The sequence below is a fragment of the Flavobacterium azizsancarii genome, assembly GCF_027980145.1.
GTDB classification, from domain to species: domain Bacteria; phylum Bacteroidota; class Bacteroidia; order Flavobacteriales; family Flavobacteriaceae; genus Flavobacterium; species Flavobacterium azizsancarii.
In genome coordinates, this window is record NZ_JAMZNK010000025.1 from 1 (window position 1) to 57,671 (window position 57,671).

General features: G+C 34.4%; 37 protein-coding genes and 1 pseudogene (1 of these 38 running past the window's edge). 18 read left to right on the top strand and 20 right to left on the bottom strand.

What is annotated here, in order from left to right:
- Positions 1-406: 406 nt before the first annotated feature.
- Positions 407-2,467, bottom strand: coding sequence for a M13 family metallopeptidase (locus tag NJT12_RS14825; RefSeq protein WP_271336694.1), 2,061 nt, complete (start codon positions 2,465-2,467; stop codon positions 407-409).
- Between the two features lie 206 nt (positions 2,468-2,673).
- Between NJT12_RS14825 and NJT12_RS14830 the strand changes: the two genes are divergently transcribed.
- The 6 genes from NJT12_RS14830 (at position 2,674) to NJT12_RS14855 (ending at position 8,596) form a co-directional block, all read left to right on the top strand.
- A complete protein-coding gene (locus tag NJT12_RS14830) occupies positions 2,674-3,597 on the top strand; it encodes a DMT family transporter (protein ID WP_271336695.1) in 924 nt (307 codons plus the stop codon).
- A gap of 498 nt (positions 3,598-4,095) precedes the next feature.
- Positions 4,096-4,761: an SCO family protein gene (locus NJT12_RS14835; protein ID WP_271336696.1), complete on the top strand. Its 666-nt coding sequence runs from the start codon at positions 4,096-4,098 to the stop codon at positions 4,759-4,761.
- A gap of 104 nt (positions 4,762-4,865) precedes the next feature.
- Positions 4,866-5,105: a FeoA family protein gene (locus NJT12_RS14840; RefSeq protein WP_264525774.1), complete on the top strand. Its 240-nt coding sequence runs from the start codon at positions 4,866-4,868 to the stop codon at positions 5,103-5,105.
- A complete protein-coding gene (gene feoB, locus NJT12_RS14845) occupies positions 5,105-7,204 on the top strand; it encodes a ferrous iron transport protein B (RefSeq protein WP_271336697.1) in 2,100 nt (699 codons plus the stop codon). The genes NJT12_RS14840 and feoB overlap by 1 nt, the downstream gene beginning before the upstream one ends.
- Positions 7,205-7,210: 6 nt before the next feature.
- Entirely contained in the window at positions 7,211-7,333 is a 123-nt protein-coding gene (locus NJT12_RS14850) for a FeoB-associated Cys-rich membrane protein (RefSeq protein ID WP_276598342.1), read from the top strand.
- A gap of 378 nt (positions 7,334-7,711) precedes the next feature.
- The gene (locus NJT12_RS14855) at positions 7,712-8,596 is read left to right on the top strand and encodes a DUF4349 domain-containing protein (RefSeq protein ID WP_271336698.1); all 885 of its coding nucleotides are present in this window, start codon (positions 7,712-7,714) and stop codon (positions 8,594-8,596) included.
- A gap of 69 nt (positions 8,597-8,665) precedes the next feature.
- Here the strand turns inward: NJT12_RS14855 and NJT12_RS14860 are convergent, their stop codons facing one another.
- The 3 genes from NJT12_RS14860 to NJT12_RS14870 form a co-directional block, all read right to left on the bottom strand.
- Positions 8,666-9,319, bottom strand: coding sequence for an HD domain-containing protein (locus tag NJT12_RS14860; RefSeq protein WP_271336699.1), 654 nt, complete (start codon positions 9,317-9,319; stop codon positions 8,666-8,668).
- A 230-nt stretch (positions 9,320-9,549) separates the two neighbouring features.
- On the bottom strand, positions 9,550-10,542 hold the full coding sequence (locus NJT12_RS14865; protein ID WP_271336700.1) for an acyl-ACP desaturase: 993 nt from the start codon (positions 10,540-10,542) through the stop codon (positions 9,550-9,552).
- A gap of 53 nt (positions 10,543-10,595) precedes the next feature.
- Positions 10,596-11,336 carry a lysophospholipid acyltransferase family protein gene (locus NJT12_RS14870; protein WP_271336701.1) on the bottom strand — a complete coding sequence of 247 codons (741 nt, stop codon included), beginning with the start codon at positions 11,334-11,336 and terminating at the stop codon, positions 10,596-10,598.
- Positions 11,337-11,461: 125 nt separating this feature from the next.
- Between NJT12_RS14870 and rnpA the strand changes: the two genes are divergently transcribed.
- From rnpA to NJT12_RS14890, 4 genes are all read left to right on the top strand, one after another.
- Positions 11,462-11,866: a ribonuclease P protein component gene (gene rnpA / locus NJT12_RS14875; RefSeq protein WP_271336702.1), complete on the top strand. Its 405-nt coding sequence runs from the start codon at positions 11,462-11,464 to the stop codon at positions 11,864-11,866.
- Positions 11,867-11,946: 80 nt separating this feature from the next.
- Positions 11,947-12,261: a DUF4349 domain-containing protein gene (locus NJT12_RS14880; RefSeq protein ID WP_271336703.1), complete on the top strand. Its 315-nt coding sequence runs from the start codon at positions 11,947-11,949 to the stop codon at positions 12,259-12,261.
- Between the two features lie 54 nt (positions 12,262-12,315).
- The gene (locus NJT12_RS14885) at positions 12,316-12,771 is read left to right on the top strand and encodes a DUF4349 domain-containing protein (protein ID WP_271336746.1); all 456 of its coding nucleotides are present in this window, start codon (positions 12,316-12,318) and stop codon (positions 12,769-12,771) included.
- A 2-nt stretch (positions 12,772-12,773) separates the two neighbouring features.
- The gene (locus NJT12_RS14890; RefSeq protein WP_271336704.1) at positions 12,774-14,411 is read left to right on the top strand and encodes a S41 family peptidase; all 1,638 of its coding nucleotides are present in this window, start codon (positions 12,774-12,776) and stop codon (positions 14,409-14,411) included.
- Between the two features lie 320 nt (positions 14,412-14,731).
- Here the strand turns inward: NJT12_RS14890 and NJT12_RS14895 are convergent, their stop codons facing one another.
- From NJT12_RS14895 to NJT12_RS14955, 13 genes are all read right to left on the bottom strand, one after another.
- The gene (locus tag NJT12_RS14895) at positions 14,732-15,499 is read right to left on the bottom strand and encodes a WGR domain-containing protein (RefSeq protein WP_271336705.1); all 768 of its coding nucleotides are present in this window, start codon (positions 15,497-15,499) and stop codon (positions 14,732-14,734) included.
- 329 nt (positions 15,500-15,828) lie between these two features.
- Positions 15,829-16,731 carry an alpha/beta hydrolase family protein gene (locus tag NJT12_RS14900; protein WP_271336706.1) on the bottom strand — a complete coding sequence of 301 codons (903 nt, stop codon included), beginning with the start codon at positions 16,729-16,731 and terminating at the stop codon, positions 15,829-15,831.
- A 138-nt stretch (positions 16,732-16,869) separates the two neighbouring features.
- Positions 16,870-17,316 (bottom strand): GNAT family N-acetyltransferase, encoded by a 447-nt coding sequence (locus tag NJT12_RS14905; RefSeq protein ID WP_271336708.1) that lies wholly within the window; start codon positions 17,314-17,316, stop codon positions 16,870-16,872.
- A 130-nt stretch (positions 17,317-17,446) separates the two neighbouring features.
- Positions 17,447-18,415: a DUF4837 family protein gene (locus tag NJT12_RS14910; RefSeq protein WP_271336709.1), complete on the bottom strand. Its 969-nt coding sequence runs from the start codon at positions 18,413-18,415 to the stop codon at positions 17,447-17,449.
- Positions 18,416-18,461: 46 nt separating this feature from the next.
- Positions 18,462-20,300, bottom strand: coding sequence for a LysM peptidoglycan-binding domain-containing protein (locus tag NJT12_RS14915; protein ID WP_271336711.1), 1,839 nt, complete (start codon positions 20,298-20,300; stop codon positions 18,462-18,464).
- Between the two features lie 110 nt (positions 20,301-20,410).
- Entirely contained in the window at positions 20,411-21,598 is a 1,188-nt protein-coding gene (locus tag NJT12_RS14920; protein WP_271336712.1) for a phosphoglycerate kinase, read from the bottom strand.
- A 159-nt stretch (positions 21,599-21,757) separates the two neighbouring features.
- On the bottom strand, positions 21,758-22,732 hold the full coding sequence (locus NJT12_RS14925) for a PorP/SprF family type IX secretion system membrane protein (protein ID WP_271336713.1): 975 nt from the start codon (positions 22,730-22,732) through the stop codon (positions 21,758-21,760).
- A gap of 44 nt (positions 22,733-22,776) precedes the next feature.
- Positions 22,777-39,135 carry a T9SS type B sorting domain-containing protein gene (locus NJT12_RS14930; RefSeq protein WP_271336714.1) on the bottom strand — a complete coding sequence of 5,453 codons (16,359 nt, stop codon included), beginning with the start codon at positions 39,133-39,135 and terminating at the stop codon, positions 22,777-22,779.
- Positions 39,136-39,262: 127 nt separating this feature from the next.
- Positions 39,263-43,255, bottom strand: coding sequence for a PorP/SprF family type IX secretion system membrane protein (locus NJT12_RS14935; protein WP_271336715.1), 3,993 nt, complete (start codon positions 43,253-43,255; stop codon positions 39,263-39,265).
- Position 43,256: 1 nt separating this feature from the next.
- Positions 43,257-44,708, bottom strand: a complete 1,452-nt coding sequence (sprC, locus tag NJT12_RS14940) for a gliding motility protein SprC (protein ID WP_271336716.1) — start codon at positions 44,706-44,708, stop codon at positions 43,257-43,259.
- Entirely contained in the window at positions 44,705-45,124 is a 420-nt protein-coding gene (locus tag NJT12_RS14945) for a hypothetical protein (protein ID WP_271336717.1), read from the bottom strand. Before NJT12_RS14945 ends, sprC begins: the two co-directional genes overlap by 4 nt.
- Before the next feature lie 102 nt (positions 45,125-45,226).
- A complete protein-coding gene (locus tag NJT12_RS14950) occupies positions 45,227-46,519 on the bottom strand; it encodes a hypothetical protein (protein ID WP_271336718.1) in 1,293 nt (430 codons plus the stop codon).
- A gap of 180 nt (positions 46,520-46,699) precedes the next feature.
- Entirely contained in the window at positions 46,700-47,152 is a 453-nt protein-coding gene (locus NJT12_RS14955) for a hypothetical protein (protein ID WP_072957537.1), read from the bottom strand.
- 431 nt (positions 47,153-47,583) lie between these two features.
- Between NJT12_RS14955 and NJT12_RS14960 the strand changes: the two genes are divergently transcribed.
- The 4 genes from NJT12_RS14960 to recA all read left to right on the top strand — a co-directional run bounded on the left by NJT12_RS14960 (position 47,584) and on the right by recA (position 50,913).
- Entirely contained in the window at positions 47,584-48,732 is a 1,149-nt protein-coding gene (locus NJT12_RS14960; RefSeq protein ID WP_271336719.1) for a DNA polymerase III subunit, read from the top strand.
- A 7-nt stretch (positions 48,733-48,739) separates the two neighbouring features.
- Positions 48,740-49,126 (top strand): DoxX family protein, encoded by a 387-nt coding sequence (locus NJT12_RS14965; RefSeq protein WP_271336720.1) that lies wholly within the window; start codon positions 48,740-48,742, stop codon positions 49,124-49,126.
- 110 nt (positions 49,127-49,236) lie between these two features.
- A complete protein-coding gene (locus NJT12_RS14970; protein ID WP_078006636.1) occupies positions 49,237-49,746 on the top strand; it encodes an acyl-CoA thioesterase in 510 nt (169 codons plus the stop codon).
- A gap of 159 nt (positions 49,747-49,905) precedes the next feature.
- Positions 49,906-50,913: a recombinase RecA gene (recA, locus tag NJT12_RS14975; RefSeq protein WP_271336747.1), complete on the top strand. Its 1,008-nt coding sequence runs from the start codon at positions 49,906-49,908 to the stop codon at positions 50,911-50,913.
- A 639-nt stretch (positions 50,914-51,552) separates the two neighbouring features.
- Here the strand turns inward: recA and NJT12_RS14980 are convergent.
- Complete coding sequence (locus NJT12_RS14980) at positions 51,553-52,332, bottom strand: lysophospholipid acyltransferase family protein (RefSeq protein WP_271336721.1); 780 nt, start codon at positions 52,330-52,332, stop codon at positions 51,553-51,555.
- Between the two features lie 256 nt (positions 52,333-52,588).
- Here NJT12_RS14980 and NJT12_RS14985 point away from each other — a divergent pair, with 256 nt between their 5' ends.
- Together NJT12_RS14985 and trpS are read left to right on the top strand one after the other, a co-directional pair.
- Entirely contained in the window at positions 52,589-52,966 is a 378-nt protein-coding gene (locus NJT12_RS14985) for a GxxExxY protein (protein ID WP_271336722.1), read from the top strand.
- Between the two features lie 192 nt (positions 52,967-53,158).
- A complete protein-coding gene (gene trpS / locus NJT12_RS14990) occupies positions 53,159-54,133 on the top strand; it encodes a tryptophan--tRNA ligase (RefSeq protein WP_271336723.1) in 975 nt (324 codons plus the stop codon).
- A 479-nt stretch (positions 54,134-54,612) separates the two neighbouring features.
- On the opposite strand, the pseudogene dprA reads toward trpS, so the two are convergent.
- Positions 54,613-55,712: pseudogene (dprA, locus tag NJT12_RS14995) on the bottom strand (DNA-processing protein DprA).
- Positions 55,713-55,969: 257 nt separating this feature from the next.
- Between dprA and NJT12_RS15000 the strand changes: the two are divergent.
- Positions 55,970-56,935, top strand: coding sequence for an HU domain-containing protein (locus tag NJT12_RS15000; protein ID WP_271336724.1), 966 nt, complete (start codon positions 55,970-55,972; stop codon positions 56,933-56,935).
- 131 nt (positions 56,936-57,066) lie between these two features.
- Positions 57,067-57,504: a hypothetical protein gene (locus tag NJT12_RS15005; RefSeq protein ID WP_271336725.1), complete on the top strand. Its 438-nt coding sequence runs from the start codon at positions 57,067-57,069 to the stop codon at positions 57,502-57,504.
- Positions 57,505-57,547: 43 nt separating this feature from the next.
- On the opposite strand, the gene NJT12_RS15010 is transcribed toward NJT12_RS15005, so the two are convergent.
- Positions 57,548-57,671, bottom strand: partial view of a hypothetical protein gene (locus NJT12_RS15010; protein WP_271336726.1) — the 3' portion only. It continues 638 nt past the right edge of the window; only the last 124 of its 762 coding nucleotides appear in the window; its start codon lies off the right edge, out of view — the gene reads right to left on this strand; its stop codon occupies positions 57,548-57,550.

Here is a 57,671-nt window from a genome sequence, read left to right on the forward strand (position 1 = left end):
GATAATGCACCGAAAAATACCTGCTAAAAGCTTATATCAGGAAAATGTAATTAATTCCATCTTTGAAAAATCAAAGGGTTCCAATTATAATTGGGCTGAAAGACAATTGGCTCAGCGTTCCTTGACTGATAAAAAAGACAGTTCCAATACATTATAAAGATAGTGAATAGTAACGATTTAACCTAATGTTTTCACAAAAAAACCTCAGTAATTTGAGGTTTTTTTGTGTTTTTAAATGACGATTAATTACTCTTTAAACTAGCTATAACTTTTGATTATATTTGTTGAAAAAATGTACATTTCAATTTAGATTTGTGTACATTTCATTTTTTCGATTATAAATCATCCTTCGGTTAGTTAAATAAAAAACGGCGCATCATCAGCGCCGTTTTCTTATTTGAACAGATTACCAGATTTTAACTCTTTTCTCTGGACTCACATACATTTTGTCTCCTTTTTTAATGCCAAAAGCATCATAAAAAGCATCTACATTCTGAATTGGCACAACTGCTCTGTACATTCCAGGTGAATGCGGATCTGTTTTTACCTGATTCTTTAATGCTTCATCTCTGGTTTTAGTTCTCCATACGGTTGCCCATGAAATAAAGAAACGCTGTTCAGGCGTAAATCCGTCAATTAATCCAGGACTTCCATGTGCTTTTAAGTACAATTGCAAACCATCATAAGCTGCATTGATTCCGCCCAGATCTCCAATATTTTCACCTAAAGTAAATTTACCATCTACATGAATTCCCGGCAAAGGCTCTAAAGCACTATACTGATCTGCCAAAGCGGTACCAAGTACTGTAAATTGTTTTAAATCTTCCGGAGTCCACCAGTCTACTAAATTTCCTTCGGCATTGTAACGTGCTCCTGAATCATCAAAACCATGAGAAATTTCATGACCAATTACAGCTCCAATTCCGCCATAATTTACAGCTTCATCCGCCTGATAATTGTAAAACGGAGGTTGTAAAATTGCCGCTGGAAATACAATCTCATTATAAGATGGATTGTAATAAGCATTTACAGTTTGTGGTGACATTCCCCATTCTGTTTTATCAACTGGCTTGTGTAATTTTTCGATTCCTTTGTTAAATTCCCATTTGTCTAAATTGCGGGAATTTTCAAAATAAGTTCCTCCATCGGCAACACTTTTAATTTCAAGTGCTGAATAATCTTTCCATTTGTCCGGATAGCCAACTTTAATACTGATTTTTTTTAACTTATCAATCGCTTTTACTTTTGTAGCTGCAGACATCCAGGTCAAATTATTAATACGATTTTGGTACGCCAGAATGATATTATGAATCATATCGGTTGCTTTCGTTTTTGCTTCAGCAGGAAATACTTTTTCTACGTATAATTTTCCAAGTGCTTCACCAATACTTGTATTTACAACCCTCAATGCTTTTTCTTCGCGAGGCAATTGTTTTATAGCGCCTTTTAATGTTTTACTGTAAAAATCAAAACTAACCGTTTCGATATCTGTAGATAATTTTGTCGAAAATGAATTTAACAAATCCCATTTCAGATATTCTTTCCACTGTGCAACTTTATTTTCGGTAAAAACAGTTTGCAAAGCTTTCATATACTTTGGTTCCATAACCACTACTGTATCTAACTTTACCAAACCAATACCGGTAAAATAAGCATCCCACTTAATAGCCGGCGTTAACTTTTGAAGTTGAGCTACCGTCATTGGGTTATACTGCAAACGACTGTCTCTGCTTTCTACACGATCTAATCTTGGTTTTGATAATTGTGTTTCTAAGGCTAAAATAGCTTCAGCACTTTGCTTTGCTTTGGCTGGAGATTCACCAATAAACTGCATCATTTTTGCCACATGAAGCACATATTTTGCACGTTTCTCTTTAGAATCCTTATCCTCAGATACATAATAATCCTTGTCCGGTAATCCCAATTGGCTTACTCCAAGGCTTACTGAATTTTTAGAACTGTTTTTTTCATCAGCTCCAATATATATTCCGAAAAAAAGAACATTCTTTTCTTTTTGCATTTCAGTCAGATACTTTTGAAGATCACTGATGTTCTTAATAGCATCGATCTTTTTAAAATAAGGCTGCAAAGGAGTTATTCCAACTTTATTTCTTCCTACTGTATCTAATATAGTTGAGAATAAATTAACTGCTTTTCCCTGATCTGTATCCGATTTGTATTTTGGATTTTGGGAAGCTTCTTTCAAAACAGACATCGCATCTTTGTCTGTTTTCTTGATCAGCTCATTAAAACTTCCCCATGTTGTACGATCACTTGGAATTTGAGTCTGATCCAGCCAGGTTCCGTTTACATACTGGAAAAAATCCTGACCTGGGCTAATTTTTGTATTCATGTACGACACATTAATACCGGGTTCTTTTGGAGTTGCATTTTGAGCTTCAACAACTGTAAATGAAGCCATTGCAAAAAATGCGCAGAACAAAGGTCTGCTAAGATTTTTTTTCATTTAAATTTAAGTTTTTTGGTCTTTACTACAAACGTATTCCTAATATTCGAAATCCTATGTTAAAATTTTTGAAATAATCACATCAAAAACGAATTATCATAACATTTTAATGATTATGATCGAATATTTTCATGTATATAAAACCGGTTTTTAAATGAATATTAGAATAGTTTTTGGAATATTTGTTACAAAGAATTTAAATAAAAGTGAGAGCAAAAATACAAAGTGCCGTTTCAGGAAGAATAGATGCAATTGGATTACCAATATTGGCGCTATGTTGGGTGAGTTTCTTTTGGGGCACAACCTGGCTGGCTTCTAAAGAAGGAGTTAGATATATGCCGGCTTTGCAATTGGTAACCATTCGTCAGTTTTTGGCCGGGATTTTATATGTAGGTTATTTTTTTATAAAAAAGGAACCGTGGCCAAAAGGAAAAGAATGGCGAACAATATTGGTTTTAGCAATTTTAAATTTTATGCTTAGTAATGGCTTAAGTACCTGGGGCGTTAAATATATGAGCAGCGGATTAGGCGCTATAATTACTGCGCTTTTTCCCATCTTTATCATTATTATTAATTTTTTTAACGGTTATAAAATTGCACGTGTGGCTTTGCTTGGAATTTTAATTAGTTTTGGAGGTATCTGTATTCTCTTTATCGATTATATTGCTGATATATTAAAACCAGAATTTCAATTTGGGATTGTTTTAATGACTATAGCTACTATCTCATGGGCTTTTGGAATTTTACAAACAAAGAAAAAAGCAGCAAGTTTTAACCCTTATTTTAGTTTAGGATTACAGATGCTGATCTCGAGTGTATTTTTATTTGGAATTACTGAAGCAACAGGAAATAATATTCCACTTGCTGAAATCCCACTGCCTTCATGGTGGGCAATTGCTTATTTAGTTATTATCGGTTCGGTTTTAACTTTTATCGCTTTTATCTATTCATTAAAAAATCTTCCAACAGAAATTAGCAGTATTTATGTTTACATCAATCCAATTGTGGCTATGGTTCTAGGATCTTTTATTTTTGAAGAAATACTTACAAAGGCAGTTGCAATTGGCGCAGGTGTTACATTAACAGGTGTTTATTTAGTAAATAAATCTATTAGAAAAAATAAAGTTTAAAAGTTTTTGCCACGAATTTCACTAATTATCGCTAATTAATTCAAATTGCTAGTTTTTAACAATTCAGTAAATGAGCTGGTTAAGATATGAAAGTATAATCCCTACGGGATATTTTTATCTGGTAGCTGTCTGGTTACCAATATTTAAACCCTAACGGATTATCTATAATCAGTCCTGTTTACAAGATTCCTTTTTCGTAAATAGATAAATACCTCAAAATTATATCTCGTAGAGATTACATATTGGTAACAAATAATTGGAAGAACAAGATTGTCCCTTACGGACTACACATGATTAAGTTGCAACTTGAATTAATTATTGTTTTGTCTTAAAATTTATATCTCAGCATCTATAAACATCGTCTTAAGCCAATCTGATTCGTGACAATTCGTGAAATTTGTGGCAAAAACTTTTTTCTCAATTTGTTATCCTGTTAAAAATAAGAGTTAGTTACCTTTTTAAAATGTGCTTTTTGTATTTTTGCGCCAAATTGTTTTTATGAAATCCTTTCTATATAAATACCGCAAATTTTTTATTGTTCTTATTGTATTTTCAGCTGTAACCATATCCTTATTTTATTCGGCTTTAAAGCCACAAAAAACATTGCCAATTTACAATCCTGCTGATGTAAATCCTGAAATGGTGGACAGTACGGTGCAATACAAAAGTAAGTACCACACTATTGCTGACTTTAAGTTTGTCAACCAAAACGGAGATACGATTACCCAAAAGAATTATGAAGGTAAAATTTATGTAGCCGACTTTTTCTTTACGACTTGCGGCTCAATTTGTCCAAAAATGACAACGAATCTTGAAGAGGTTCAAAAAGCAATTTTGAACAATCCGAAGGTAATGTTACTTTCGCACACTGTTTTTCCTGAAGTAGACAGTATTCCGGTCCTTAAAGAATATGCCATAAAACATCATGTTGTTGACAGTAAATGGAACTTAGTTACGGGAGATAAAAAAGAAATTTATACAATGGCCAGAAAATCGTATCTGGCGGTAAAACTAGGTCGCCCTGATCAATTGTATGATATGGTGCATACAGAGAATTTTGTTTTGGTTGATCAAAAACGACGTGTTCGCGGTTTTTATGACGGAACGAATAAAGAGGAAATTAAACGTCTTTTAAAAGACATCGATTTCTTATGTAAAGAGTAAAATGCCTTATTTTTAGAAACATTTAGCATTTAGAAAAGTGTTAAATGCCTTTGAATAAAGAATAATTGCCTACTTTTGCAATCTAAATTCAATCTAAATAAGCTTTGCAAAATACTATCCACACTCTAAAAAAAGGCGAGAAAGCCATTATCAAAGATTTTGATATCGATCTTATTCCTCTAAAATTATTAGAAATGGGCTGCTTGCCGGGCAACTTAGTCGAATTGCTTCAAATTGCTCCTTTTGGAGATCCATTGTATTTGGATATTAATGGTTCACACGTAGCCATTCGTGTTGAAACTGCTCGTGAAATTGAAGTTGAACTTATCAAAAACAATTTGTAATGAGCATTCAAAATATCAATGTTGCCCTTATCGGGAATCCAAATACTGGAAAAACCTCTGTTTTTAATCAGCTTACAGGTCTAAACCAACAAGTAGGGAATTATCCCGGAATTACTGTCGAAAAGAAAATCGGATTCTGTAAATTACCTCACAACATCAAAGCCAACATTCTGGATTTACCAGGAACTTATAGTCTGAACGCAAGTTCTATGGACGAGAGTGTGGTAATCGAACTTTTACTGAATAAAAACGACAAATTATATCCTGATGTAGCGGTAGTAGTAACAGATGTTGAAAATCTGAAAAGAAATCTACTTATTTACACTCAAATAAAAGATCTTGAAATCCCTACGATTCTTGTTATAAACATGTCAGACCGTATGGAAAGTAAAGGAATTACTTTGGATATTCCTTATTTAGAAGAAAAACTAAAAACTAAAATTGCTTTAGTAAGTTCCCGCAAAGGTCATGGGATCGAGGAGCTAAAAGAATTAATTGTTTCTTATAAAACGATTCCTCACGAACCTTGTTTGAATGCATCGGTTATCGATGAAGACTATTTTGTGAGTTTACAAAAAGCATTTCCAAATCAATTATTGTATAAATTATGGTTGGTGATTACTCAGGATGTGAACTTTTTGAATTTAGACCGAAATGAAATCAGAAGTACTTTTACTAAATCGCATTCAGAATTAAAGCGTTTACAACAAAAGGAAACGATAAAACGTTATCAATTTATAAACGATATTTTAAAACAGGGTTTACAAGTTGATGCTTCGATGGCAAACGACATCAGAGCTAAACTTGATCGTGTTTTAACGCACAAAGTTTGGGGTTATGTTATTTTCTTAGCCATCTTGTTTTTGATTTTCCAGTCGATTTTCAGCTGGTCAACTATTCCAATGGATTTCATCGACAGTACTTTTGCTTCTTTAAGCAGTTGGGTTGCTCAGGAATTGCCAAGCGGAATCCTTACTGATTTACTTTCGCAGGGAATTGTACCGGGAATTGGCGGGGTTATTATATTCATACCACAAATTGCTTTTCTGTTTTTATTTATTTCCATTCTCGAAGAAAGTGGTTATATGAGCCGTGTTGTCTTTTTGATGGATAAAATAATGCGCAAGTTTGGGCTTTCCGGAAAAAGTGTCGTGCCTTTAATTTCAGGAACTGCCTGTGCCATTCCGGCGATTATGGCAACCAGAAATATCGAAAACTGGAAAGAGCGTCTGATTACTATTTTAGTAACTCCGTTTACTACTTGTTCTGCGAGATTACCTGTTTATACGATTATTATTTCATTGGTAATACCGGACGAACGTCTTTTTGGCTTTCTAAATGTGCAGGGTCTGGCTTTGATGTTGTTGTATTTACTAGGTTTTGGAACAGCGATTCTTTCTGCTTATATCTTAAATAAAATATTAAAAATTAGTGCTAAAACGTATTTCGTTGTTGAAATGCCAAGTTATAAATTACCTCTTTTCAAGAACGTTGCTATTAATGTTGTCGAGAAAACAAAAGCATTCGTTGTTGGTGCAGGTAAAATTATCTTAGCAATATCTGTTATTCTATGGTTTTTAGCGTCATACGGACCAGGAAGGAATTTTAACGAAGCTGAAGAAATTGTAAAAGAAAGATTTGTAAATACGCCGCTTGACGAAACTGAATTTGAAAATGAAGTGGCTTCTCAGAAATTAGAGAATTCCTATATCGGAATTATGGGTAAAGCGATTGAACCGGCTATTTCTCCTTTGGGCTATGACTGGAAGATAGGAATTGCAATCATCAGTTCGTTTGCTGCCCGTGAAGTTTTCGTGGGAACACTAGCCACTATTTACAGTGTTGGAGACAGTGAAAACGAAACAACAATTAAAACTAAAATGCAAAATGAAATAAATCCGGAAACGGGTCAGAAAATCTTCAATTTTGCTTCTGGAATTTCATTATTACTCTTTTACGCATTCGCTATGCAATGTGCAAGTACGCTTGCAATCACAAAAAAGGAGACAAACTCCTGGAAATGGCCTGCAATGCAGCTATTCTTAATGAGTGGTCTTGCTTATTTTGTTGCGCTTTTTGCGTATCAACTTTTAAAATAAACGATCATGGTACAAGAAATTATTGCCTTTGTCATACTATTTATCGCCGTTGGCTTTTTGATTAGAAAGTTCTTTTGGAAATCTAAAAAGAAAAAAGACTGTGGTGACGGGAATTGTGGATGTTCTTAGAGAGAAGGTTCAAAGTTACTGAGATTCTAAGTGACTAAGATTTTCTACCGCAAAGTTACACAATCCCGATAGCTATTGGGATCGCAAAGTTTTTTTGCATTATCTGCAAGTCCTGCTGCGCGAAAAGTTTACAAGCTATCTCTTGAAATAGAATTCAAAAAACTAAATACATAATAAAAATGGCTTCATAATCTGAAGCCATTTTTTATTGTTAAAACTTTAACTAAAACTGATACCAACTCTATTATTTCAATCATTATTGATCCGTAAATTTAACAGTAAAAATATTTATAAAAAATGCTGGCAGAAGTTTAAAAGTTGCTACTTTCGATTCGTTTAATAAACCGAACCAAAGACTAACAATTAAAACTCGCTCAGATGGCAAAAAACTTTAGATCAAGATTTTTAAAATTAAGTAAATGGTCCGCCGGACTTTTTATTTTATTATTTGCATTCAGAATTCTGTATGGTTACGTAGCAGCTGATTCAACTTCACGTAATGATTACAGCGATAATTTTTTTGGAAGTATTGATAATCTGCGAAAAAATTACGCTTCAGAAAAAATTGCAATGAAAGGTGATAATATTCAGGCTCCATCTAATATGGCGTCGAGCCAAAAATTTGAAAAGACGGCCTCGATTAAAGCAAAAACATCTGAATTTGATAAAGATGAAAGTCTAATCAAGGCAAAAACAAAATCATACAATGCCATTATTCAATACGAACAAAACCTGGGACAAAAAGGTAACAGGCAAATTCACCTTCTTATTGGAATAAATCCGGCAAAATTCGAGGATTTTTATCTTGAACTTCAGAAAATCGGGGTGCTTAAAGACACTGAGATCACTAAAGTTGACAAAACAAATGAGTACCGCCAACTAAACGCTAAAAAGATTTCGATTGAAAAAATGCTTCAATCGCTGACTGAATTAAAATCTAAAGGTGGACAAATTGCAGATTTCATTTCCCTGAACGATAAAATTTTAGAAGTCGAAGAGCAATTGCAGGGATTGGGAGTTGAACTTGGAAATTTTAATACCGAAAATGAATTCTGTACTGTACGATTTTCGATGTACGAGGGAGCAACAGAAAAAAGTATCAGCTTTATGCACAGAACTAAAGTGGCTCTTGAATGGACAATAAAATATTTTGCAATAATTGCCATTACGTCTCTTTTCATTCTAATAGCCATCTTTGTTTTACTTACCATAATTGATAAACTAAAAATTATAACTACTGTAAACAATAAGTTAAACGAATAATAATAAAAAATGGCTTCGTAATTTGAAGCCATTTTCTATTACTGAAAACTGATACTGAGACTGAAAAACTTATTTAACCCCTTCCCACTCAGCATAAAACTGCGCCAGGAACAACTCCATGAAACGATGTCTTTCGGCAGCGATTTGTTTTCCGGTTTCGGTATTCATTTTATCTTTTAAGAGTAACAGCTTTTCGTAAAAATGATTTATTGTTGGCGCATTATTCTTTTTGTATTCTTCTTTTGTCATATTGGTGACTGGCGCAATTTCCGGATTATATAAGGCTCTGTTTTTAAATCCGCCATAATTGAACGCTCTTGCTACTCCAATCGCTCCTATTGCATCTAAACGGTCCGCATCCTGAACGATATCTAATTCTACAGAGGCAAACTTCTTTTCGAAATTTCCGCCCTTATATGAGATGTTTTCGATAATATTAACCACATGCTGAATAATGGGTGTCGAAACACTTTCAGATTCCAGAAACAAACGTGCCGTTTTTGGCCCAATAGTTTCATCTCCGTTATGAAATTTGCTATCTGCAATATCGTGGAGCAAAGCTCCTAACTGAACCACTAGTAAATCACAATCCGTATCTTTTGCGATTAAAAGTGCATTTTTATACACACGCTCGATATGAAACCAATCGTGTCCGCCTTCGGCGTCATTTAGTTTTTCTTTTACGAAGGCAATTGTTTTGTTTATTAAATCAGAATTACTCATAATGTATGTATTTGTCTGCGTGATTAATAGCACACGGATCTTGCGGATTAAACGGATTTGCGCAGATTATTTTAATCTCTTCTTTCGGAAATCCTTATGGAATAAAAAATGTTGATTGTCAAAGTTTTTCAACCTCAACAATCAACAATATGTTTTTAAATGGCAATATCAAATATCAATTGCAAAAATCAATTTTAAATCTAAAATCAGAAATCTCTAATCTAAAATTTTTACAATCTCGCTGGTTCTACCCATTTAAAGATATGTGATTCTTGCGGAATTACTAATCTCTCCGAAATTCTTGCCATACGGCCTGGTAATTTCATCAAATAATCACGTGCTTTTTCGGCATCGTCTGTTAGACCTGACATTTTATCAATTTCCCATTTATCCATTAATTTCTGCATAATATCTACATAATCGTTTGCAGTGTAAACTCCAATACGTTGTGCAGAATCAGAAAACTGTTCGAAAGCTGAACTTATCTTTTGCCCTGATTCTCTTAAAAAGTGAGCCGGCATAACGATTTTTTGTTTCATCATGTATTGAAACGCCAACATCATTTCGCTTGGATCCACTGCAAAAATGCGGGTAACAAATTCGCTATATGCATGATGATGACGCATTTCGTCACCAGCAATCATTTTACACATTTTAGACAACTTGTTATCACCAAATTTCTTAGCCATTTGGGCTACTCTATTGTGCGAAACATAAGTTGCTAATTCCTGGAAACTAGTGTATACAAAGTTTTTGTATGGGTCAGATCCAGTTCCAATATCAAAACCGTCGTTGATCAGGTGCTGTGTTGTCATTTCGATTTCACGCATGTTCACACGACCGGACAAATACAGGTATTTATTCAATAAATCACCGTGGCGGTTTTCTTCTCCGGTCCATTGTCTGATCCATTTAGACCATCCGTTTCCACCGTTTTCTATCTGATTTATTCCTTCCACATCCATTAACCACGACTCATAAGTTGGCAAAGCCTCTTCAGTGATTGTGTCACCTACAAGCGTTACCCAGAAATCATATGGCAATTCTTTGGCAATTTCACGTAACTCTTTTACCTCCTCAAAGAAATTTTCTCCTTCAGAATTAGGCAAAAAGTCTGACGGCTGCCAAATTTTTTCCACTGGAATTAAATACTGTTCAACGAAGCTATCCACGTTTTTTTCCAAAAACTGCATTACTTCTAATCTAATGTTTTTTATAGACATTACTTATTTTAGATTGGGATTTCTGTTTTAGTTAAATTTCTGAAACAAAAAATCTATTTATACTCGTTTACTCCTTCTACAACTGCCTTCTCTGTCATCGCCATTAAATCAGCAAAGTTATAGTCTTTTACGGCCAAAGCCTTATGCACGGTAAAGGTAAGATGATTTCCTAAACCTACAGGAAAAAGGCCAAATTTTACCATTTTCCATGAATTATTGATACTTACCGGTACTATATACGCAGAAGGCGCATATTTACACAGGATTTTTACACCATTTTGAGCGAACTCTTTAGGTTTTCCTGTTTTACTACGCGTTCCCTCAGGAAAAATAACGGCAGACCTTTTGTATTTTTCAATATATTCAGACAAACCTTTAATTGCCGGAATAGCTTGTTTTGGGTCTTTACGGTCGATTAGCGCTGATCCTCCGTGACGTAAATTATAAGACACACTAGGAATTCCCTTACCTAACTCTTTCTTGCTTACAAATTTACAATGAAAACGTCTAAAATACCAAATCATTGCAATGATATCATACATACTTTGGTGATTGGAAACAAAAATAATAGGAACTCCTGTTGGAATTGTTTCTCTATTTTCGACCTTATAGGTTGTTCCTACCAGATTTGTACATCTTAAAAGGCAGAAATTTAAATAATCAACACTTTTTTTATGAGCCTGATAGCCAAAAACATTTAGGCAAATCCACTGTATTGGATGAAATACAAGCAAACACGAACTAAAAATTAGATAGTAGATTACAGATATTGGATAGGAAATTATTTTTTGCATGCTTAAAAAATTAATGCCCAAAAGTAATAAATATATTTTTAGCCGTATAAAAATCGAAAACAATAACCATTTTATTGTTTAATTGTACCTTTGCACTATAAAATTGCAAATTTTTTCTGAATTAAATGAACTTTACGTACCCAAAAAAAGAACGCTTAAAGAGCAAAACGACAATTGATTTACTGTTTTCTGACGGAAAATCAGTTTCTAAATATCCATTGCGTTTGGTTTACCGTCAAGCGGAAGCTGATGCTGATGAAAAAATCAAAATGGGCGTATCGGTTTCTAAGAAATATTTTAAAAAAGCCGTTGATCGCAATTATTTCAAGCGTGTTTTAAGAGAAACGTACCGATTGAATAAACATTTACTCTTAGACAATATCCAGCAACCGTATTCTATAATGTTTTTTTATCAGACGAAAGACAAATTATCGTACGAAGAAATCAATACCAAAACAATTCAGTTGTTTGAAAAATTCCTTCTGCAGGTAAACAAACCTGTTGATTCTGAAAATAAAACTGATTTGTAATCCTTCGGCCTCAACTTTCTTATCAAATTAGACTTAGGAATATAAAAAAATTGTAGTTTTAGATTTAATTTGAAATTGATATGAGATATATTTTCTTTTTTTTTTTTGTCCTTTTGACGTTTTCAGGTTGCAGTAAACACGAAGAACAAGCTAATATGATGGTTAGTGCCATTAAGCTTCCTCCAAAAAATGAATCTGTAGCAAGTACAGATGCACAAGAAGACATAGCTGACCCTGCCTCTCCTCAAATTCCTCAAAAAATTATTAAAGAGGCTTCTCTTCGATTTGAAACTGATAACTTAGAAGATACCTTCAATAGAATTCAAACTGCAGTTACTTTAAATAAGGCGACGATTCAGAATGATTCTGAAGGCAAAGATTACAACAACATCTAAAGAAATCTAACTATTCGTGTTCCAAGTCAAAACTTCGATGCTTTTATAAATGCTATCTCAAAAGGTGTTTCTTATTTTGAAAGAAAAGATATTTCTTCTCAAAATGTTACTGAACAATACATTGACCTTACTTCGAGATTAAATACGAAACGCAAACTTGAAGAACGCTATCTTCAGATTCTTCAAAGAGCAACCAAAATTAGTGAGGTCTTAGAAATTGAGAAACAAATTTCGACAATTCGCGAAGAAATTGAAGCCAAAGAAGGACAACTGAAATATCTGGAAAGCCGCGTTTCTGAGAGTACTGTTACCATCGAATTCTACAAAACTATTGCTCAAAAAGAAGGTGTTAAAACTTCGTACGGATCAAAAATCTGGGCAGCGATTCAATCCGGATTTTATAGTCTGTCAGAATTTTTGATATCGATCATTAGTGTTTGGCCATTTATTATAGTATTTTGCATATTCGCCTATTTTATTAGAAAAAGATTTAAAAGAAAAAAAATATAATCATGTATCCTTATTTCAAAAAGAAATTCATCATACCAACTGTTGCGGCAGGGTTTTTATTTATTGGAACCAGTTTCAAAGACGACTTTTTTGAGATTGCGAAACAAATCGAAATCTTTACTACATTGTTCAAAGCGGTTAATACCAATTATGTCGACGAGACAAATCCCGGCGATTTGATGGATAAAGCCATAAAAAGCATGTTGGGAAGTTTAGATCCTTATACAGTTTATTTTAATGAGCAGGATGTTGTTAATTTTAAAATTAATAATACGGGAGAATATACCGGAATTGGCGCTTTGATATCCAGAAAGAAAGATCGCTTAGTGGTTCGTGAACCTTATAAAAATTATCCTGCTGATAAAGCCGGACTTAAAGCGGGTGATGAAATTATTCAGATTGGTGATGTTTTAATCGCTGATTTTAAGGATGATGCTTCACAATTGCTGAAAGGAACTAAAAACACTAAAATTCAGGTCAAATACCTTCGTCAGGGAAAACCTTTTACAACAACACTGATTTTGGATGAAGTTGATATTAAATCGGTTCCGTTCTTTGGAAAAATCGACGATAAAACGGGTTATATTGTTTTGGCACATTTTAGCCGAAAAGCTTCCAATGAAGTAAAAGACGCACTTGAAAAATTAAAAGCTGACGGCGCCACACAAATCGTACTTGATTTAAGAGGAAATCCTGGTGGTTTACTTAATGAAGCCATTGATATTTGCAATTTATTTGTTCCGAAGAATGAGGTAATTGTAACTACAAAATCAAGAATCGAGAAACATAACAATACTTATAAGACGACTAAAGAACCTGTGGATACCCAAATTCCCCTGGCGATTTTAGTCAACGGACGAAGTGCTTCTGCCTCTGAAATTGTTTCTGGAGCTTTGCAGGATTTAGATCGCGCGGTGGTTTTAGGAAGCCGCAGTTTTGGTAAAGGCTTGGTTCAACGTTCTGTTGATCTAACTTACGGAACGCAGTTAAAAGTTACTATTTCCCGTTATTATACTCCTTCAGGTCGTTGCATTCAGGCATTAGATTATGCACACAAAGATAAAAACGGTGTGGCTCAAAAAACGGATGCTAAAAACTTCAATGCTTTTAAAACGAGAAAAGGAAGAACGGTTTATGACGGCGGCGGTGTTTTGCCGGATATCGAATTAGACGAAGCGAAAACAAGTCCAATTACAACTGCGTTATTAAAAAATGACGGAATCTTTGATTACGCTACAACGTATTATTATAAAAATCAAAATCAGGGAGATAAGATCCCAACAGTCTCTGACGGTGATTATGCAAGTTTTAAGCAATACTTAAAAACGAATAAAATAAGTTTTGATACGGAAACCGAAGTTGCCCTGAAAAACACTTTGGCTGCTGCTAAAAACGAAAAAATTGACGAAACTATTGCTCCGGAATATCAGCAATTATTAGCTGCTTTGGAAAAAAGTGAAACTACTTTACTGGATAAAAACCAAAAGGAAATTAGAAATCTGATTCAGGAAGAATTAATCAAGAGATACCAATATCAGGAAGGTTTATATCAGTTTTACATTAAAAACAATTCGGAGATTAAGAAAGCCGTTAATGTTTTAAATAATCAGACGGAGTATAAGTCGATTTTGAAGATGTAAAAAATAAAATGCCGTATTGCAAATAAACAGCAGTACGGCACTTTATTTTTATTCAGGCTATTAATTTGTATCTAATATTAGGAATTTTTGATCAACTTTTATCTTTACTTAATTTAGTGTTAGAGGCCTATTCGAAGATGTATTATCAGTATCATCTTCAAGACTATCCAAAAGTTTCCGTAAAAATAAAACTCGCATTTACTCGTGATTTTTCGCCTTCTCAAGTTGTAAATTCAATTTCCGGGTATAATCTTTCCGGGTAATAACCAAATACAACGTCCTTTTTAAATGACATTACTTTACCTACGGTTATTTTTTTCTTAATTTACGTCTTTACGGACCACTCCTGTAAATAATACTATTTGAAAATTACCGTCTCCATAACTATATGCATATTGAACAAATGCAATTCTATCATTTAATGGCCAATACGCTGTAATGTATGTATCATGGCTAAAAAATTCTTCTGACGCTTCAAAAATAATTTCAGCTGTACGAGTTGCCTCTGGAAGTTTTCCCGGAATATCTTTATAGATATCTGGGTCAGCTATAAATTCTGGCTCAGTACCAAATTTGTTTTTTATTAGTGAGACTGCATCTGTAAAAAATTGCGCATATTGATTTTTAAAATCCAGAACCTCATCTTCATAGACTTCAAAAGGATCTTCATCTTCATCCTCCTCATCAAAATCTTGCTCAGAATCGAGATAACCAACCTCTAGAAAACCTATTATTTGGTTTTCGTTATTCATAAACATTTCTGCGCCACCGATAGAGTCGTCACCATCAAATTTAATTGAAGTTTCTTCTTCGGGAAACTCTTTTAAAATAAGTTGACTAAGCTGATCCGGAATTTCAGCAAATCTTTTTGTAAAGTTGTTATTAATTTCTCCATAACCTTTTTCTATTTTTTCAGCAAGTAATTTATTTGCTTCCTTTTCGCAAGTGATAGCATCAGCAAACTCTTTGGTACTACTTTGCCCATTTGTTCCAATTTTTCCATAAGTTACCGTGAAGCTCGTATTACTGACCTCTATTTGCCAGAACTTACTACTTTTATCGTCATTGTAAATAAGGTTATGTTTCATCTTTTGATAATTTTAAGTGTATAATAGCTATATACGGATGCAAAAATACTTGAATACACTCTTTTCGATTACCATTAAAAAACATTATCCTAACAGGATAGGACAAAAGCGAAATCTTAAATTATTTTTATAACCTTTATTGTCTTTCAAAAGCTATAAAACTTATTTCACCTTTTGAGGTATGGTAGATTTGTTTAAATCTTATATTACAAACAATTCGGAGATTAAGAAAACTGTTAATGTTTTAAATAATCAGACGGAGTATAAGTCGATTTTGAAGATGTAAAAAAAAAGAAGAAAAATGAAGGTTTTAACCTCTTTTTTTCTTCTTAGATCAACTGCTCATTAAGCCAAACGACGATATCATTTATTGCTTTTTCGAATTGGTTGAATAAACTATGTTCTGAATTTTTAAAAATTATAAGTTTTGATTTATAACCTTTTCTTTTAGTCTTTTTATAAAGCTCTTTGCTATCAGAAACCGAAACTCTCTCATCCTGATCTCCATGCATGAATAAAAAGCTTTCTTTTTTGTTTAAAATAGAATCAATCTGAAAGATAGGAGATATTTTATTCGAGTAATAAATGGAATCCAAAGCATAATTTCTGACTCTATTTTGGTAAACAACAAACATCTCTTTTCTATTTGTTTTGAGTATATCACTTGGTCCCGCAATATTAATTGTGGTTCTGATTTTTTTTGTTCTTTTCAATAACTGAAAATTTGTAATACCACCTCTGCTCCAACCTATTTGAGCAATTTTAGTAGTGTCAGCAGTTTGAATGTTATTGATAATACCAAACAAAGACATTACATCATCGATATCTTTGCCTCCAAATTCATCTAGGCCTTCACTTCCCTCAGAACCTCTTAATTGTGATCCAATTATAATAAAACCTCTACTGGCAATTTTAGATAAAAAAGCAATAATATACTGATCATTGACCATTCCAAAACTTCCATTACCACCTCGATTAAAGATTATTACGGGATACTTCTTTCCTTCTTCATTTGGCAATAATAAAAATCCTTTGACCTTTGTTTTGTCAAAAGAGTGATAGGTTATATCATAGATGTTCACTTTTTCGAGTTGCTTTTGGACTTTTTTCATTTTACTGTATTTCTCCAAAGGGAATCTATCGGTCATAGAATAGTCTTTATTTTCTATTGTTGACTGAGCATTCGTAGTGACTAAGAAAAATAAGACCAAAATAACTAAACAATGTTTCATCTTATGAGCTCTTTTATTTTCTATTTTACAATCGAAAGAAAGTATTCTGAAAAAGGACAAAATGTATTTTCTAATTATGTCTATTCAATTATTTCAAAAAAAATAAAGAAAATTAAATCAATTGAAAGACGTCTGCGGCTAATTACGTTGCATCTCAATATGCGGAATATCGTCCTCCAGATACATTTCGCTGGTTTGAACAAATCCATGACTTTCGTAGAATTTCTTTAAGTATAATTGGGCACCTATGGTAATTTTATCTTTATTGAAGTTCGATTTTATGGCTGCAATGGCTTCGCGCATTAAATCGTGTCCCCATTTTCTATCGCGATAGTTGGCATCGACAACTACTCTGCCTATTGAAGCGTTCTCAAAACTAATTCCGGCATCGAACAAGCGCACATATGCAACTGTTTTACCATCGTATTCGCCAATTAGGTGTAATGCTTTCTTATCTTTTCCGTCAAGGTCTAAATAAACGCAATTTTGTTCGACTACAAAGATCTCACTTCTTAATTGTAGCAAATCATACAACTCATGAACCGTTAATGCCTCAAACGGCTTTATTTTCCATTTTAATTCCATTCTCTGTTTATTCCTTATTTTTTATTTCTATTCTCTATCTTCTATTCTCCATCTTCTATTTTCTATTCTCTTTTCTCTTTACTCTATTCTCTATTCTCTATTTCAAAATGAGTTTAAGCCACTTAGAATTTTATCGTTTATCGATTTTGACTGATTTTATAATGGCTTCCAGATCGAACATTAAGTCTCTTTCCTGATTGGAGGGGGAATAACAAAATCCTTCGATAACTAAAATTCGATTGTATTTTTCGTCTACAATTGCATAATTGATAAATGGACCAGACATAAAATCATTTTTTAACTCCCAGTTTCCTCTGGTTTCATATGCTTTTTTTTCATCTAAAGTAATGGTCGAAAAATAAGGCGCATAAGCTTCACCGGTAATCATTTTGGTGTTTGGTTCACGTCCTTTGATATAACTTCCCACAGAATCACGCATTTTGATAATATTACCAACAACATTTGAGCTCTTTTTAAAATTACGTAAGGGTATCTGGTAAATAAGTAAACTTGTATTGCCACTGATTATATCTTTTTTTAACCAGATGAAGTTCTTTTTATGCAACATGTATTCGTACCCTGTTGGAATCTGGATGTCGATATGGAATTTGTTTTTTATGATCGTAGGGTTTAATAGCGATTTGCTATTGTCTTCCTGGACTTTTTGAATCTCTGCGTCACGAATCATTTTGATTATTTGCGCAGAGTTTAGTTCGATGCTGCAAATAATATCATCGACAGATTTACCGTAGATACGAAATGTATTGTGTGGTAATGATTTACTGTGGGTGATTTCGAATTTATCTGTATTGGCTTTTTTAACTACTATAATGCTTCGGCTATCGGTTACGAAACCTTCGAGTAAACGGGCCGGATATTGATTTATGGTAAATAATGGTTCTTCCTGGGTGAGTCCCAGAACTGGTGAAGCAAATTTATTTCGGATACTATCGCCTACTTCTCCATACCACAATTGATCGTCTATAATGATAGAGATCGAGTTGGTTTTGCCGGATACTGGCTGGGATTGCTTTTCGTTCCTGAAACACGAAATGAGCATAAACGGAATTAACAGCAATAAAAAATGGGTTTTATTCATTTTCTTAATTTATGAAATAAAACCCAAATTTATGTAAGATTTTTTATTATCCGTTTATTTTAAGTTTCATTCCTGGTTTAATTTCTCCGTCTTTAATATTATTCCATTTTTTAATATCTGAAATGGTAACTCCAGGATATTTTTTAGAAATACTATACAACGAATCTCCTTTTTTAACGTAATAATCTTCTGCAAGGTCTTTGGCTGAAGTCGCTTTTTTCCTGAATGAATCAATCGAAGAACTGGAAGCTATTGCAGTAGTTACTGCACTTTCTTCAATAATTTCAGGAACTGCTTTGGCAACTACCAATGTTTTACCTAAACCAATATTATTTGAAGTCAGACTATTTAGTTCTTTTAGATCAGCAATAGTCGTACCGAATTTTTTAGCAATGCTTCCTAAATTATCTCCGGCCGCAACAACATATTCTTGCGAGTGTGTATTGTTTTTGTCTTTATCATCAACTGCAGCAATTGCTTCTTCTGATTTTTTCTCGATTGCAAGTGTTGCTTTTATCTCTTTTGGATTTTTAACAACTGCATCAATATCTGATTTAATCTTTAGGCTTCTTCCAAGTGCAACGGCATTTGTTTTAAGGTTATTCCATTTTTTCAAATCGATAATATTCACATTATACTTTGCTGCGATGGTACCTAAATTATCACCTTTTCTAACTTTGTACCATTTTAAATCTGTATCGATTGTTCTCTCTGGTCTTGCATGTGCTTTAGGGGCAACTTTTAAAGCCAATTGAGCCGGTAACGTTTTATTTTGTGATTGATAGGCTACGTAGTCGTAAATTTTATCCTCATTGGAAACAAACGTTGCAATTTTATCTTTGGGTAAACGCAAATAATGCGGTTCTCCCTGATAAAATGGTACTACATTTAATTTATACGAAGGATTTAAAAGTTGTATCTGAGATTGTGGCATGTCTAACAAATCTGCAATTTGTTTGAATGACATTTGATTTTTAATCTGAACTGTATCTGTTTCAAAGTTTTTAACTACGGCTCTCTGCGGATTGATTCCGTGTTCTTTATGGTATTCAAAAAGATACATTGTAGCTAGAAAAGCAGGAACATAACCTTGGGTTTCTTTTGGAAGATGGTTACGAATGTCCCAGTAACTTGTTTTTCCTCCGGAACGACGAATTGCTTTGGTAACATTTCCGGGTCCTGAATTGTATGAAGCGAGAACAAGCTCCCAATCTCCAAAAATGTTATACATTTTTGTCATGTATTCAGATGCTGCGGCTGTAGCTTTAAGAGGATCGCTGCGTTCATCAATGTACGAATCTATTTTCAGGGCATATTGTTTACCTGTTCCGTACATGAATTGCCAAATTCCGGTGGCGCCCATTTTAGAAACTGCTTTAGGATTTAAAGCAGATTCTACAACGGCTAAATATTTAATTTCTAAAGGTACGTTCTGTCTGGCAAAAGCATCTTCAAAAATCGGGAAATAATATTCTGATAAAGCCATTAATCGGGAAAACGATTTTTTACGATTCTTAAGAAATGACTTTATTATATTTTCTAAACCTTGATTGTATTCAATATTAAATGGTGATTTGCCATTCATTGCCTTCAAACGCTGTTTCAACAATTCTGTTGGCAATTCTTCATCAACTGTAACATCTGTGTTGATGGTTTGAATGTCTTTTGTTAAGTCATCATAAATATCTAAACTTACTAATTCATTCATCCAAAGACTGTCAACCCTGGTTGCCATTTCGTCTTTTTTGAATGAGTTCTTAACAGAATCTAAATAGGATATCTTTACAATTGGCTTAATTTCAATATCTGTTTTTGCAACATCCTGCGCAAAAATTGACATAGAAAAAAACACCGAAACTACTATTGATATTTTTTTTACAATCATATAACATTTTTTTAAAATTCTATAATTCAAAGCATTACAGAAACCTTACTTTTGCAAACTTAACCAGTTTATGCATGTAAACTATCTAAAAAAATGTTAATTGTGATAATTTAGTCCAAAATCGCAGCGATTCCAGGCAAAACTTTTCCTTCTAACATTTCAAGCATAGCCCCACCACCAGTGGATACATAACTCATTTTATCTTCGAATCCGAATTGTTTTACTGCAGCAACTGAATCTCCACCACCTACTAATGAAAATGCTCCTTTTTCTGTAGCTTCAGCGATATAATCTCCTAAAGCAATTGTTCCTTTAGAGAATGATTCCATTTCGAAAACTCCTAATGGACCGTTCCATAAAATAGTTTTTGACTCTAAAATTACTTTTTTGAAGTTCTCTAAAGATTTAGGACCTGCATCAAGACCTTGCCATCCATCAGGAATTTCTCTTACGTCTACTACTTTTGTATTTGCTGTATTTGAGAAATCATCTGCAGCAATAACATCAACAGGAATATGAATCTGAACTCCTTTTTCTTTAGCTAGTCTTAAAATTTCAAGTGCTAATTCTTGTTTGTCATCTTCACAAATAGAATCTCCAATTTTACCACCTTGTGCTTTAATGAATGTAAAAGTCATTCCGCCGCCAATGATCATGTGATCTACTTTGTCTAAGATATTTTCGATAACGGTGATTTTAGAAGATACTTTAGATCCTCCAAGAACTGCTGTTACCGGTTTTTCGCTATTTTTAAGTACTTTGTTTAAACTTTCTATTTCTTTTGCTAACAATGTTCCAAAACATTTTTCTGTTGGAAAAAATTGAGCAATAATAGTTGTTGAAGCGTGCGCTCTGTGTGCAGTTCCAAAAGCATCATTTACATAGATGTCTCCTAGTGATGCCAATTCTTTTGCAAAAGCAACATCTCCAGCTTCTTCTTCTGCGTGAAAACGTAAATTTTCAAGCAATAAAACTTCTCCTGGTTTTAAATCTTTGGCTGCAGTCTGAGCTACTTCCCCAACACAGTTTTCGGCAAACTTAACCTCAACTCCTAAAATTTCAGAAGCTGTTTTCAAAATATGTTTCAAAGAATATTTTTCTTCAACACCTTTTGGTCTTCCTAAATGCGACATCAAAATTACACTTCCGCCTTGTGCTAAAATAGCATCAATAGTTGGTTTTGCAGCTTCGATACGTGTAGCATCAGTTACATTAAAATTTTCATCCAGTGGTACATTAAAGTCAACACGGATAATTGCTTTTTTATTTTTAAAATCGAAATCGTTTAAAGTTTTCATTAGATAATTTTTTAGTTTTTTTGAAAGAAAAACAAAGATATAACTTTTAAAGTACTAATAAATTTGATAAATAATAAAAATAACCTACCTATAACAACGAAAACGATGTAAATGATAAAAAAAAACAAATTATATATTAAATACGCTTAAAAAGCTTAATTAATCACGAATCGGACTTTGTGTACAAGGACAGTTACTAATTGCCTGTAAGAAATCGAAACCTATTGTTATGGAGTGTGTTCCTGTGTTATAGTTTCCGAGCTGGTTGAACATTACCTGATACGAATATCCAAAATAAAATTTAGATTTCATGAAACCTACCATTGGCCCTACTGATAAAGGTTTTGGGAACTGATCGTTTAGGAAACGGTATGAAACTCCTACCCAATAATAGTCTTCGTAACGGTTGTAACGTCTGTATTTGAAGTTGAAATCGGTTGTAGAACGTCCGTCACTTGCAAAATACTGGTAGTAAACTGATGGTTCGTATTCGATACGGCTGTTTTCTCCGTCTTTAAAAACATAACCAGTATACACTTGATAGTTCGAAAGCAGGTTAGGCTCAACTCCTCTGTATTTATCGGTATTTTTCTTTAGTATATTATTGACATTCAAACTGGCATAAAATCCTTTGTTACGATACAAAAGACTGACATCGAAGTTGTTGTTTGCATTATAACGATTATCTGTTACGGAAGGATCTATAACGGGATGTTCTATTGTAGTATCAAACTCATTCGTATTAATTCGGAAAGTATTAAAGTTATACGAAATTCCGAATGATAAATATTGCTTTGAATAATAATCTAAAATAATATGATGGGCGAAAGAAACTTTTGCTCCTGTTTGACGCGTATAACCATTTCTGTCATTATAAAGTGAAATACCTACTCCGGAACGATCCAGAACTCTAAAATCTGCATAAAGCGATTGGTTATCCGGTGCATCTTTAATACCCACCCATTGTGTAAGACCGTTGGCTCTAATTCTAAGGTTATCTCCAATACCGGCAAAAGCGGGCGAAATAACAAAAGGATTGTCTGCTAAATATTGCGTAAAAACTGGTAGGTTTAACTCTTGGCTGTAACTTGTTGTTACAGCCATGAGTACTAAAGATAAAATAAACTTTTTCATTGTAATTAATTTTTTAGATAACATCATCAGGGGCTCTTATTTTGTTATCTGTATAAAGTGAAATGTCCTACAAACTCTCTGTCATCTTTCGGGTCATTCAATTTAAGAACATACCAGTAATCTCCTGAAGGTAAATCAGCACCATTGTATCTACCATCCCATTTTTGACCGTAGTGGTACTTAACAATTACACGACCGTATCTGTCAAAGATTGAGAACTCAAGGTTGTTGTAAATATTCGTACAACCAGGACCCCATGTGGTATTGGTAACACCGGCTGGAGTAAAGTAATTATCAAGACAAACATCAACATAAATTGCAGGAACTGTTATTGTCACTGTACAACCGTTTTTGTCTCTTACTACAACCACATAATCTCCAGATTTGTAGATTTTGTATCTGTTTGAAGAGGTAAACGGTTCTCCGTTGAAGCTGTATTCATAAGCAGGAGCTCCACCGGCAGCAGTAACTGAAATGATATTCATTTCTGGTTTTCCTCCAGACACTGCAAGTGTCAACGGATCATATGCTTTGATGTCGAAACTAGCCGTTGGTACTTTACAACCATTTGAATGTATTGCTACAATATAGTGTCTTCCCGGAGCAACATTTGTAAAGATGTTACCTGGCTGACCCGGACCTACATCACTATCAAGTGAATAATATATTTCTGATAGATCTGTATTGCTCTTATCAACTGTAATGGTTACCATGTTTGTCTGTGCATTGTTGACACAATCGTAATTGATATCGTAAGTTGGGTCGAGGATTACTGCCTCAGGCATTCTGATTTCAACCTTACTAATACATCCGTTGCTATCTTTGATGAAAACATTATGTATACCTCCTACTTGATTGATATAATCTTTAGTAAGACCTGTTACCGGTATAAATGGTCCTTTGTCATTATCAAGACTTTCAAAATAAGGAGCGACTCCACCTTTTATCTGGATACTAAATGCTCCATCTTTATCACCTTTACAAATTTCAGGTAACATTGTGTTTGGAATTTCAGAAGCAATTAAAGGAGCTGGCTCTTTAACTTCAATAACATAAACATTGTTACATCCTAATACATCCTGAACAAGTACAGTATACGTTCCTGCCTCTAAACGATCGAAGTTTCCAGTTTCTACAAGCTGATCTAGGTGTGGAGAAATTGCATATTTAATTACTCCTGTACCACCAGAAGCAGTAACGTTAATTGCGCCATTTTTATCAGCAAAACATTTAACAGGTATTACATCATAACTAGACACCAAAGGATTCTGAGGTTCTGTTACTATTATTATAACCGAATCTGCTTTACAATCTCCACTTTTCACATGAACCGTATATGGACCATTTGCTACGTTAAGATCTGCAAAAATACCATCATTCTGATCAGGTCTGATTTCTACACCTGCACCATTTAATAATGAATATTGGTAATTACCTAAACCACCTGTTGCTTTTGCTACAATTATTGCAGTACTCTCACCTTTACAATTAACTGTTGGACTTGTTGAATCTAATTCAATCGCTAAAGGCTCAAGAGCTTCAACTGGTACCTCATTAGAAAGGATGCTCACACAACCTAATTTATCTTTTACAAAATAACGGTGTCTTCCTATATTCACAGAGAAAGTAACCGAAGAACTAAAACTGCCTAAATCATTAATACCATCTTCACTATAGGTATAAGGAGCTGTACCGCCTGTTGCAGACAATGTAAGTCTGGCATCAGTCAGACACGTAATTCCTGTTGCCAATACTAAACTTGGTTGTACGATAGCAGGGTCAGCAATAGTTATTGCCGTAGAAGCTTTTTCACAAGTAAATCCATCTCTAACGGTTACAGTGTAGACACCTGAACCTAAACCAGTGAAAGTATTCGTGGTTTGAGGTCCCCAGGAAACCACTTCTCCGTTAAAGACATAACTTAAAGTATAGTTATAATTACTTCCCTGACCACCTGTAGGAGCAGAAACAGTAATAATACCATCTTTACCACCAAAACAAGTTAGTACACTTGCATTAGCTGCCGCAGTAAATTTTATTGGAGTTGGCAAGTCTAATTTTACAACTTTTGTATCAATACATCCTTTAATATCTCTAACATTAATGGTGTAATCACCTTTTGGTAATTTATCAAAATAAAACTTATCAGAATAAGCACTATTTACCGGTCCTACTAATTCGAATTGGTAATCTCCAATCCATCCACCATTAGCACTTGCTGTAATAGTACCATCACTATCTCCCGCTGCACAAGTAATCTCAGTATGTTCTACAGTAAGCTCTAAGGCTGCTATAGGTTGTTCGATTACAAAGACAGTTTCTACAGTACATCCTATTGGATTAACCATTGTGGCTACGACTTTGTATTGACCTGCCGCAAGACCAGAAATTGTAAACGGACCTGCATCAAGTGTTGTTCCTGTCTTATGATAAGTACCACCATCAACACTATCAATAGTGTAGTTAAATGCGCTTGCATCATTTGATGGAGTAGGTTGATCATCAATAAATGTTAAATCTACTTTTCCGTTAGTAGCTCCATAACAAATTTGACCATTTGTTGCAACTGCCTGTATTCTAAATGTATTTGGGTTAAATACATTGTGATAATTACTAATAACACATCCTGTTGGACTTTCTACTGTAATCAGGTAATTACCTATTTCTAATCCTGCGAATAGTCCATCGCTATTAACAAGTGGCACAGGAATATTGTCTCCTGTAAGTGTGTACTTCAAAGGACCAGTGAATGTTCCAGTAGTACCAACATTAACTTGAAGTGTCTCTGGATGTGCACATGTAATTGGTGTAACAACAACAAAGCTAAGATCATCTAGAGTAGCAAAAGGTGATACCGTTAAAGGCACTGTTGTAACTCCTAAACAATTATTACTATCATACACATTTACTACATAATCACCACGTAAATAATCTGTTTGAGTATATGTTTTTAATGGTCCGTTTTGAACTGGAACACCATTTCTTATGAATTGATATCTCACAAAATCCATTGAACCACCTTCTACTTTATCAACTGTAATTACAGCTTTATTTGGAGTGTTTCCTGTTGTACAAGCAAATTGAGTATTACTTGCCGTTACAACAATAGCATCTGGCTCAGGTACAAAAATATCATCACTAAATTCGCAACCTCTTCCTGATTTTACTGTTACTCTATAAGTACCGGAACGTAAGTCATTAAATTCAGCAGAAGTTTGATCAATTATAGGAGTAATACCCATACCTGATATACTATACGTGTATGGCGGATTATCATTAGTAGCCGGAAGGCTTACCAAAATACTACCATCTTCATAAGTATTACATGAAGTTTTTCTAGCTGTTAACTTCATACCTATAATATCTGTTGCTAATGTGATTTCTTCTCTAATTTCTTTCTCACATCCTGTAACAATATCAATTACTTTAAAGAAATAAACTCCCGCAGCTAAATCTGTAAACACATTGTCTACTGTTTGGGGTCCACCATTTTTAGTATAAACATAACTGCTAGGGGTAGAAACTGTTCCTCCCTCTGCGAATAAAGTAATTTTCCCATCGGCATTTTTACATATTGGCAATTGAACCTCTGCACGCAATGTCAATGGCTTTAAAACCGTAACCGATGCAGGTGCTGTAACCGGGCATTGGTTTTTATCCCATACCCACACTTGATAATCTCCAGGAGTACTTACCTTCAGGATATTGCTATCTTGATAATTTACGCCATCTAAACTATATTGTAATTTCGCTAATCCTTCTGCAGTAACTTCAATTTCGTACTTGTTATCAGCAGGACATTGACTCAACACTTTTACATTTCTAATTATTGGCAAAGGATCTAATGATATATTTACTTGTTTAGACTGCGGACAACCATTAGCATCTTTTACATACACTACCCATGTATCGAAAAGAGGAAATATTTTATTAGTTACCACTTCTTTGATTGCTACTCCAGAATAATCGCCATCTGTAACAATTTGTCCTAAAGGTAAAATGGCAAACTGATATGGACGAGTCCCTCCCACAATAGAAGCCGGATCTACTGTAATAGTTCCTTTATTGTGACAATTCTGATTTACAGGTTTAATATCAACACCATTAATATCAAGTATCGCTGGTTGAGTAATAGTAACCGGATTTGACTCAACATCACATGATGGATAATCTGTCTGAGTCACTTTTACTATATAATTTAATCCTGCAGCTAATCCCGTAATAATATATGGATTATTCGTTGTTGCATTTATTCCAGTTCCGTTTGCTACAGAAACTCCTCCAAGAAGAACATCGTAGTTATAGTTACCTGTATAATCTTCAATGTTAATTGTGATTTTTCCATCACTTAGTCCGTTACAAGTCACCTGTGAAGATGCAGTAGCGAATACTTTCATGATGTTGTACAAAGGTACCTCATGAGTATTTGTAAGTATGGTACACAATGTATTGACATCTGTAATTTTAAATTGGTACGTATGTCCTGCCGGAGCTGGATAATTAAATGTATCTCCAGCCGTTATTGAGGTTGCCGGTGTACTATATAAACCTCCGTCGATAGCAACCTGATACTCAAAAGCACCAGTTCCACCCACAATATCAACCTTAATAGTTTCTATTCCTAAGTTAGGACAATCTGCAGCAATTAATAAAGCTGCTTTTGCCGACTTTAATACCGGGAACGGATTGATAATAATTTGCACATCGTCAACACAGCCGTTTTTATCTTTAACAGAATAAGTGAATGTCTGTGGTGCTATTGGAGCATCTACTGTAAACTCATTACTAGTATACCAACCACTTCCGTCGCTATACGTATAATCACTAACTGCGCCTGTACCTGAACCAGTTCCTCCTTCACCAGTTACGGTAACAATGGTTCTTTTAATTGCATTGGCAGGTTGCGTACATTCGAATTTAGCTGCTTCTGCTTTAGCTACTACAGCAATTGGAGCTGCTATAACTATATTAGGAGTAGTTGAAGGACAATCTTTTTCAGACTCTACTGTAACTTCATATGTACCTGCAATTAATCCTGTAAATAAACCTGAATCAGTCTTCACAGCAACAGTTCCTGCTGTAGGTGCAGTTCTGGTAAGTGTGTAAGTATACGGTGGATTATCTGTAACTCCCGTTAATGTTACCAAAATCTGACCATTAGATGAATCACCTTGTGCAGGTGTTGCAACACAATATGGTGAAGTTGGTACTGCAGTAAAATCGATCGCTTTTGGAGCAGTCATTTCTATCGCAGGAATATCATAAGAACATCCTTTTGTATCCGTAATCGTAAATTTATAAAATCCAGAAGCCGTAACTACATAATCTGTAAAACCAGGATCAGTAAATAGAAATGGACCAGCTGGTAATCCTGTGTCTTTAGTAACTGTATAACTATAAGCAGGATAACCGCCTACTGCTTCTAATCTAATTATACCGTCAGTATTAACTGTACAATAAAGTTCTTTTTGAATTGTTGATGAAGCAAATAGCTGACCGTTAATTTTAACTGGTACCGATACAATAGCTTTACAACCAAATTGATCTCTAACTGTAACATCGTAGTCACCAGGTCCAACATCAGTAAAAGTATTTCCTTGCCAAGTTTCGCCATTATCAATACTATATTCGTAAACAGGTGTATATGCTGGAGTACCCGGAGTAGTTGCATTAACCACTATCGTCGCCCCTTTACCAACACCTGTGCCAGTATAGCAATAAAGAGATGAAGCAGCTATTGTAGCTACCGGTTCTTTTGGAGTAAATAATTCGAATGTATCTGTTAATGTACAACCTTTAGCATCTTTTACAGAAAAATTGTAAACACCCACTTTTTTAAGACCTCCAAAAATACCATCAGTCTTAGTAGGCAAAATTGTTCCATCTGGATCTGTTAGGGTAAATAAATAACTTCCCCATCCTTTGTCAGCTGTAATAACAACTTTTCCATCTGTTGTACAACCTAATGGTGTCACTTTCTTATCAATCACTAAAAGCTCTGTTGGGGTTGCAATATTGAAATCAATAAACATCGAGCAATTCGTTGCATTATCAAGAACCGTAATTCTATGATCTCCAGGAGTCAGATTTGTTAATTCGATTTTACCATCTGTAGGTCCTGTAACAGCAGGATCCGTATCAAGTTTATACGTATAAGTGGCCGTACCAAAACCTGTTACCAAGAAACTTGCTTTTCCATTATCTGTACCAAAACAAGTAATATCTGTTAAAGATTGTCCCTCAATATTAATTTTAATAACATCATCAATTGTGTATTCTAAATCCTTATTACATCCTGTAGCTATATCTGTAACTCGGAACATATAGGTTCCCGGTGTTAAATCAGGGAATGATCCTGTAGTACTGGTAGTTATAATTGGAGATGGTGCAATAGTAGCGTAACTATATGTTGCTCCTGTTCTACCTGTTACATTTTCAATTTTTAAAATAATTTTTGAAACGTCACATGTTATTGGTCCTGATGGTGTAATATCAAAATTAGATGGTTTCACCAATTTAGGTATCAAAACTGATCCTATTGCATCTATACAACCATTAGCATCTCTAACTGCATAAGGAATATTTCTATCTGCATCTGCTGCATTAACGGTATAAATGTTTTTTAAATCGAAATCACTACCGTCAAAACTATATTCATATACTCCTGTACCACCTGTTGCAGATAGCTCTACTTTTGCAGGTTGTGCTGCATTTCCAGCACCACATGCAAATTGTGTTATTTTTGCCGGCTCTAATTTTAATAGTTCTGGTTCATCCAAAACTACAGGACCAGTAACTTCACATCCTAATGCATCTTTTATCGTATAGATAAATTCTCCAGCAGCTAATCCTGTAAACAAGCCTGTTGATTTTGTTACTGCAGGAGCTGGTATTGGCAAGGTACGTTCAAGTGTATAAGTATAAGCGCCTTTTCCTCCAACTGCCGATAATTCAATCGTACCTGTTCCGCCAATACATAACGGCATAATTGGCTTAACTGTTTCGACGATAGGAACATTAGGCTCAATAACTACAGGGTTAGTTTCTGTAATACAACCATTTGCATCCTTAATTTTGAAAGTATATGTTCCCGAATTTGCCGAAGTAACCGTATGAATAAAAGATGTTTGACCAACCCCTACAGATATATAAGTTGTTGGGTATGAACCTGTATCTTTTTTATATACATATTCAAAATCACCTGTACCCCCTGTTATTGTCACTTCAATTTCAGCATTCTCAACTGTTAACCCGTCTGTTGGGCAAGAAATTACTTTTTTTATCTCTGCTTTAGCACTTGGTGTTGGGTTAATTGTAATTTTATGCGTTACAGGGCAACCATTTTTATTTTGAACAATGATGGTTTGTAATCCTGAATTAAGACCTGTTGCAGCATAAGTATCTGTAAAGCTTTTAAAGTTTCCTCCGTTTACGCTTACAGAATATGGAGCCATAGTAGGAGTTGGATCTGTTACTGTAACATTTACAGTAAATGCACCATTGGCAGCACATTTATCTACCACAGCCAAATCAAATACCGGATCCGGATCTTTTACTAAATTAACTGTTGTGGTTGCAGGTTTTATACAACCATTGGCATCTTTAGCAAAAATATAATAAGTTCCTGCCACTTTATCAAATGTACCACTTGATTGCCATCCTGTATCTGCAGGCAATGGTGTAGTTGCAGATGTACTTGCAAAATAAGAATATGGGGCCGTACCATCTTTAGCCTCGGCAATAATAGAACCTAATGTATTACAGTTTTCATTTTTAAGTACTGAAGCCTTAACGGATAATTCTACTGATGATTCTTTAATTTCAAAAGTAGCAGAAGCAGATTTACAGCCATTAAAAGAACCAGTTCCCTTTTCTATAAACTTAATATAATAAGTTCCTGGTGATAAAAGTCCTGGTGAAGGAAGCGTAATTGTTCCAGGTGCAGCAATTGGCACAGATACAGACAAAGGAAGCGTTGTAGGATCAACCGGAAGCACTGGTGCAGGATAAACCTGAACGTTATTAAACGCACTGAATATAGCGTACTCTACCGTCGTCGTTGAAGAATCAAAATCAGAAAGTGAAAACTTAACACTTCCATCATTTAAACCTTTACAAGTCACATTATATGCAGTTACAACTGATTTCATAGGTGATGCCGGTTTGATTGGATCATCTGCAGCTTTAACATAATAACATTGAGTTGTCAAATCATGTACAACAAATGTATATATAACACCTGGGGTTAAATTTGTAAAAGTTTTATCATCAGGAAAACCAACATCTGAAGTATACCAAGTTGATGTATATGGAGCATCATTGGATTCTAATATCCCAAATCTATAATTATGGCTACCAACTGGTGAAACTACTGATATTTTTGCACTACCTCCATTGACACAATCAGAAGGTGTTAATGCAACATTAATAGTCAAATCTTCCGGTGGTGACGCAATTGTTTCCTTATGTGATAAATTACATCCATTAGCATCAACAACATTTACAGTATAGATACCATATTTAATAACCGTAAAAGTATGAGGTTCTCTTCCAGTCGCAACGTAAGGATTTCCAGCAATAACATCTCCAAAATTATTAGTAATATAATATTTGAATGGTGCAGTACCACCTGTTAGATTTTTAACCGTAATTTCTCCAAGGCTGGATCCTCCTGGATTATTACATGTAATATCAAGTTTACCCAATTCAAAAGCAATTGGAGCGATATCATCGATAGTGATAGTCTTCGTACCTGTACAACCTTTACCATCTGTAACTGTTATTAAATAGTCACCCGCAGACAAATCTGTAGTTTGAGTACCATAATCAAAAACCGTTGGGCCGGTTCTTTTTACATTAAATACAAACGGAGCAACACCTTTAGTATCGTTTATAACAATCTTGATCGCTGCATTTTCATCTCCGTGACATTTAATAGACTGTACCTCTGTTACACTTGTAATTACTGGCGCAACCGGAGTAGTTACTTTAACAGGAACAGATGTTTCTGCAGAACAGCCATCAGATGTAACCTTAAAGTAATAATCACCATTTGCTGTCGGATCAAATGTATTACCTGGAGCAGGAACAGTAGTATACGTCCCTGTACTTTCTAATTTGTATTCGTAAGAATAAGTTCCGTCACCACCTGTAGCTGACAAAGTTATATGTGCAGCTGTAGCTGTTGGAGGTGTTGTTGGACATGTAAGGTCTTTTATTATTACAGGATCAATCGTTAATTTATCATTAACAGTAATTGTTGTTGTTTTTTCACAATTGTGATCGTCTTTTATTCCTAAAGTATATGTCCCAGGGCCTGTAATTGTTTTTACAGGATTCGTATCATAAGTTCCGTCCAGACCATACAATTTTGTTGTTCCGTACACAGAACCTGTAATTGTTACTGTAAAATTTGTTCCAGAATAACATTGTGGAACAGTTATCTCATCAATTGTTGGCTCATCATCAGAATCAACTGTCACCGGAAGATCTTGTTTACAGTTTCCGTCTTTATTAACTACATAAGCAGTATACGTAATACCATCAATACTTGTATCTTTTGTAAAAAGACCAGAAGTTTGATAATCTGTAGGGAATGTAGGAACTGGATCTCCTGTTTTTACAACTGCATAATATAATACAGATCCTACGGCAGTAGCACTCACTTTAATCTCTGTCTTTTTATAAGAACAATAGATCTTTGAAGCTTCTGCTTTAAAAGCTGTAATAGCGACTGGCTCACTAAGTGTAACAAAATCGGTAGCAAAACATTCTGTTGCAGTATTTGTAACTGTAAATGTATACTTTTCTCCTCCTTTTAATCCAGTGTATGTAATAACATCTCCAGACACACTTGGTATAGTAGAAATTGTTCCAGAAATACTTCCTACTAAAGTATAGGTATAACCTCCAGTTCTGTTTCCTGATACTGTAAATTTAATTGAACCATTGCTTAATCCATTACAAGTTACATTGCTTACAATTGATCCAATTGTTTCGATACCAACGACGTCATCAATTTCATAATCTCCAATAATTGTGCATTTATTTGCATCTGTAACTTTAAAATAATAATGACCAGGTGTTAAGCCAGTAAATGTATACGTATTAGCATATACTGTTACAGTTGATGCTATTGGGCTTGTAATTTCGTATTGAAGCGGAAGCACACCTCCCGTTATATCTATTTTTAAACTTGTTTTATCATGATCTGTCTCACAAGTAATTGGAGCCGGTTTCTTAAATTCAATTTTTGTTGGCGAATCCAAAGCTTTAATCTCGACATCTATAGGAGCTGCCAAAGAACAGTTACTTGCATCAAATACCTGTACCGTTACAGTACCTGCCGTAGTGGTAGTATAAACATTTGATAGTACCGGAGGCATAACTCCATTGTAACTATATCTGTAAGGATTAGTACCTGGAAATGGTGTTCCGCCTGAAACTGTAACTGTAATCTTAGCTGGTTTTGCATTATTTGAGGCATCACACAATAACTCAGTAGTAACCTTAGGATCTACAGTTAAACCTAATAGTGGTTCCTTGATCTCAACCTCTTTAGCATCTGATTTACATTTTTTAGCATCTATCACATATATACTATATTTTCCAGCAGTTAAACCTTCAAATAAGTTCGTTGATTGCGTTACTTCTGTGGTCGCCGGAACAGTATTTAATACGTACTTATAGGTTCCTAAAGCAGGTGTAGTATAAACCGTTATACTACCTGTATTATCGCCCTTACATTTTACATCTACTAGATCTGTTGTAAAATCAGGTTTTACTGTTGGGTCTATTTTTTGTGAAACCACTACAGTACAACCTTTGCTATCTGTAATTTCAAAATAGTAAGTTCCTTCTAAAGCTGGATAAGTAAACTTAGTCTGGCCAATACCAACAGCTGTAGATGATCCTGTAAAAGGAGCTCCTGTAGTATTAACTTTATAGCTATAATCCGGATATCCATTAAAAATCGAAACTTCAATTTTTGCTTCAGGACTAGTAGGATCACAAGTTAAAGCTGCCTCTATTCTTGGAGTTGCTGATAAAGGTTTAGCAATTGTTTGTTTTGCTAAAACATCTGTACAACCAGTGACAATATCCCTAACTGTTATCGTATAATCACCAGGTACTAATCCAGAAAAAGTTCCAGAAGGCTGGTAATTACCCGTATTGAGTTTATACTCATAATTAGGATTTGGTTTTGGTGCTAATTTTGGAGTTGCTATTAAAGTTGCACCTGCACCGCCAGCACAATAACTCGATGTTACATCAATTTCTGCTGATGGTTTAACAAAATCATTAATTATAAAATTTTGATTTGTAACTACACAACCTCTTAAATCGGATACTGAAACACTGTATGTTCCGGGAGCCAAATCAATGAATTTATTATTAGTAACCTGAATTTTTGGTGTACCTGCCGGTAGTGGTGCTGTACGGGTTACAGTATACGTATATGTACCCCAACCACCTACTGCATTAATCACAGCTGTACCCTGATCTTTACAGGTAACATGAGTAAGATCCGGATCGTTTAGAGTCAAAGCAGCTGTTGGATTTAGTACTTTTACAATTTCTGTAATTGGACAATTTGTTGTAGAATTAGTCACCACAATCTTATGATCACCGGCTCCTAAACCTGTAATTACAATATCAAACGGACTTCCAGTTGATGTTTTTGTAACTACATCTTGTAAATCAACCTTGTAAGTATAATCAGTACCCGCATCAATTCCGGTCACTGCAAATGTAGCTGTACCATCTGTACTACCTGTAAAACAAGATACAGGAGTAGATTTACTGCCTACAGTAAAACTCTGAGGAAGTGGCACAAAATGCTTGTCCTGAACTTTACAATTATTTGCATCTTTTACCTCAAAAGTATATTCTACACCTGCAGCAAGATCTGTAAATGTATTATTAGCGCTAAAAGTACCCGCAGTTGGTAAAACCATTCTATATTCTAAACCACTAGTCAAAATAACCCCAGCAGCATTTTTTACATCTGTAATAGTTATTTTTGAAAGATTAGTTGGACACGTAACTGCCGAATGATCAATTTTCATTGATACCGGTTTATTCAACGCGCTTATTGTTCCAACCGTTATTGTTTTTGAACAAGCATTAGCATCTGAAATAATAACTTTGTATTCGCCTGCAACACTTAGATTACTAAAAGTTAAACCATCCTGTGGTCCCGCAACCGCTACATTATCTAATAATAATGTATATTTATATTGAGGTGTTCCTCCCTTAACTTCTGAAACGGTAATTGTAGCAGCATGATCACAAGTATATGCTGTGCTTATTTCTGCTTTTCCGGAAATATCTTCCGGCTGATAAATTTTAAATGAATATGATTTAGTACACTCATTACCATCTTTAACAATAAATGTATATTCAATTCCTGCAACTGAACCTTCTAAGCCATCGTAATGTGTTTTATCACCGAAACCTCCTGTACCATTAAACTCAAAAGTATAAGGTGCAACTCCTGTTAAACCTTTTAGGTCAACAGAACCATTTTTAGTTCCAAAGCAAGTTGCATTATTAGGCTTAGATTCTGCCGTAACTTGTATTTTGTCACTAACTTTTTGCGTAATTTTTATTGGGCATTTATTTTTATCGACAATATCAAAAGTATAAGTATCTGAAATGGTTGTAGTATACTCAAATGTCGTTGTTGTTGTATTTCCTGCTCCAACTTGAACTCCTAAACTATTTGTAACCGTATAATTAAATGGGCTTGTACCTCCGCTAATTGTAACCAGAATAGTCGCGGCTTCAGCTGCACCAGCCTTACAGCTTAATGTAGCTTTAATAGATGGTGTTGCTCCAAATACTGGGTTAATTGTTTGGCTTACTGCCTCAGTCGAGCAACCGTTTGCATCTACAATTACAAAATCATAATTTCCTTCTGCAAGAGCAACGTACGTAAAAGTTGGGCCATCAAAAGGAGCACTTAAATTACTATAAGCTCCTCTATCATGTCTTACCTTGTATTGAAACTTCCCTTTTCCACCAATAATTTTAACTGTAATAGTAGCTCCTGTATTTTTATTGAAACACAGATTTGAAGTTCCGTCAATTTTAGCCAATGGTGCTGTTGATCCACCTACTGTTAAAGCTGTTCCTAGTGTCCAAGGACATGAATTACCATCAGTTCCTGAAACGATATAAGATCCTGATGGGACATTAGTTAAAGTAGGTTTACCAGTTACAGGATCCTTAAAAAAAGTATACATCTTTCCGTTGACATTATTTACAAGTTTAAAGCTGTAAGGCAAAACGCCTCCCGTTGGTGTAAGCACAACTTTCCCTTCAAGATCATCACAATTTGCAGGCCAAGTCTCAGTAGTAACATCAAATTTTGTTGGTTCTGTAACTTCTGTTGGAATTAATTTATTACATGATTGTTGGTCTAAACTATAACGTACACGAACATCATAAGTTTTACCAACTAATTTACCCGGAACATTACTATTAGGAACTGTAACAGGCGAAACTTTAGAATTAAACCAGTTAGTACCGTCTATTGTATAATCGAATCCGTTAGTTGTATTAAAATTATAAGCATATATTTCAAATTTACCGCTGCTGTCTCCATTACAGACAACATCGCTAATTTTCTTTACTTCACCAGTAAATTCTTTATTTTCAGGTACTTCAAATTCGTTTTTAAAAACACTTCCACAAGATTCAGGAATTTGATAAACCGTAATATCGTCTAAAGTTAAGTCATTACCAAAATCAACAGCACTGTAAGATCTCACCACAAAATCTAAAGTAGTATAGGCTCCAGGATTTAAATTCATATTGTAGTTTTCCCACTTATTACTTTTGGGTACAACTCCTGTTTCCTGCGAAGCTACTAAAGTTTGAGTAGGCAATCCATAATCTGCAATTAACTGAATGGTAATATTAGGATCATCATTCCCGGAGTTTGCAGGAAGATTATTAATTAAATTGGCTACCCAAAATGAAATTTTCACATCCTGATTTGGAATTACATCATAAATAGGTTTTCTATAAATAATACCCCCAATACCTGCTACTCCACCGATATTAATTGCTAAAAATCTTCCTTGAGAATCACTACCTCCACTAGTATGGTCTCTCATATCTAACCAACTACCAAATCTTGGGTTAATTCTATTTGTTACTGCATACTCACCATCATTAATCTCTCTGTCCTTGTTACAAGGATAATTCGCAGGATGATTACCAGCTTGGTTTTCGAAGCAATATGCAGGATTAATTCCCGGAGATGTTGTTGGATTTCCTCTTCCGAAATCTTCTGTCAATAAATTACTGTATGTAGATACCTTTTGTAAATTATAAATTACTTTTATTACATGTTTACCACTTTTAATATTGGTAAAAACATTAGAAGGAATGTTGGTATTCTCTATATCATCTAATAAATAGGTATAGGTATAATTAACCCCCCCCGGATTAGTAGCTGTTGCTGTCATTGTAGCAGTACCATCACAGCTATATACTAACTCACTATATCTCACCTCTGGATCAGCAGGTTTAGGATCTATAATAATACCTGGCATCGGATAAATACAAGGAGTAGGAAGTGAAGAATCTTTTATATATAACGTATATGGATTACCCGGATTAGGAGCTTTGTAGGCTTCGTTTGATGTAATGTAGTTCTTTCCACCATCAAAACTATATGTATATGGAGGTGTTCCCCCTGAAGGATTTGTAATTCTAACCAATCCATCTGTTTTATTGGGTACACCACAACCAGATAATTTAGCAACACCAGCAGATGCTGTTAGAGCATTAGGCGCATCTAAAATGGTTACCACATTAGTATCTTCACACCAACTTGCATTATTTGTTAATCTATATCTAACTTTAACAGTATAAGAACCAGGAGCAAGATTATTATAAGTAACTCCTGTTGTACCAGAAGTATATGCAGCTCCATTTAAACTGTACCCCATTGAATAACCGTTCGCCTTGTTTACAGTTACCTTAATGGTACCTGTTGTTGTATTACAATTAGGGTTTGAAGGTGTAACTGTATAATCCGGTTTTGTGATATTGTTTCTGGTAGTCGAAGCAGTAGCTAGACAGCCATTAAAATCTTCTACACGAATATCATATTTTCCAGTCGTTGTTACTGTAACAATATTAGAGCCATTAAGAACAAAATCACCACCGTTTATACTTACATAATATTTGTAGGCAGCTGTTCCTCCAGATGCATTAATCTGAATATTTGGAGTATCGCAACCTGACGAATTAGTAGGATCTGTTAAGGTCACCAACAATTTAGATGGTGCAGGATTTATTTTAAGATTAGCCCCTGTTGAATTAAACGGAGCACAAGGAGTATTGTTTATGGCAACTTCTACTCTGTAATCGTTTGCAGGATCTAAATTATTAAAAGGATATTCAGGAGCTGATATTGGTCCAACTTGTGTTTGTAAAGTATTACCTCTATAAAGTCTGTAATAATATTTAAGCCCAAGATCTGATGTTCTTGCAAGGATACTTCCTTTATCAGTATCACATTTTGGATGTGTTATATTAGTTGAAACAGAAACGCCTGCCGAAGTAATAGCAACATTCTTGACTTTAAAAACACAAGTTCCTGGTACGTTTTTTAATCTTATAAAAACATTGTATGTTTTTGCAGCTGTAATATTCGAAAAAATACTGCTATCCTGCCATCCTGTTGTAGGTGTATTGGTACCCGGATCTATCGCATATTCATATCCTGTACCAAATCCTTTAACTGTAATAGTACCAGGAATTATACAACTATTAGCACCACCCGTAATAATATTAGTCTTCGAGATATTTGTTGGATCAATATCACTTGTATAAACATTAAAATAAAAAGTAAATACTGTTTTATCAGGATATGTTATAACTAATTTAAACTCGCCAGCAGTGTTAGCAGAAAAAGTTTGACCTGTTGATAAATATTGCCATCCACATGCACTAGACTGATTGGCACAATTTACATTAGCAAAAGGAGTACATCCAGATGATAATCTCGACCATACAACAGTAGCCGTTGTAGGCGAAATACCTGTATCAATTAATCTTGGATCATTTGTACCACATAAAAATAATTTAGGAAGCTGATCACCATTATTAGGACAAATCGAAATAGTTCCTGCATACTCTCCTTGAGCATACTTAAGCACTGGATTCTGAATAATTGGAGCGGCTGCCTTTTCAGCAATTGGATCCACATTGGTCTCTAAACCATAAGGATTTTCTAACTGATTATTTGCTTTTAAGAATATATTCTCATTCAAGTTTTTGGGAAACTTGGAGTTATATGCGATTCCGTTTTGCGAGTAGGAAGCAAAATTGAACAACATGGCTAAAACAAAAATCAGCATTCTTAAAATAGTAGGTTTTTTCATAATCTTTTTTTGTTTACTTACATCTTATTTACTAAGGGGCGTTAGTGAATAAAACAATTAGTATTCTTTAACATTTATTATTAGATCCTTCTTAAAAAAGAAGGATCGGCTTTACTCTTAATTTTTATTAATTCTCGACTTTTACGATCGCCATTTTCCCGTTATATGGCTTGGTTCCTTTTGCTTCTAATGCCTTAGTTGCTTCTGGTAAACCTTCGAATTTCTCGTAATAGATGTAATACTTACTTGTTGTTACGTTATAAAAGAAATTAACATCTGTTCGTCCTGCAGCAACTGCTTTAGTCAGGAACTGATCACGTTTCTCTACACTGTTGTGAACAGCAATAATTAAATAATAACCATTATCAGAGTTTTTAATATTCTTGATAATCTGCATATTCGATTGGTCTTCACCAAAATCAAAATCACTTGCTGTTAATGGAGTACTACTAATTTTAGTCGTTTCTTTTATACGTTTAAGAGCTGCAACGTCCTGCGCATATCTTCCCTGATCATTTTCATAAGCTGCACGTTTGATTCTACGTTTTTTCTCAATTTCAGTTTCTGCTTTAATACGTTCTAAATTCGAAAGTAAAACAGCACTATCCTGCTCCATTTTTAATTGAGCCGCTTTTAATTGATTGATCTTATCCAGATATGCTTTGTTTAAAGCGTCATTTTTATTCGGGAATTTCTTAAGTCTTTCGTTATATAAATTAGTCAACTTAGCGATTTCCTCTTTTTGCATTCTATTTGCATCAGCAAGTTGTGCTTTTAAAGCTTCTAGCTGACTATTTTCTGCTGCAACGCTTTTGAAAGGTTTAGGCTCTTTATAAATTCCTTTTTCGCTTAAATCATTCTCTTCTCTTAAGTCATTCAAATCTCTTTGTTTATTGGCCACCGTTGTATTAAACTGTGATAATAAATCTTTTTGATTTTTAGTTGAACTCTCAATAGACAGTGTTAAATCTTCTATAGCTTTAGCAGTATCGTCTTTTGGCGATGAAGCTGCTTTTGCAAGTGCGTCTGCGGCTAATTTAGCTTGTAGCGCTTCAGCATCGGCTTTAGCTTTGGCATCACCAAGCAGTTTCGCTTCACGTGCCTCTTCTGCTAATCGCAATTGTCTTATTTCTTCTTCAGCTTTTAGTTTTTCGGTAGCTTCTGCATCGGCTTTTGCTCTTTGGTCTGCCAGTAATTTGGACTGAGCTGCCTGCATATCTGCTTTGGCTTTAGCATCAGCATCTAATTTTGCTTGTGCTTCTGCATCTGCTTTCGCTTTTGCATCGGCAGCTAATTTTGTCTGAAGTGCCTGAGCATCGGCTTTGGCTTTTGTATCAGCATCTAATTTAGCTTGTGCTTCTGCATCTGCTTTCGCTTTTGCATCGGCAGCTAATTTTGCCTGAAGTGCCTGAGCGTCGGCTTTTGCTTTTGCATCAGCAGCTAATTTTGCTTGCAATGCTTCAGCATCGGCTTTTGCTTTTGCATCTGCGGCTAATTTTACTTGTAATACCTGAGCATCAGTTTTGGCTTTTGCATCTGCAGCTAGTTTTGCTTGTAAAGCTTGAGCATCCGCTTTCGCTTTTGCATCTGCAGCTAATTTTACTTGTAAAGCCTGAGCATCCGCTTTTGCTTTTGCATCTGCGGCTAATTTTGCTTGTAATGCTTCAGCATCGGCTTTCGCTTTGTTATCAGCAGCTAGTTTAGCTAAACGTGCCTCCTCCGCTTCTTGCAATTGTTTCGCTTCAGCATCGGCCTTTGCTTTTGCAGTTGCTTCAGCATCTGCTTTAACTCTTGCGTCTGCAATTAGTTTTGCTTGTAGCGCTTCCATATCCGCTTTAGCTTTTGCGTCTGCGGCTAGTTTTGCCTGCAAGGCTTCTGCATCAGCTTTAGCTTTGGCATCGGCAGCTAACTTTGCCTGCAATGCTTCAGCATCAGCTTTCGCTTTTGCATCTGCAACGAGTTTTGCCTGTAAAGCTTCTGCATCTGCCTTCGCTTTTGCATCAGCAGCTAATTTTGCTCTAGCAGCAGCTTCAGCATCGGCTTTCGCTTTTGTATCCGCAGCTATTCTTGCTTCTCTTGCTTCAGCATCGGCCTTAGCTTTTGCATCTGCAGCTAATTTTTCTTTTAAGGCAGCATCTTCAGCGGCTTTTGCTTTGGCATCTGCAGCTAATTTTGCTTTTGCGGCAGCATCTATACTGGCTTTAGTTTTTACAGCAGCAGCAGCAGCAGCTTTAGCTTCAGCAGCTAATCTCGCCTGATAAGCATCTGAATCTGCTTTGGCTTTTGCATCAGCGGCTAAAATCGATTGTAAATCTGCGGCTTCTGCTTTCGCTTTCGCATCTGCTTTACGTTTTGCTTCTGCAGCGTCGGCTTTGGCTTTAGCATCGGCAGCTAATTTTATTTTTAATGCTTCAGCATCAGCGTTCGCTTTATTATCTGCTTCTAATTTTGCTTTAGCAGCAGCTTCGGCATCGGCTTTAGTTTTGGCATCTGCGGCTAGCTTAATTTTCAATGCTTCCGCGTCAGCTTTCGCTTTGTCAGCTGCTAACTCAGCTTGTGTTTTTTGTGGTACTGCAACTGCTGTAGTTTTAGCTTTTGCTGCTGCCGCGGCATCAGCTTTAGCTTTATCAGCGGCTAATTTAGTTCTCAATGCTTCAGCATCAGCTTTTGCCTTATCAGCCGCCAATTGTGCCTGAGTTTTTTGAGTTACAACGGCTGGTTTATTTGCAGCAGCGGCTTGCACTCTTGCAGCGGCTGCGGCATCTACTCTTGCCTTATTATCTGCAGCCAATTTTATTCTGCGTGCCTCTGCATCAGCTCTCGCTTTATCTGCAGTCAATTGCGCTTGTGTTTTTTGTTCTGTAGCAACTGCTCTGTTTGTCGTTGCTGTTTGTGCTCTCGTTGCATCAGCCTTGGCTTTTGCATCTGCAGCCAGTTTTATTTTTAAGGCTTCGGCATCTGCTTTGGCTTTATTATCTGCTAATAGTTTTGCTTTTGCAGCAGCTTCGGCATCAGCCTTAACTTTTTCTGCAGCAGCCAGTCTTATTTTAATTGCTTCCGCATCTGCTTTAGCTTTAGCTTCAGCAGCAAGTCTTGCAGTTTCTGTGCCGCTTACTCTTGTTACTGGTGCACTTTTTGGTTTAGCCATTACTGCTTTTGGCTTCGCCGGATCTATTAAAGAACCTTCTTCATCATCACCGTAATAATAATTTTTGCTTTTGAATCTATATGCAATTGTAAATTCGTGAGAACCTCCCATATTAGTAAAGTTGCCCATTCCTCTTTCATAGTTATATTCGATAGCTATACTTGGTGAGATATTAATACCTAAACCTGCAGAAACTCCATATAATGTATTATAACCTGCCTGTGCCCAAACTCCTTGCGGAATAGCAATCATGGCAAGTCCTGAAATAACGGTTTTGTCTTGTTTGATTTCTGTCTTTACAATTCCTGAAAATTTACTTCTGTCAAAAAAACCATAACTATCAAGGTATCCTGTATACATAGCATGCAATTCGATGGCTCTTTCAGGATCTTCTTTTACAATTCCGGATCCGAAATTGTAAAGAATTAAGTTGTTTACAGAAACTCCAAAATCAAGAAATGCAGTTCCGTAGTTAATACCAGGATTAACCGTTAATAAAGTGTGTGAAGGATAATCGCCATTTAATAGATTTGCATCATCAGATATAATTTTTCCTTTGTTTAAACCACTTTGGTAAATACCAACGTTCATACCAAAGGTTAAATTACTGTCTTGTTCTAAAACGATATTATGAGCAAAATTTCCTATTGCGCCAAAAACGGTCATTACACCATAATTCTGTTGAAATAATCCAAATGCAAAGGCTTCATTTTCTCTAAAACGACCTGAATAATTGGCTAAATAAGTATTGGGTGCATTCTCAAATTGTACCCACTGTCTTTTATTATAAAAGCTAGCGTAAGGATTTGTTTCGCGAACAAAACTAAACGTAGGATTAATTAAATATCTATTGAACTTTAAAGAATTTCTTATAGGTAATGAAAACGAAACAACTCCATCCTCAGCTGTCTGTGAATAGAGTGTATTTGAAAAACCGTAAAATAAAGTGATGAATAGTAAAATTTTCTTCATATTATCGTATCACAGTTATTGATCCTTTTTTCTCACCTGCGTCGCCTTTAATGACATAGTAATATACCGGATTTACATTTTTAAAATTTATTGAAGTTTGAGGCCAGTCTCCCTGATAATTATTAACATCAAGAACCATATCGCCATTCGAACTTATAATCATAACCTTGGTATTTGCATTTTTGTATTCATCCGGGATATTCCAATACGGACTGGCGCCGCTCAGACTAATTATGTTTGGAATAACTGAAGACGGGCCTGCTTTTCCTTTAGCTTGAAAAATAAATTCTTTAGAAGAAATACAACCCGAAGATTGTGAAATTTTTACTTTATAAGTACCAATAGATGCAACTAAATAAGAATCTGTTGTTGCGCCTGAAATAAGATTATTGTTTAAATACCACTCATAAGTTGGATTTGCAGCATCTGTTGTAACAGTAACATTTAGAGTTTCTCCTTCATCAAGTTTAAACTCATCTGCTACATCTATACTGGCATTAAAACCATTACTTTTAAGATCAATAGTTCCTGTAGCATTACACCCTCCAAAATCAATTGATACAGTATAAATTCCCGATTCAGTTGCTTTAACCGTTCTGGTATTACCTCCAAAGTCTTTTCCGTCTTTTTTCCATGCATAGCTGTTACCACTAGTTGCCGTTAGAACAGTACCATCAGCACTTGCGCAAAATGGGTTTCCTAAACTTGAGTTAATAGTTGCAGCAGATCCTGACGACGAACTTGTAACAGTGATACGATTTGAACTAATATTTGGTTCTGTACAAGCTCCATACTCAACAAAAGCATAATATTCTCCTACTGAATTTACCACTAACGATTTACCACTTTGTCCTGCGATAATTGCGCCATCCTTAAACCATCTGTATTTAAGATTAGGATAATTAAGAGGAGAAGATGTTATAACGCTCGGAGTATCGTTATCTATATTTAGAGTTATACTACCACCGGCACAAATTGTTGCAGTACCAGATTTTCCATTAATAGAAAATGATCCTTCAAAAACCTTATAATAAGCAGGAAAATCAGTTGCCTGAGTATTCGAATTTTTATATCGTACACTAGTAACTCCTGTAGAACTTTTGATTCTGATACCATATAGCTCAGAACCTACTAGATTAACAGGAAGCGCGAATTTTATAATTTGCTTGGTAGTAGTCACATCCGTAACGTCAAGCTTTGTCGCTATTGTAGAGTTGGTAAAATTACCTAAATTGTCTGAAAGTTCAACCTCAAATGTAGTACCTGCCGGAAAATCAACATAACTAAATGTAGCATAAAATTCATTAAACGTACCTCCTGCACAAAGTCTCTCAAGATCATCAAATGATTGTGGTAGAATTGTTTGCGCATGCATATTTGATTTAGCAAAGAATAAAATGCTAAATAAAATAATAATAAATGTGGTATTTTTTGGGGTAATTTTTTGAATCATATAGTGCGTTTTCGGGCCAGATCTATATTCTCAAAAAACAAAATGTCGATAAACGTTTCAGAAAAATCATACCTATAGTTTTCAATTATATCTTTTGCAAGAAGTGAATATGAAGCCGATATAGAATTATTTTCTTCACAGTTTGAAGTTACCCGATCATTCTCTCCAGTTGCAATAGGAAGGCTATCCTTGGGGTTGGACAGCCTTGCTAGAAACTGATTAGAATTCTCTAATTTACTAATAATACTACTATTATCAGCTGTGCCATTCTTTTGGTTATTTGACGCCGTCATACCACAAATAGTGCTAATAGAAACTGTAGGCTTTTCTATTGAACTTTGTGCATATAGACTTAACGCAATAGGTGAAACCAAAAATATAATATTTAAAAAATATTTTTTCGTTGATTGAGCCATTATGTCTTGATCTTTATTTGGTCCGGTTTAAGACGAATACATAAATTGTGTCTGGGGACTTTATTAATAAAATTTACGTTTTGAAATAAAAATCTAAATCTATTATCTGTTTCCGCTTGAAGCAGTGATTTTTCCTAGTTGTAGTCTGAAATCTGGTTTTTTTGCATTGAAGATATCAATGAATGTTTCTCTGTTACTGCTTTGAGAATAGACATTGAAGAAAACACTATTTCCATACCAGCTCTCTAAATCTTCGTTGTTAGAATTGTATTCCGTAAAGATATTTCCTTTACATAGGTTAAAATACATTTCTTCAAATTTGATTTTTTTAAGATTGGCATCGTTAATTTCTGTTTTACTGTCTAATAAAACTGCCGGATTAAATCCCGAAATTACACTTCTTTTCATTTCAAGAGAAGCATTTTCAGCAACATAAACAGCTTCTTTCACTAAACCTGCCTGAATATCAGCATTGATGTTTTCACTGTCGTTAAGCATTGTAATATTAGTAGCAACAACTAATGTTTGTTTTTTAGTAAAATCAGTTTCGCTTTTCTTTTCGTATGATTTTACCTCCATACAACGAGATCCGTCTTTAGTACTTGAGAAGTAAGAAGATCTAACTGCAAGAGAATTGTAGAAACGACATTGAACTCCTTGCGAAAATTTAAAATCGTCGTTGATAGATTTATAAGAAACAAATTTTGTTGCATTTACATCTCCACCCAAGAAACCAAATGAATCACCACCAGCGTAGCTTACCATAATGTTTTCAAGTATTGTTTTATTTCCAACACCTGCTAAAGTTAAAGCGTTGAAAGTATCCGATCCCTTAACTCTTTTACCTGCAAATTCGATTCTCACAAATCTTAAAATTCCTGAGTTTGCTGCAATATTATCACCCCCGTAAGTAGTAAGTGACGGGTCAAGATCTAAATTATAAGAACCAATATTTCCAAATTTATTAATTGGAGCATCACCAAGAATTACAACTCCACCCCAGTCTCCAGCTTTTTTCTGGCTGCGGTTTGAAGTAAATACAATAGGGTCAGTCTCTAAACCATCAGCAATAAGTTGTGCACCTTTTGTAACTACCAATGTTCCTTTAGTTTCAAAATCACCAATAATCAAAGTTCCTGGCTCAATTGTTAAAACAGCATTGTTGGTCACATAAACATTACCTTGCAAAACATAAATATTCCTCTTGAGCAATTTTGTATTAACAGAAATATTTCCTGCTAAGATTTGATTTGCTTCTCCATATTCAATTTTGTTAGGCTTAAATTCTGTCCAGTTATTCAACCAGTTGTTGTAGCCCATAATTCCTTTCTCTTGCTGAGCACTCATAGTAGTGACTGTCAAAAGAACGCAGATCATTTGAGTAATTTTTTTCATGATAAGGGGGTATTACGGTTAATAATAAATTTGGGTATGCGTAAAAAACTCATCTCGGGTTTTCTGATTTTGTCAGAACACATCGAGGACGAGTTGCTTTTGTCTCTTCTCAAAATGCCACGTAAAATCAATCCATTTACGTAAACACTTCAAAAAAGGTTTTATAAAATATATTTTTAATTACATTTCGTTCAATTCGTTGAACTCATGTAAAGATTTTAATGTGCTTTCGTAAAATAAAATTGCTGCAATTAAGTTTCCTTTATCAGAATACGGCATCATTTTTCTTTGAAACTCTACTGTTGTATCTAAAAATGTATTTGTACCAACAGCCTGAGCATCTAATACTTTTTTGTGTTCGTTATCGTCCGGAATACCTAAGTCTGCCATCGTAACTCCTGGCTTAGTAACCAAAGCAATGTAAGGGAGGGTTTTTACTAAAACTTTAATACGCTCAATGTATAATTCTAAAAGTTCTCCTTTTTGCATACCACTCAATTCTTTTTGATCGTGATATTTACGAATAAGAGCCGTTGTACTAATTATACTTCTAGGAGCATTTTTAGCCTGAGCTGAGATCGCCCCGGTTGTCAATATAAAAAGTGCACTAAATAAAATAATTTTCCCTTTCATAGATTCTTATTAATAGGTTATTGATGAAAACAAAAATATATAAATTAACTCAAATTGCAACTTTATTGATTTCTTTTTTCAAAAAAAAACCTTAAAAAAACCTTAAAAACCAGCGCTATGTCGAGAAAATGTGCGTTTTAACGGCTTTTTTGTTAAAAATCTTAAAATAAAATCCATAAGTTATTACTTACTAAAGATCAAAATTATTATATATTAATAACCAAAATAACCTTACGTTTAGCATTTTTCTGAAAAAACTATTAACAAAAAACTATTGATATCTACTCGATTTACTCTTGTTATTAACAAAAGTTCGTTGACAAACCACAAAAAATTAAGCAAAAAAACTGTATTCCAACATAAATAAATAGCAGCCAATAAACTTTTTCCCTAAAATTTTTGACTATATCATTTTCTTCTATCTTTGCTTCATGCAATTTTCTCAAATTTTAGGTCAGGATTACATCAAAAGTCACTTGATAAAAAGTGCATCTTCCGGGCGAATTCCACACGCACAATTATTCATTGGGCCGGAAGGAAGTGGAACATTATCAACGGCAATTGCTTATGCGCAATACATTTTGTGTAACAATACAGGAGATGAAAACTCAAACGGAAACGATTCCTGCAATTTGAAGTTTCAAAACCTCTCGCATCCCGATTTACATTTTATTTATCCAACAGTTACAACTGAAGATGTAAAAACAAAACCAAAAAGTTTAGACTTCATTCAGGACTGGCGCACATTTATTCAGGAAATGCCTTATGGAGGTTTATTTGACTGGTACAAAATTTTAGGCGTACAAAACAAACAAGGTGAAATTCGCGTCGAAGATGCAACAGAAGTTTTAAAATCACTCTCGTTAAAATCATACGAAGGCGGTTACAAAATAATGATTATCTGGATGGCTGATAAAATGAATATCGCCGCCTCAAATAAGCTTTTAAAATTATTAGAAGAACCATCAGATAAAACAATATTTATACTGATTTCTGAAAATGAAGAAGACATAATACAAACGATACGTTCTCGTTGTCAGGTTATTCACTTTAACGGCTTACCCGAAAAAGTAATTGCTGAAGCATTAGTTTCCCAAGAAAATACAGATTCGAACTTAGCTAAAAAAATAGCACATCAGGCACAGGGAAATTTCAGTAAAGCATTACATCTTTTAAAAGAAGACGATTCTGAATATCCTTTTGAACAATGGTTTGTTAATTGGGTTCGTGCCGCTTTTAGAGCCAAAGGAAATGCAGCTGCAATTCAGGACTTAATATCCTGGAGTGAAGAAATTGCAGGTCTGGGCCGTGAAAGCCAGAAAAAATTCATACAATTTTGTATCGAAATGTTTCGTCAGGCACTTTTACTCAATTATGAGGCACCTGCTTTAGTTTATATAGAACCTAAAGTCGAAAAATTTAAACTGGAAAATTTTGCCCCTTTTGTAAACGGCAATAATATTCACGAAATTTTCAAGGAGCTTTCAGATGCCCTGTATCACATTGAAAGAAATGGAAATGCTAAAATAATTTTGACCGATTTATCTATAAAACTGACTCGTTTAATTCATAAAAAATAATTTTCAAATGAATACTAATGTTTCCTCCATTTTACTATTAGCTTTTTTAGCATTAACGTTCTTACAATCAGGATACGAAAAAATCTTTTATTGGAAAGATAATGTCGAATGGCTTAAAGGGCATTTTGCCAAAACGCCTTTAAAAAATCAAGTTCCACTAGCTTTGTTCCATCTTTTAGTTTTAGAATTAATTTCAGGAATTTTGTGCGTGGTTGGTGCAATACAATTATTAACGAACAGTGGCCGTGAATTTGGTTTTTACGGAGCAGTTTTCTCTTGTATTTGTTTGTTAATGATGTTATTTGGACAAAGATTAGCTAAGGATTATGATGGCGCAAGAACAATTGTTATTTACTTTATCCCAGCCGTTATGGCGGTTTATTGGCTGAATTAAAAAAATAGGCATTGGCTTTTAATGATTTTCTAATCAAAATCTTAAAAGCAGGCGAAAAAGAATTTGTTTGCTTTATGCGGACAACGAATTAAAATTTTACTGTGAAAAAAATGAACCCTAAACACCCTTCAGAATCCCTAACTATTTTAACCGATTTAGTTTTACCGAGCGAAACAAATCCTTTGAATAACCTTTTTGGAGGTGAATTATTGGCCCGTATGGATCGCGCAGCAAGTATTGCCGCCCGCAGACATTCACGCCGAATTGTAGTTACAGCATCTGTAAATCACGTTGCTTTTAACAGGGCTATTCCGCTTGGAGCCGTAGTTACGATAGAAGCAAAGGTTTCCAGATCTTTTAAAAGTTCTATGGAAGTTTTTATTGATGTTTGGGTAGAAGACCGTGAATCCGGAAGCAGAACCAAAGCCAACGAAGCTATTTATACTTTTGTCGCCGTAGATGATAGCGGAAGACCTGTTGAAGTTCCGCCAATTGCACCGGAAACTGAGTTGGAAATACAACGATTTGATGCTGCTTTACGTCGTAAACAATTAAGTTTATTACTCGCGGGCAAAATAAAACCATCAGAAGCAACAGAATTAAAGGCTTTGTTTCTATAGTACAATTTGTTACAATTTGAGACAATTAAACTTCAAAAAAAGAACTAATTTTACAAACTTACAAGCCTGATACAAATCTAAATCAGTAAGTTATCATTTCTGGTTTGTTTTTGAGAATAAATTATAAAAATTTACATGAAAGAAAAAGAAAAAAAAGAGATGAGTTCAGAGAAAGAAGCCAAATTAAAAGCGCTACAACTTACGCTTGATAAACTAGATAAGACTTACGGAAAAGGAACTGTAATGAAAATGGGCGACAAAGCCATCGTTGAAGTTGAAACAATTTCTTCAGGTTCTCTTGGTGTTGATTTAGCTCTTGGAGTTAATGGTTACCCTAGAGGAAGAATTATCGAAATATACGGTCCGGAATCTTCTGGAAAGACTACTTTGACATTACATGCAATTGCTGAAGCTCAAAAAGCGGGTGGTATTGCTGCTTTTATAGATGCTGAACATGCTTTTGATAGAAATTATGCCGAAAAATTAGGTGTAGATATCGAAAACTTAATCATATCTCAACCAGACAATGGAGAACAAGCTTTAGAAATTGCTGAGAATTTGATTCGTTCCGGAGCAATTGACATTGTTGTAATTGACTCTGTTGCTGCATTGACTCCAAAAAGTGAAATCGAAGGTGAAATGGGAGATTCAAAAATGGGTCTTCACGCACGTTTAATGTCACAGGCATTAAGAAAACTAACCGGAACTATCAGTAAAACAAATTGTACTGTTTTCTTCATCAACCAGTTGAGAGAGAAAATTGGTGTAATGTTTGGTAATCCTGAAACTACAACGGGTGGTAATGCATTGAAATTCTACGCATCTGTGCGTTTAGATATTCGTCGTTCTTCACAAATTAAAGACGGTGACAATGTTATTGGAAACAGAACTAAAGTAAAAGTGGTTAAAAATAAAGTGGCTCCGCCTTTTAAAACTGCCGAATTCGACATTATGTACGGAGAAGGAGTTTCTAAAACCGGAGAAATTCTTGATTTAGCGGTTGAATTTGAAATCGTTAAAAAAGCAGGATCATGGTTTAGCTACGGAGATACAAAATTAGGACAAGGTCGTGATGCTGTAAAATCTTTAATCAAAGATAATCCGGAATTAGCAGATGAATTAGAACTTAAAATTAAAGCACATATCAAAGAATTAGCAAACGCTTAAAACTATAATAGCGAGTATTTTACTTGCTTATTGTTCATCAAACCCGATAGATTTTTAGATCTGTCGGGTTTTTTATTTCATAAATAATAATAAAAAAGACGCAACCATTTCAAACTAACTTCATCTACTAAACAGACATTAGATTTGGTATTAGCCATAATGCCATTCTGAAGTTTTTTTTAGGATAAATTTGGTTGTTTATTCACTAGAAATCCGTTAGTTTTTATGCTAACGGATTTTTTATTTCATTTTCTTTAAAAAAAAACATTTTTCAGCGCAACCTTTTTGGTTTCTTACTCTCTATTATATTGTGACGTTAACTTGAGTTTTAACCAAACTCTTTATTATCAACCGTTAATATTTTTAACCATGAAAGAAAAAATAGAAGTGTTGTACAGTAAAAACCGTAGAAAAACCAAATTAAAATTTAAAAAAGTATTGCGATTTATTTCAGAAAAAATAATTCACAGATAGTATTTACTGAATAAAAATGGGGGATTTTAATTCAAAAGAAAACCCGACAATTTTTCTCAAAATTTGTCGGGTTTTTATCTTCTATATTCTTTCCTCTATATTCTTTCCTCTATATTCTTTCCTCTATATTCTTTCCTCTATATTCTTTCCTCTATATTCTTTCCTCTATATTCTTTCCTCTATATTCTTTCTTCTATATTCTTTCTTCTTCTTGAATTCTAATAGTCCTTTATAAATCAGTTGTCTGACTTCATCTCGAAGTGTTTTTCTATTTTCACTTGTTAATCCGTTTGTTTCTACGAAAGGTAATATTTTCACGCGCATTTTTCCGGGGCTTCCACTCATGAAAGTATAAGAGAATCGTTCTTTATTATCGGCAAAAACAATTGGCACAATTGGAATTTGGTGTTCAATTGCTAATCGAAAAGCACCATCTTTAAATTCATCCAATAAAACAGTTTCGTCATCAGGAACACCTCCTTCTGGAAAAATACAAATACTAAGTCCCTGATTCAATCTGTCTTGTGCTCTTTTGAAAACTTCATTTTTACTTCTTGAAGAGTTTCTATCTACTAAAATACAGGTCCTTTTATAAAAAAATCCGAATAAGGGAATCTTCGAAAGTTCTTTTTTTCCAACAAAGACGAAAGGATTTCGAACCACTGCCAACATCAGCATAATATCTGTCATTGAAGTGTGATTCGCCACTATCATATAACTTTTATTCTTGATCAGTTTCTGTTGACGTTCGACTTTATAATAGAAACCCATCCCAAAAAGGATAAATTTAGCCCAAATGCGGGCCATTCTAAAGAAATAGGGATAACCACTCTCTGAGATAATAGAAATCAGTAAAAACGGCAGCATAATCAATATCGGGATGGCCATTAAAACATAAAACCAAACACGCCATAAAACCCAAAAAATAATCTTTATTCCTTTCATGGTTTCAAATGTAAGAAAACAGAAATGAATTATACAAAAAGAATTTATGGTGTAAATAATACAGTACGCTTTTTTTTCCGCAAAGTTCATAAAGTTTTTTCGCAAAGGAAAGAAGGAAATGTAAACTGCTAGTTGCAAATAATGAGTTCACAAAGCTGTATGCAAATTTTGTTCTAATAAAAAATTTGGCAACTTTGCTTTTATAAAACAATAAAAAATAAGAAAATAATTATTAAATTTACTGTTTTTAAAATTTATGACAGAAAACGAAATATCAAATATTATAATTGGACTTGCGATTGAAATTCATAAAATTTTAGGACCCGGCTTACTGGAAAATGCCTATCAAGAATGTTTATTCTATAAAATTAAACAACGTGGGCTTCTAGTTGAAAAAGAAAAGACAATGCCATTAATTTTTGAAGAAGTTCAATTAGATTGTGGCTACAGGATTGATATTCTGGTAGAAAACAAATTTGTCATCGAAATTAAAAGCGTAGAATCTCTTACCGTAAATCACTTAGCACAAACTTTAACGTATTTAAAACTTGGCAATTACAAACTAGGTTTACTCATAAACTTCAACGAAACTCTCTTAAAAAACGGAATTAGAAGGGTTGTCAATAATTTATAAGATCCAGCTTAGTGAACTTCAAAAAACTTTCTCAAAAACTTTGTGAACTTTGCGAAAAAACTTTGTGAACTCTGCGGTAAAAAAACCGATTATTAAAAGAAAAACAATACTCATAATTTTTGAAGTTAAAAAAAATTGCACACTTTGCTCTAAAAAAACGAACTTTGCGTTTAGTAATAAGAAAAAACGAGAATGGCAAAAATACTTACTGGTGTTCAGAGTACTGGAACGCCACACTTAGGCAATTTATTGGGAGCAATTATACCTGCAATCGAATTATCGAATAATCCGGCAAACGAATCTTTTTTGTTTATTGCTGATTTACACTCGATTACACAAATTAAAGATGGTAAAACATTGCGCGAAAACACTTTTAGTGTAGCGGCAGCATGGCTTGCTTTTGGATTAGATATTGATCGCGTTACTTTTTACAGACAATCTGATGTTATTCAGACAACTGAATTGACCTGGTATTTAAGTTGCTTTTTTCCGTTTCAACGTTTGACTTTGGCCCATTCTTTCAAAGACAAAGCAGATCGTTTAGATGATGTAAATGCTGGTTTGTTCTCTTATCCGATGTTAATGGCAGCGGATATTTTATTATATGATGCTGAATTTGTTCCGGTTGGTAAAGACCAATTGCAGCATCTGGAAATTACTCGTGATGTGGCTTCCCGTTTTAATCATCAAATGGGGGAAACTTTTGTAATACCTGAAGCTAAAATTCAGGAAGACAGCAAATTGATTCCCGGAACAAATGGTGGAAAAATGAGTAAATCAGCAAACAATATTATTAATATTTTCGTTGATGATAAAACGCTTCGTAAGCAGGTTATGAGTATCGAAACGGACAGTACACCGCTTGAAGATCCTAAAAATCCAGATACTTGTAATGCTTTTGCGATCTATTCATTGTTAGGAAGTGAAACTCAAATTGCAGAAATGAGAGCCAATTATTTGGGTGGAAATTACGGTTACGGTCACGCCAAACAAGCTTTGTTTGAATTGATTACCGAAAAATTTAAAACAGAAAGAGAAAAATACACTTACTACATCAATAATCTTGACGAAGTGGATGCCTTGCTTAAAAAAGGTGCAGCAAAAGCTTCTGTGGTTGCTGACGGCGTTCTGGCAAAAGTTCGTGAAGTACTTGGATTTGGAAAATAATATTTTAAACGCAGTAGATTTTATCCCAGGTCATCCGGATAAAACCTACTGCGTTTTTATTTAAAAATGAAGTCTTTTTGATTCATCGAAGTAGTGAGAAAAATATTTACAAAATACATGTTTGCTCTCCTAATAACCCTTTTTATACTGGGCTTTTTATTAGGTTATCTATTTGGCGATGACAAATCGTACACAATAAATAAAACCGTAGGCTGGGCTTATAATTTTTCGAATCAGATAAAACTAACCGCTTTTTTTATACTCTCGCAAAGTGTTTTTATTATTGGCTATTTAGCAGTATTTCTTCTTCAGCGAAAGACAAATTATTACATTTCTATAGCACATTTTGAGATTATTATAGTAACCATCTACATGATGTCTTTCGAAAAACTAATCGTACCCTTAATTTTTTGCATCTTCTCTATGATCCTGTTTTGCATAAACGTTTACAAGTCAAACAAATAGAAAACATTAAATCTTTATATCGCTTCAAACAATTTCCCGGGCAATGGTCTGATCAAGCCTTTAAGCTCCATATTCAATAATAAGCCGGAGATTCTATAAATAGGAAAATCACATTTTAACGCTATAGTATCCAGTAATTCTTTTCCGTTTTTTAGAAGAAAATCATATACTTTTTGTTCATCAGGTTCAAGCTCTACAAATAACTGTTTCTGGATAGGTTTTGTTTTATTTTCAATATCCCAATTCAATATATAAATCAAATCGGCAGCACTTGTCAGTACATTCGCTTTTTGAGTCTTAATAAGGTTATTACAGCCCTGACTGAACTTGTCTGTAACACGTCCCGGAACTGCAAAAACATCCCGATTATAATCATTAGCCAGGTTTGCGGTAATCAACGAACCACCTCTGTCTGCAGATTCAATTACAATAGTAGCCTCTGTCATGCCTGCAACAATGCGATTTCTACGCACAAAATTTTCCTTATCAGGATTTGACGAACTCCAAAACTCAGTAATAAATCCACCATTTTCTTCTATCTTGGCAACATATTTTTATGTGTTTTAGGATAAATTTGATTTAAAACATGAGCCAAAACTCCAATGGTCTGCAAATTATAATCCATCGCTAACTGATGTGCCACAATATCTACTCCATAAGCAAAACCACTTACTATAACGGGATCAAGCGGCGACAAATCTTCGATTAATTTCTTGCAGAACTCCATTCCATAAGATGTAATTTGGCGTGTCCCAACAATACTTATTATTTTTTTGTTTTTTAAATTTATATTTCCTGCAGAAAAAATTAAAACCGGAGAATCAATACAATGTTTCAGTCGTTCCGGGTAATTTTCATCCTGAAAAAAAGAAACTTTTATGTTATTCGATTTGATAAATTCAAGTTCCAGATTTGCTTTCTCAAAAACAGATTTATCCTTGAAATTTTTGAGTAATACAGCTCCAACCCCATCAATTGCAGCAATTTGATTCATCTTAGTTTTAAAAATGGTTTCGGCATTACCACAGTGTGTCAGCAATTTTTTGGCCATTATATCTCCAACACCTTCCACTTTTAATAAGGCTAATAAATAAAATAAATCTTGATCTGACATGGATTGTATACAATTAAATGGCGGCGAAAAATATCTTTATAAAACGAATTTTAATTCCAATTCTAAGAAAGGCAAAGATACAAATTAGAAGTAAATTCTTTCAAAAAATAAAAAATTAAAGATATTATACTACTTTAACCTAAAACAGTTTTTATGATAACTTACTGTTAAATAATGGTTTGTAAAAATACTCGAATTGTTAATAAAAATTGTGAATAAAATTTTGATAACTATATTCGTTGCATAACTTTGTTACTATGAAAATCGAAAACTATATAGCACAGTTATTGTATCGTTATCAGTGTGTAACGGTTCCAGGGTTTGGAGCATTTTTAACAGAAATTCACTCGGCTCAGCTGAATGAAAATACAAATTCGTTTTTTCCACCCAAAAAATCAATCTCTTTTAATAGCCATCTAAAAAATAATGATGGACTATTAGCAAATCATATCGCTAATGCAGAAAAAACATCATATGGTTTTGCAGTAAGTGCTATTGCTTTTGAAGTGATAAGTTGGAAAAAAACGCTGGAAGAAAATGGCGTTATAAGTCTTAAAAATATTGGAGAAATGCGTCTTAACGCGGAGAAAAATATAATCTTCACTCCTAACGATCAAACAAATTATCTAGCGAGTTCTTTTGGTTTAAGCCCATTTGTTTCACCAGTTGTGAAAAAAGAACTTTTCGAGAAAAAAATACAGGAAATCCAAGAGAGAGAACCTATCGCTTTATTTGAGGAAGAAGATGGAAAATCATCTAATTCATTCTTAAAATATGCTGCCATTTTCATTCTGGGACTAGGAATTACAGGAAGTATTGGATACCCTTTGTACCAAAATCAAATAGATGCCAAAACACTTATTGTAGAAAGCGCTGTACAGAAAAAAGTACAAAACAAGATACAGGAAGCTACATTTTTTATTCAAAGCCCATTACCGGCCGTAACGCTTTCAATTGATTCTGCAAAAGTAGAAAACGCAGAAGAAAAAGTAATGCCTTACCACATTATGGCAGGAGCTTACAGAAGTGAACAAAATGCAAGAAAAGCTTATAATCAACTTATTAAAGATGGTTTTAGTGCGAGAATGTTAAGCGAAAACAAACATGGCTTATTCCCGGTTCTATACGGAAGTTATGCTACGATGTCTGAGGCACAAAAAGCACAAAAAGATATACAAAAAGGTGAAAATCCAGAAGCCTGGATCCTAATCGAAAATTTATAATTATAAGAAATCCTATTCAAACCGAATAGGATTTTTTTTGTCCTATTTTATCTTTAAAAAAACCTTACCAGGCCAGACTTATACAATTGGCACTCTACTTTTGTTCTATAATTTATAACGAACAAAAAGCCATGAAATACGCCTTAAAATTATTCCTTGTCCTATCATTTTTATTACAGTCTCAATTATTCTTTGCCCAAATAGCAAATACAGGAGAGTCTCCGGAAATCATACAGAAAAAAGCTGATGATGAATCTCAAAAGGCAACAGATCAATATAGTAGAAAACTGGATAACGATCAATCTCAATTAAAAAAAGAACAAAAAAAGGTAGAAAGAAATCAAAGGGATCTTAAAAATTCACAGGATGATCTTGACTCTACAAACAAAAAAATTGACAAGCTGGAAAGTGATAGTCAAAAACTTTCATCAAAAATAAATTCAGGTTCCAATTCTCCTGAATACTTGCAAAAACAGCAAATAAAAATAAAAGAGAAAGATCTCGAAATTCAAAAACTTAAGCTCAAGAAAATAGAGCAACAGAAAAAACTTGATAACCTGCAATCTTAGATAAAACAAAAAATCCTATTCGTAAGCGAATAGGATTTTTTGTTTAACGTGGAACAATTGTAGCGTCCTGAGAAAGAATTACCTTAGTAGCTTGATAAATTCTTAATCTCGCCGGAGGCGAATTTTTCTCGCCCAAAACTATAATGGCACATTCGTAAAGAAAATTA

Coding starts and splice junctions, on each gene's coding strand:
- NJT12_RS14825 (WP_271336694.1), bottom strand. CDS start 2,467: ATGAAAAAAAATCTTAGCAGACCTTTGTTCTGCGCATTTTTTGCAATG.
- NJT12_RS14835 (WP_271336696.1), top strand. CDS start 4,096: ATGAAATCCTTTCTATATAAATACCGCAAATTTTTTATTGTTCTTATT.
- feoB (WP_271336697.1), top strand. CDS start 5,105: ATGAGCATTCAAAATATCAATGTTGCCCTTATCGGGAATCCAAATACT.
- NJT12_RS14850 (WP_276598342.1), top strand. CDS start 7,211: ATGGTACAAGAAATTATTGCCTTTGTCATACTATTTATCGCCGTTGGC.
- NJT12_RS14855 (WP_271336698.1), top strand. CDS start 7,712: ATGGCAAAAAACTTTAGATCAAGATTTTTAAAATTAAGTAAATGGTCC.
- NJT12_RS14860 (WP_271336699.1), bottom strand. CDS start 9,319: ATGAGTAATTCTGATTTAATAAACAAAACAATTGCCTTCGTAAAAGAA.
- NJT12_RS14865 (WP_271336700.1), bottom strand. CDS start 10,542: ATGTCTATAAAAAACATTAGATTAGAAGTAATGCAGTTTTTGGAAAAA.
- NJT12_RS14870 (WP_271336701.1), bottom strand. CDS start 11,336: ATGCAAAAAATAATTTCCTATCCAATATCTGTAATCTACTATCTAATT.
- rnpA (WP_271336702.1), top strand. CDS start 11,462: ATGAACTTTACGTACCCAAAAAAAGAACGCTTAAAGAGCAAAACGACA.
- NJT12_RS14880 (WP_271336703.1), top strand. CDS start 11,947: ATGAGATATATTTTCTTTTTTTTTTTTGTCCTTTTGACGTTTTCAGGT.
- NJT12_RS14890 (WP_271336704.1), top strand. CDS start 12,774: ATGTATCCTTATTTCAAAAAGAAATTCATCATACCAACTGTTGCGGCA.
- NJT12_RS14895 (WP_271336705.1), bottom strand. CDS start 15,499: ATGAAACATAACCTTATTTACAATGACGATAAAAGTAGTAAGTTCTGG.
- NJT12_RS14900 (WP_271336706.1), bottom strand. CDS start 16,731: ATGAAACATTGTTTAGTTATTTTGGTCTTATTTTTCTTAGTCACTACG.
- NJT12_RS14905 (WP_271336708.1), bottom strand. CDS start 17,316: ATGGAATTAAAATGGAAAATAAAGCCGTTTGAGGCATTAACGGTTCAT.
- NJT12_RS14910 (WP_271336709.1), bottom strand. CDS start 18,415: ATGAATAAAACCCATTTTTTATTGCTGTTAATTCCGTTTATGCTCATT.
- NJT12_RS14915 (WP_271336711.1), bottom strand. CDS start 20,300: ATGATTGTAAAAAAAATATCAATAGTAGTTTCGGTGTTTTTTTCTATG.
- NJT12_RS14920 (WP_271336712.1), bottom strand. CDS start 21,598: ATGAAAACTTTAAACGATTTCGATTTTAAAAATAAAAAAGCAATTATC.
- NJT12_RS14925 (WP_271336713.1), bottom strand. CDS start 22,732: ATGAAAAAGTTTATTTTATCTTTAGTACTCATGGCTGTAACAACAAGT.
- NJT12_RS14930 (WP_271336714.1), bottom strand. CDS start 39,135: ATGAAAAAACCTACTATTTTAAGAATGCTGATTTTTGTTTTAGCCATG.
- NJT12_RS14935 (WP_271336715.1), bottom strand. CDS start 43,255: ATGAAGAAAATTTTACTATTCATCACTTTATTTTACGGTTTTTCAAAT.
- sprC (WP_271336716.1), bottom strand. CDS start 44,708: ATGATTCAAAAAATTACCCCAAAAAATACCACATTTATTATTATTTTA.
- NJT12_RS14945 (WP_271336717.1), bottom strand. CDS start 45,124: ATGGCTCAATCAACGAAAAAATATTTTTTAAATATTATATTTTTGGTT.
- NJT12_RS14950 (WP_271336718.1), bottom strand. CDS start 46,519: ATGAAAAAAATTACTCAAATGATCTGCGTTCTTTTGACAGTCACTACT.
- NJT12_RS14955 (WP_072957537.1), bottom strand. CDS start 47,152: ATGAAAGGGAAAATTATTTTATTTAGTGCACTTTTTATATTGACAACC.
- NJT12_RS14960 (WP_271336719.1), top strand. CDS start 47,584: ATGCAATTTTCTCAAATTTTAGGTCAGGATTACATCAAAAGTCACTTG.
- NJT12_RS14965 (WP_271336720.1), top strand. CDS start 48,740: ATGAATACTAATGTTTCCTCCATTTTACTATTAGCTTTTTTAGCATTA.
- NJT12_RS14970 (WP_078006636.1), top strand. CDS start 49,237: ATGAACCCTAAACACCCTTCAGAATCCCTAACTATTTTAACCGATTTA.
- recA (WP_271336747.1), top strand. CDS start 49,906: ATGAGTTCAGAGAAAGAAGCCAAATTAAAAGCGCTACAACTTACGCTT.
- NJT12_RS14980 (WP_271336721.1), bottom strand. CDS start 52,332: ATGAAAGGAATAAAGATTATTTTTTGGGTTTTATGGCGTGTTTGGTTT.
- NJT12_RS14985 (WP_271336722.1), top strand. CDS start 52,589: ATGACAGAAAACGAAATATCAAATATTATAATTGGACTTGCGATTGAA.
- trpS (WP_271336723.1), top strand. CDS start 53,159: ATGGCAAAAATACTTACTGGTGTTCAGAGTACTGGAACGCCACACTTA.
- NJT12_RS15000 (WP_271336724.1), top strand. CDS start 55,970: ATGAAAATCGAAAACTATATAGCACAGTTATTGTATCGTTATCAGTGT.
- NJT12_RS15005 (WP_271336725.1), top strand. CDS start 57,067: ATGAAATACGCCTTAAAATTATTCCTTGTCCTATCATTTTTATTACAG.